The sequence below is a fragment of the Macellibacteroides sp. genome, assembly GCF_050251695.1.
GTDB lineage: Bacteria > Bacteroidota > Bacteroidia > Bacteroidales > Tannerellaceae > Macellibacteroides > Macellibacteroides fermentans.
In genome coordinates this window covers 1-57671 of the sequence record NZ_JBFWMI010000006.1, presented here as the reverse complement: position 1 = coordinate 57671, position 57671 = coordinate 1, and the positions used below count along the sequence as shown (strand labels likewise).

Sequence of the window (57671 nt, the reverse complement as noted above, 5' to 3'; positions counted from 1 at the left end):
CAGTCCGAACCGGCTGGAAAGCACCGGCACATAATCCGATTTCTGTCCGGACGAAAGGGTATAAAGTTCCTGAACGATGCGCCCCTTCATCTCGTCGGTTGCCTTGTTTGTAAAGGTAACCGCCAGGATTCGCCGGTAGGCACCGGGCGATGCAAAGAGTAATTTAAGATACTCTCCCGTAAGTTTATGGGTTTTTCCGGCTCCGGCAGAAGCTCTGTATACCGTAAGCATGGCTCTTAAATGATACGGCTCTTGGTGTAGCCTTCTTTTTGCAGAATTTCAAGCACTTTGGGACGCAGATCTCCCTGCACGATAATCTCGCCATCCTTGGCAGATCCGCCCACCCCGCATTTCACCTTCAGGAATTTTCCCAAAGCAACCAGATCGTCGTTGGTTCCCCTGAATCCGGTAATCAGTGTAACGGCCTTGCCACCCCGGTTCTTTTTATCCAGCAAAATACGCAGCAGCTGCTTATCTTTTGGAAGAGTATCCACCTCTTCCGTCTCATCCGTATCGTATTTAAAATCAGGATTGGTAGAATACATCACCCCCAGCCTGTCTTTCCAGTTGTTATCTTTCATATCGTTGTCTTATTCTGTATTGGAGCTACAAAATAAGGAAAAAAATAAGAATCCCCAACAATAGTATATACAAATTGTTTTCAGAACATAATAGTGGCACCACCGTTCAACCGTAGTCCGGACCAGTCCACGCGAAGGGTGTTGCCGGTGGTGGAGAGCTTCGATCCAAATTCGATATCGTACCCGATATTGGCAGTCAGCGCAAGCTTACGGGTTAAGAACAGCTTGCTACCCAGTGCCGGCAGCACGGACCATCCTTTTGCTTTCGTACTAACATTGTCGTTGGCCTCTTCGTGAATATTGCCTTCGTAGATATCAACCGCTGCGCTGTACTTCAGATTTGTGAAGGTAACAGCGGGAGAAACTTCACCGTAAAACAGCAACGGAAACTTCCCCAATTTTCCTTCGGAGAGATAGTAACGATAAGTGGAACCAATCCGATAGCCGGTAAGTGTAAGTTTTTCGATGTATTTACCTGAATAATCGGAATAGGCAATCTTACCTCCGGTGGTCATAAACGTACCCGTCACCCCCCATTCCATGCGGTCTCTCTTATAGGTAAAATCGACCGACTGCGTTACATAAGCCGGGAAATTGTCCACTATCCGCAAGCCCGCAGGCATGGTTCCCTGCTCCATCTGAAAGGCAGATTCGAGCAGTTTTTTCATATCTCCCATCTTATAACTTCCGTATCCGGCCGTATAACTTACACTAAACTGGGCATTGGCGCCCAACGTGGTTACGAGAAAAAGAATACTATATATACATATTTTGTACATGGCAGCGTTTATTTAGTCAGATTCATTACATAGCCGTTAAACATCAGCAGGTTATTGTACAGTCTGGTATCGGCAAAGGGGTTGATGTTGGCCAACTTCATTTTCCAGATTTCTTTTGTACCGCTGTTGTCCAGCACTTTCACCTCGTAATTTCCGGATATATAATCGGCTGCTTTATATAATACGGTGCCGGTAAAAGGATCAATATTCTGGAAATATCCCGCCACGGTTGTACGTGCGCCGGTTTCTACTTCCACCAGCGAGAAGCGGATATCGTTGTATTCGATAACCGCCTTACGGGGATTAACGGGATGAAAACCGATGGTGCTGATCTTTGCATCGGATTCTGTACGGAGCAGCTTCAGCGAATAATCCGGGTTCACCTCATACAGTTCCAGTTGCTTTTCGCTTGTATAGTAATTTTTACGGAGTACATATAAATAGCGTGCATCCGACGAAATCCGGACAACCAGTCCTTGGGAATAGACCTCGTCCGGCGAGCTGATTAACTGCTGACTTCCAACCAGGTTTCCGGTTAAGATGTTGTACACATCAAAACCATCGTTGGTTTGAACAAATAGAAGGTTGTTGTCCGTGAGGCAGAAAAACAAGCCTTGAGTCTGAATCTGAAACAGCAAATTATTAAATGTATTGTCTTTGTAGATATAAAGGATGTTTCTGCTATCCGATACAACTACATACCCTGTATTGGATGCCTTCATTATACACCCCGTGTGCAGCGTAAGGTTGTGAGCCTTTGAAAAGGTGGGCAAGGCCGAGGATACATCGTACTGATAATAAGTTCTGAAGTCCATCCCCACCAGCCGGTTTCCATGCAGATCTGGTGCCAGTGAAATATGCGCTTCCAGCATTCTGTCGGAAAGTGAACCATATACATAGGGGTATGATTTATACTCCGAAACATCCGCCGTTAAAGGTAATATATACAGATGAAAAGAGATCCAGCTTGGAAAATCGCCTCCAGGTAAAACAAACTCTCCGGACCGATCCGCCTCCACAATCTTATTTTCATAGCCATATTCCACCACATACTTACAGGGATAGGGATTCGTATTAGTAATCTGAGTACGCAGACTGTTCCGGTTGATGCGATCTCCCTGAATATGTCCGGCCTCAATGGAAGAATAAGACACCGTATAATAAGTTGTGATTTTGACTTGCTGACTATTCCTCAACCGGGCGGCAATCTGATACGATTTATATCCGTAAACATAACTCTGATCCACAAACCAGGTCTGGTCCGGGTCCGTAATCGTAGCAAGCAGACGTGGCGTATATTCGTTGCTGTATATTTCGTAGGATACCACATCAAATCCTTGAGGCCTGTCCCAAACCAACTTCAGGTTATTGTTGGCATCTACAGTCTGCCGCACATTCAGTGCAGCGCTGTTGGTAGAAGAATCTATAAACTTCAGCTTAAACGTATATTCTCCCACATACATTTCGTACCCTGCCAGTTCGGCCAGACTACCGGTTCCGGTCTTGAAACCTACAATCATTTTAAGTTCATGCTCCTTTCCATCAAGGGGTCCGCCGTTAATATATACACTTCCATTATTTATTCCGGATGAAATATCTCTCCCGTCCAGAAAAAACTTCTGATCTAAGATTTCCTTTCCCCGGGTATCCAGCGAATAATAGAAGTATCCGGATGAATATAGATAAATAACCTGATCGGGATCAACTCCGGCAAGGTCGATGCCAATCTGGAACTGTTCGCTTGGTTTTGGCACGTCAACAAAATTATCGTCGTCGCTGTCGTACGCACAGGTAGGCAATAACAGGGTGCATAGCAAGACAAATGAGAGAAGTTTTAAGCTGACTTTAAAGGATGTCATTGGCTCCATTCTACACTATTATTAATTGAAAGAGCAAATATAATAGGATTATTATGCATAACAAATAGATAATGCTTATTTCTCTTTTTCAAATCAATGGGTTCGGCATACAATAGAAGCAACAAACTGAAATGCAATAGATATCTCTAAGCATAAGCTGTACTGAGATTAAGTCTTTTCATCGTTTACTTCTACTCTTTTCAATACGAGAAGCTAATCGTTGAACCATGGTCTACTTTTCGTTGGACCTAGGTCAACATATCGTTGGACCATGGTTGAGATATCGTTGGACCATGGTCCAACGATTAGCTCTTCGTTATAAAAAACAGTAATCTTCGTAGCTTTCTTCCTTATTCACAACGAAGTAAAGACTAAAGGGTAGCTTGAAAATGGAAGAAGACAGACATTTGGGAAAATGACAGATGACAGATCGGTGACAGATAAAAAAGCGATCTATCATTTTTCAACCCGCTGACGGTGTGCCGTTTAGATTGGAAAAATGATAGATGACAGATAGATTTTAGTTTTTTGTAATTAAAACGGTTGCATAGGCTGAAATGCCTTCCTGGCGACCGGTAAAGCCAAGCTTTTCGGATGTTGTGGCTTTGATGGAGATGTCATCCGGATCAACAGCCATCACCTCAGCCAACGTTTGCTGCATAGTTGGAATATGATTCTTCAGCTTGGGCTGTTCGGCGCAAACCGTGGCATCAATATTGCCGAGTTCGTACCCTTTCTCCCGCAAAAGCTTCAGGGTATCCCTCAGCAGGATTTTACTATCAATGTCTTTATATGCTCCGGCAGTATCCGGAAAATGATACCCGATATCCCGCATATTGGCTGCCCCAAGCAAGGCATCGCAAATGGCATGAATCAAGACATCGGCATCCGAATGTCCCTGCAAACCCAACGTATGTTCAATTTTAATACCTCCCAACCACAAGGCGCGGTCAGGAACCAGGGCATGTACATCATACCCGAAACCAACTCGAATTTTCATCATCAACTTATTATTATTGTACCAAACTTCTCAATCCGTCCATATCGAAGGAGAGAGAGAAACGAAGCGTCTGGTCCAGCGGATTACTTTGTATCGTACTGATCAGATAAGCTGCATCCAGCTGGAACACGCTCATACGGAAACCGGCACCCAATGAAAAATACTGGCGGTTCCCCTTATTAACGTTTTCATAGTAATAACCGCCGCGAACAAAGAACTGTTCATTGTAACTATATTCTGTACCCACAGAAACCATCACCTCTTTCAATTCTTCACTTAATCCGCCCGGTGCATCTCCAAAGGATTTAAATATACCCGATATGGGCGAAAGCGAATTATAATCGTCAAGCTTCTTTTGATAGGCAGCCTGTTCTTCGGGGGTGGATCCGGTATAAACAGGTACCGTAGGCACCAGGTATTTGTTTAAATCGAGGTTGAAGGAGATCGTATTGTAATCGTCCAACGGATAAAGCAACGAGGTACCGATCTTCAGGTTGGTGGGTAGAAACTGGTTGGTAGTACCCCCGTCGTACGAAATCTTTGTACCTATGTTGGAAATATTGAATCCGAGCGCCCACAGGCATTCACTGTTACCCAATACCACATACTTGTTTAGATATCCTGCCACATCCGCCGAGAAGGCATTGCCGGCCTGGATATCATCGTCTACTCCGGCTCCCATATCCGAACGGATGTAGCGTAAGGCTACAGCCATGGAGTAGGATTCGGACAACTTACGCGAATAACTCACATCGAAAGCCATTTCGTAGGGGGTAACCTGGTTGTATACGGCTCCTCCGTATTCGGTCATCGCAATCTCTCCCAGCGAAAAATAGCGAAGCGAAGTTCCGATTGCCTGCTGATCGTTGTCGCCCAGCTTATAAAAGCCCGACACATAGGCCAATGCCACATCGTTCACAATCTTACGTAACCAGGGGGTATACGAAAGCGATACGCCTGCCTTACTGTAATGGAATGCATATTTTGCCGGGTTCCAGTACTGCGAATGCACATCGGGGGTGGTTGCGGCTCCAATATCTCCCATACCTCCGCCCCGGGCATCGGGTGCGATGGATAAGGCTGGTACTGCCGTATTTATGGGATTGAATGTGTTCTTAATTTCCCCGGTAGTTTGTCCGTTTACCGGAAGGGTCCACAAACAGGCTGCGGCGAGTGTTGCAAGAACGCTTTTTCTTAGATGAGTCATACTTATTGAATACTTGTTAGAAGCTTAAACACTTATAAAGGCGCTTTTATTGTGCCAATATGATTAATTTTTTTGTCTCGGTTGCCTCGCGCGACTGATCGGTGCGTATGGCTGCCCGGTACAGATAGATACCCGGCTTGAGGCGGACTCCGTTTGTACCGGTGAGATTCCATCGGATCGTATAATCGCTGAACAGAGCCGACGAGCCGTTTTCTTTATACGACCATACAAGCTGACCGATCATATTGTATACATATAACTGAACATCCAGCACGGCTTCGGGACGGTTGTGCGAAATAAAGAAGGTTACATCGCTCCGGGCCGGAACCGGACCTGCGGTGAGTTTATACAATACGGGCTTTAAACCTTCAACGACTTCGAAGGTAAAGGTGTGAAGCGACGAATTGTTCTGCACATCCCAGACTACAAATTCGGCCGTATGCATTCCGGGCTCGAGGGCGGGTATGGGAAACACGATGCGGCCTTCGCCTTCGGAACCGGCAACCGATTCGTAGTAGCTGTTCAGGTTGTAGCTTTGGGAAATAAGTCCGTCTATCACCAGCATCACATCGTGACCGATGCTGCTTCCGCTGATGTTTACTCCGCTTTCGTCACGCAAATAGGCTACAAACAGCGGGGTGGTATTCACCCTGCCTCCATCCCTGAAGGTGGAATCGTTGAGGTATGCATACAGTATCTCCGGACCAACGGTATCTTTCTGTGCCGAGTCGGAGGTTCCTCCTACCTTAAACTGCAGGAAGGCTCCTTGTGCCTCATCCCTTGTTTGGGTATTTCCGGCATACAGGCTTAATTTTCCGTTGTTATTGGAGTACGAAATGTCTTTCGGCACGGTAAAGGAAAAGCTGAACTCCCCCTGACGCACCGAATCTTTACCCGTATACATTACATTGGGATAGGTGGTATAGGAAAAGGGGTTGCCTGTTTTATCGTTGTCGAGGGTGGTAAGCGTCTGCTTGCTGTCCAGCATGGTGGGCGACAAGACACCCGAAAAATCGGTATCCCGTTTTCTGTCCGGCGTAAGCACCTCTCCTTTTACAGTAACCTTGTCCAATGCTTTTAGCTGAATAGGCTCGCTTCCCACCGGCTGACCGTTTACCTCAGTTATGCGCATCTCCTTCCCGGGATACGAAAGGGTAAGGGCCGGATCTCCTATCAACGTAAAATTGAGCTTGTTGAGGTCGTTCCCCAGGCTCACCTTGGTGGTACGCATGATATCTCCCAGACTAAGCCTTTTACCGCCGTTCTTTACAAAAAGATTGTTTATCAGCTGTTTGTTTATCTGAAAATTAGGGTTGGCATCCACCACCCGGGTGGTGGTGAACAAAGCTATCCCTCCGCTGGTGGGATTAAGGAACACATCTTCGCCGGCCGAGGTATTTACAGCATCGAAACGGGCAAAATCGCAGGTAGCCGTTATCCACAATGGAAGATAGGGATAGTTGAACTGCTTTATTTCGGATTGGGAAAGCACCCCTTCGGCTCCCCAGTAGGCGGTGCTACCGTGACCGGTATAATTTAGAATCATCTGCCCGCTCTTAAGCTCTTTCAGGATACGGGCGTTTACATCCGGATATCCCACCTTCCCTCCGGAAGATTGCTTTTTGTAGGCATCGAAATAAATCTTATTGATCAGAAATTCGGGGTGATTTGTCTCCAGATAATCAGCAAGCAGATTGGCTTGCGACATGTGCAGGTTGTTGTCGCCGTCGTCCGCCACAAAGCTTATGTTGTTTTTCCAGGCTCCGGCTGTTTTATTTTCAATGTATGCAATGCTTTTGTTTACGGCAATCTTTGCCTCCTCGAGGGTTCGTACCGGAAACCGACCGATACCGATATCCAGCTTGTCGCCCGACAGGTTGGCTCCTTCCGAATCGTCCAGAAAGCCAAAATAATCGTCGGTCACGTAGGTATACATATTAAGCGACTCCTTTGATTGGTAGGTAAGCAGCAGGTTGAGGTTGGTAAGGTTCTTCCATTCGCTGGTAATCATGCGGTTGTCGAAAGTTCCGTCGCCAAACAGCAACAGATACCTGGGGGCGGTTCCGGCTTGTTTGCCCCGATCGTAAAACATCTTCATCAACCGCCGGTAGGCTGTGGCATCGGGTGTACCGCTCGAAAATTCGTTGTATACGGGTTCGGGTGTTACAACGGTGACTTTTAGTCCGGATTCCGATCGATGTAGTGCAGCCAGACGCTCGGCCTGTTCCATAAAAGCCGGATGTGTAAGGATTACCATGTCGGTCTGTTCCAATGCGTGCAGGTTCTGATTGGAAACCACACCCACAGTTTCGGGAGCCGGAAGTGTTTTTGAGATATCTACGGCTACAAACTCCCTAAGGGTGTTGGATGCCGGAATCGTAAAGGAACATTCCGTTCCGTTCAGGGTAGTCTCCATCTCGACCGGTAGCACCGGATTGGTAACATCCCATATCTTAACATTGGCAGAGGCCTCCTGAAGCACGAAGCGGGTCACATTGCCCAAAGATGCGATGCTGCGAAAAAAGGTATAGGGTCCGTACATCTTGAGTGTACGTACGGCATGCAGCCGGATGTAATCCAGATGCGCCAGGTCGTTGGTGTTACGGCTGTAGGTTATTCCTACCTGTACGTCCGGTGTTTTGGCTCCGTTCCAGCTTACCGTACGCGAAAGTTCCAGCGCTTTGGTATAGGAATCGTCTATGCTGCTTCTGGGAATTGATGCATTTAACAAAGGCTGAGTTCCGGCGGTTAGGATTACCAAAGCCTGTCCGGTGGTAGGTTTGGCAATGAACCGGAAGGATATCTTGGCGGGATCGTCCGTAATACCCGGCACGGCAAAGGGAAAAGTCTGACCGGTATTAAGCGCGAACGATTCTCCGAAAAGTTCGCGGCCCGACTTGTTGACCGACACCTGGTCTTTTTCGTGTACAAAATAGTCGTCGTACGTATTAACCTGCAACGAGGCCCCGGTTACCGAAGTCTCTTTGGCAAGGGTCTTTACAGGCGATGTGTCTGAAAGGAAATAATAGCCATAGCTCGAATAGGGATTATTCTCGTGGACAAACGTGGCTAAAGAGGTACTATAGCTCCATTTAACCGGACCTCTTCCATAAAAAAGCAGGTAGTTATCTCCTTTATATACTGCTGCTTGCGGAAGATCGTCTGCATAAGGCTGTCTGAAATCCTCGTCCAAAGGCCATCCGCCATACCCATACACCGATACCGCCGCCGGATTGGCAAAGCCCATCTTCTGCAGTTCGGTAAAGGTAAGTTTATATATTCCTGTTTGAGCCACCCGTATCTTTACCCACCGGCCTTGCGATAGCACCGAAGAGGGGGCATATTCCACTGCAGACGCTCCGAGTGAAGCGCATAGGAAGCATAGAGTTATAAGTAGTGACAAAAAAGGCTTTCTCATGACTTTGTTATCTTACCTAACAAAGAAATCGAGCAATTTATGTTGGCCAATATATCCTTGCAGGTGATCATCAATATGTACCGGGCCCACGCCCACCGGAGTACCTGTATAAATCAGATCGCCAATCTTCAATGTAAAGAAGCGGCTTACATAAGCCACAATCTTATCCACCGAAAAAAGCATGTCGCCGGTATTGCCTTCTTGTACCTTCTGTCCGTTGATATCCAGATGAAAAGAGAGGTTGTCCACCTTTCCCAGCTGTTCCAGCGGCATAAAAGTTCCTGTTACGGCCGAATTATCAAACGCCTTGCTTATTTCCCACGGTAATCCCTGCGAACGGAGCTTCCGTTGCAGGTCACGGGCGGTAAAATCGATGCCTACGGTTACCTCGTTGTAGTAACGGTGGGCAAAACGTTCTGCTATATTCTTTCCCAGACGGTCTATTCTGACTACAATCTCTGTTTCGTAATGAATCTCTTCCGAAAAATCCGGTATAAAGAATGGCTTACCATCCTTAAGCAGAGATGAATCCGATTTCATAAAGATTGTTGGCTCCGCTAATTCTAACGTATGATCCAGCTCTTTATTGTGAGCCGCATAATTCATTCCAACTGCAATAACCTTCATTTTTTAGTTTGTTGAATTCATTCGGTTGAACATTAATGCCAGATGGGCGTATAAGGAGGTGTTCTGTACAACAATATGCTCCGGCACACGGATACGGAAGGGGGTAAAGTTCCAAAGGGCCTTGATGCCTTCGGTTATAATGTGATTGGTTACCTCCTGGGCTTTATCAACCGGAACCGTGATAATCCCGATAGTGGCTCCGTACCTCTTTTGCATGGTGCTGAGCTCGCTCATGTGATAAACCGGAATTCCGTTTACCGAAGTTCCGGAAAGTTCTTCGCGGATATCGAAACCGGCTACGATCTCGAGTCCGTACTGACCAAGTCCGGTATCCTGCAACAAGGCAGCCCCCAGACTACCCACCCCGAACAGGAAGGCTTTATGACTTGAGTTGAATCCCAGAAAATCTTCCAGTACATCAATCAGCGTGTCTATTTCGTACCCTACCCTGGTTTTGCCGGAGATGTTTACATAAGATAAGTCTTTGGCAACCTGACTGGCATCCACGTTGATCTCTTTGGCTATCTGTGTAGACGAAATCGACGTTTCTCCTCTTTGTTTTAACAACTTCACAAAGGCTAAATACCAGGGAAGCCTTCTGAGGGTTGGCTCTGGTACTTTCCAGTTTTGTTTTAATTCATCGTTAGCCATTTGCCGTTAGATTATTTATTTTTTGTGAGGGACAAAATTACAATTTTTTTTACAAACTATAAACAAATGAAGTACATAGTATTGACCATGCTATCAAAACAAACAGGGTGCATCTGTATCAGACACACCCTACTCATTATATTTAATTAAAAATTACATCGCAGCCAGTGTTTCGGTAAGGAATGTCCATACTTTCTGAACGGAAGAGATACTTACTCTTTCGTCGGGCGAGTGGGGATATTGCAGATCCGGACCAAAAGAGATCATATCCATATCCGGATAAACCGTTTGAATGATACCGCATTCCAGACCGGCATGCATTACTTTTACATTCGGTGTTCTGCCAAATTTCTGTTCGTACACCCTTTGCATGACACCCAGAATCTCCGATTTGATATTGGGTTGCCAACCTCCGTACGAGCTGCCATACTCTACTTTGGCGCCGGCAAGGGCAAAGACGCTTTCCAGACTTGAACAGATCTGCTCTTTACGACTTTCGGATGAACTACGGGTAAGTATCTTAATCTCGATCAATTGGTCGCTTTTCTTGACAGAAGCCAGATTGGTAGAGGTTTCTACAGTTCCGGGGAAGTCGGCCAACATGCTGATCACTCCGTTCTGGCAACCCTCAATGGCATTGATAAGGTCGTCCTGAATCTCTTCCGGAATAAGGGAAGCGGGTAATTCGGCAGGCTCTGCAACAAACAAAACCGACTCTTCTATTCCCTGATATTCTGTACGGAACATATCCTGATAATCGGCAACCAGTTCCCAAAGCGCTTCCACATTGTCGCCGGGAATGGTGATGATAGCAACGGCTTCGCGGGGGATGGCGTTACGAAGCGATCCGCCGTCGATACTCGACAACCGTGCTCCATAATCCCGTACCGCCTCTTTCAAAAAGCGGAACATCAGCTTGTTGGCATTGGCTCTTCCCAAATGGATATCCACTCCCGAGTGTCCGCCTTTTAAACCTGTAAGAGATAATTTTACCGCTACATCTCCTTCGGGGATGGCAATATCCTCTTTAAATTGGAAAGATATATTTAAATCGGCTCCGCCGGCACAACCAACAAAAAGCTCGCCCTCTTCTTCAGAGTCGGCGTTGATCAGTATTTCTCCTTTAAGGAACCCGGGCTTCAACCCGAAAGCGCCGTCCATACCAACCTCTTCGTCCACAGTAAACAGGGCTTCAACCGGTCCGTGTTTCAGCGTATTGTCCGAAAGCACAGCCAAAGCAAGTGCCACACCGATTCCATTGTCGGCTCCCAGCGTGGTATCTCTTGCGGTTACCCAATCGCCATCGATGTATGCATCGATCGGATCGGTTTCAAAATTATGTACGGTCGCAGCATTCTTCTGAGGAACCATGTCCAGATGGCCCTGAATGATTACAGTCTTGCAATGTTCCATTCCAGGAGTGGCCGGTTTTCTGATCACAATGTTACCGGTCTTGTCCTGCAGGGTTTCAAGACCCGATTCTTTTCCAAAAGCAAGGATATAACGGGTTACCGCATCCATATGTCCTGTGGGACGTGGAATCTGCGTGAGGTCATGAAAATAGCCCCAAACATGCTGAGGAGAAAGATTTCTGATTTCTGCTGCCATAGGAGTTAAAAATTTACTTTGAACAGATAAAATAAAAAAGATACTTACTTATTTGCAACCACCGGTTTGTCTTTACGATTCGTAACCGAGAGTGCTATTATTCCTGCCACGCCAACCAATCCGGTCCAGACTGTCTGCAAGGTATGAACCACCAATGCAAAAGCGGCGGCATCGTTTCCGTTTACATTAAAGCAAACCAGGGTGGCGATTACCATAAAATGCCAGGGGCCGATAGCTCCCTGAACCGGTACAGCCACACCGATACTACTCATCGTAAAGGCGATCAATCCCACTGAAATACCGAGTTCTTTTGTAAAGTCAAAAGCATAGAACGTTATATAGAAGAAAAGAAAATAGCCTACCCAGATCAATAGGGTATACAGAACAAACTTTGTCTTTTCTTTCATAAACCAGACCGAACGGATTCCATCCCACACACTGGCCAACGTTGCTTTGATTTTCTTTACCAGACTGAAATGTTTCATATAGGTAAATACAAACCATACAACCGCTGCTATAATTACAAGAACCACATAAATCCACAAGGAGGTAAAGGTTGTTTGGAATCCTTGCAGCAATTCGGGATTCTTGGAGAAGAAGCTCAGGAAAAATCCAAAATGGAATACGAATATGAAGGCGGTTATCAACCCAACCATGATTGTATCCATTACCCGGTCTACCAGCAGTGTACCAAACAGTTTTGAAAACGAAATCTTGTCGTAACGGGATACCACACCGCATCTCCAAACTTCGCCAACACGCGGAAGCACTAGATTAACGGCATAATTGCCTAATACCGCCCAGATTACATTACTTCGTTTCGGGTAGTCGCCCGAGGAATGGATAAGCAATTCCCAGCGAAGTGCGCGGATTACATTGGCTCCCGCCCCAAATAACAATGAAAACAATATAATATCATAACGAACGTCTTCCTTAATTACTTTCATAATTACGGAAATATCCATTTTTCTATAAAGAAACCAGAGCAATAATACTCCAAAGGCAAGAGGAAGACATATCTTAAGAATCGTACGGAGCATGCTCTTAAATTCCATTACGCATAGGGTACTTTAAATTATTTGTTGTACTTTTGTCCATCTGCAAAGATAAGCATAATATTCAAATACAAACATTTTACACCAAAGAAGTGGATGAGATTGGTAAAACCAAAAAAATCATTAGGACAGCATTTCCTTAAGGATCTGAGCATTGCGCGCAGAATTGCCGAAACGTTGTCTGATTACAAACACCTACCCGTTCTTGAGATAGGCCCGGGAATGGGAGTACTTACTACATTTTTACTTGAAGAGGGACACAACCTTTCGGTGGTTGAACTAGACAGGGAATCTGTTGCTTACTTAAATGAAAATTTCCCTGCAATAGCCGGAAGAATCCTGGCCGAAGATTTTCTGAAACTTGATTTGGAGACTTTGTTTGAAGGTCCCTTCTGTGTAATAGGTAATTACCCCTACAATATTTCAAGCCAGATCTTTTTCAAAGTTCTTGATCACAAGGAAAAGGTGCCTTGTTGCTCGGGGATGATACAGAAGGAGGTGGCCGAACGGCTTGCTTCGGGACCGGGTAAGAAAGCCTACGGCATCTTAAGTGTGCTGCTGCAGGCCTGGTACGACATAGAATATCTTTTTACCGTAGATGCCTCGGTATTTAATCCGCCGCCCAAAGTACAGAGTGCTGTAATCCGTATGGTTCGTAACAAACGGGAGTCGCTGGGCTGCGACGAGAAGATTTTCAAGTCGGTGATCAAGACCTCTTTCAACCAACGCAGGAAGACTCTGCGCAATTCGATGAAACCTCTGCTTGGAAAAGACTTTCCGGATTATGCCTTGCCTATTTTTGACAAACGGCCGGAGCAGCTTTCTGTCGAGCAATTTATAGAATTAACTCATATCACGGATGCCTATCTGAAAAAAACAGGCGGACAGGTGCCGGTAGTATCTGACCTTTCTGAAATAGAATAAAGGTATGATTGAACTTACGAAAGAATATATAGAGCATCTTAGGGAAGTTATCGAACTCAAAGATGAAACCGCGGCAGTGAATATGTTGCAGGAACTTTATCCTGCAGACATTGCCGAGCTATTTCAGGAACTTGACCTGGAAGAAGCTATCTATCTCTACATGCTTATGGATGGAGAGAAGGCGGCCGATGTTTTGATGGAGCTGGACGAAGAGGACCGGCGTAAACTTCTGAAGGAGCTGCCCAGCGAGCTGATTGCCAAGCGCTTTATCGACTTCATGGAGACCGACGATGCGGTTGACCTGATGCGTGAGCTTGACGAAGATACGCAGGAAGAAATTCTTTCGCATATTGAAGACGTTGAACAGGCCGGAGATATCGTAGACCTGTTGAAATACGACGAAGATACGGCCGGGGGACTTATGGGTACCGAAATGATCGTGGTGAACGAGAATTGGAGTATGCCCAAGTGTCTGGAAGAGATGAGGTCGCAGGCCGAGGAGATGGATGAGATTTATTATGTGTATGTGGTTGACGATGACGAACGGCTCAGGGGGGTTCTTCCTCTAAAAAAGATGATCACAAGTCCGTCTGTATCCAAAATCAAGCACGTGATGAAAAAGGATCCGATTGCAGTAAAGGATAGCGACAGCATCGAGGAAGTGGCTCAGACTATTGAGAAGTATGACCTTGTGGCTCTGCCCGTTATTGATAGTATCGGCCGGTTGGTAGGAAGAATCACCATCGACGACGTAATGGACGAAGTTCGCGAACAGCATGAACGCGACTATCAGTTGGCTTCCGGTATCTCGCAGGACGTGGAAACTTCGGATAATGTGATCTTACAGACTGCCGCCCGTCTTCCCTGGTTGCTTATCGGCATGATAGGGGGGTTGGGTAATTCGGTCTTACTGGGAGGTTTTGAATCGAGCTTTGCAGCGAATCCCAAAATGGCATTGTTTATTCCGCTCATCGGAGGAACCGGAGGGAACGTTGGAATCCAGTCGTCGGCAATCGTCGTTCAGGGCCTTGCCAACAATTCTTTGAAACAAGGCAATGTATGGAAACAAATCGTTAAGGAATCGGCGGTTTCATTAATCAATGCCAGCATCATCAGTCTGGTTGTTTTCATCTATAACTTCTTCATGCTGAACAACCGGGCGATTACGGCCTCGGTTTCACTTAGTCTTTTTGCTGTAGTGATGTTTGCCAGTATATTCGGCACCCTGGTTCCGATGACTCTGGATCGGTTTAAGATTGACCCGGCTTTGGCTACCGGGCCATTTATCTCCATTACAAACGACATCATCGGTATGATGATCTATATGTTTATTACGGCCGCTCTGTCTTAATCTGTAAATTTATTAGCGCGCAGGGAATCATCTTCTGTTCATCACTGATCAGAAGATGCCTCCTTTATACATGTCGTCGAAATTGGTATGTTGCCCTTCAATCTTTTTAGCCGCTTCACCCTGAGGGTCAAGTTCTATGGCCTGCTTCAGATCTTCAAGCGCCTCTTTCGATTTTCCCAGCAGCGTGTAGGCCCGTCCTCTTTCGGCAAAGGCCTTGGCAAAATCGGGTTTAAGCTCGATGGCATCTGTGAATAGGTCGGCGGCTTCGGCAGGTTTCCCTTGTTTTATAAGCAATTTACCTTTCATCACGTAAGCATCTTCATTAAACGGATTCAAGTCGAGCACATACTGATAATCCTCGTGTGCAGCATCCAGATTATCCTGTGATTCATGAATCTGCCCGCGTAGCAGATACAATGCCTCTTCCTCCGGCGAAAGTTCAAGGGCTTTCTCTACATCCGTCAGGGCTTCGTCTGCCTGTCTCATTCCCAGCAGGACTTCCGCCCTGGACAGGTATGCTTCTGTATAATCGTCTTTGAGTGCAATGGTTCGGGTAAGATCGGCCAGGGCATTCAGAAGATCGCTTAGTCCTTGGTATGCTTTACCTCTGAGATAAAAGGCGTTGGCCAGTGTATTGTCTTTTTCTATCACATAGGTGGTGCCTTCAATTACAGATTCGTAACGCTCCATCATATAGGCCAGATTGGCGCGGGTGATCCAGGTTGACAAATGATCTGGCTCCGCCTCCACCATCTGATCGTACACCTGAGAGGCTTCTTCCAGCTGATTTACGGAAGTATAGGCTACTGCCAGATATCCCATCGTTTCAAAATCTGACTGAATTTTCAATGCTTCAAGAAAACATTTGATCGCATAGGTAACCTGACCTATTTTTTGTGCACGCACACCGTCGTACTTAAAGATATCGAAGTTTTTCTTATCTTCTTTTGCCTTGCTCTCTTCTGGCGATTCGGAACTACCGGAAAACAGTGATGTAAAGAAATTTCCCATGAGTGATTATTTTATACGTGCAAATATATAAAATCATTTAGAATGCCATAGTGTTTAATAACAACAAGATTCGTTATTTACTTTCAAACTAATTTAAACCGCCCATAAGAATTTTACAATATATAATTTTTAATGCCTTTTTTTCTATTATTTAGAAGTTTTGACACCTTAAAGATTTCGTTTTTCAATTTTTTCACACAAAAGGCTGTGGCTCCTTCACACATTTGGTTACCTTTGCAAGCATTTGTAACCAGGCAGACTTTTATCCATTCTCCGGAAAAAGCGCCTTCTAAACTAATTTTATGGAAAACTTTGAAGTAGGAATTTTGTTAATGTCGGTTGGTATGATTACTGTATTTGTCATCTTACTGATCGTGATCTACCTTGGAAAAGGATTGATAATTCTAGTTAATAAGTATGTCCCGGAAGAGGTTGTTGCAAAAAAGCAACCCCCTACCCATTCATCCGGTTCAAATCCGTCTCTTCCCGATGCCACGTTAGCCGCAATTGTTGCCGCTGTTGGTGTTACTACGGAAGGAAAGGGCAAGGTTGTAAAGGTGGAGAAGGCCTAATCTCCCCACTTTCATTTATTTCGTTGTGATTCCTTGAATATTTAATACGTTTAACAGCTATATTATGAAAAGAGAAATTAAATTCAGTCTGGTATTCAGAGACATGTGGCAATCTGCCGGAAAATATGTGCCCCGCGTAGACCAGCTTGTAAGGGTTGCTCCAGCCATCATCGAAATGGGATGTTTTGCCCGTGTTGAAACCAATGGCGGGGGCTTTGAACAGGTAAATTTACTATTCGGCGAAAATCCAAATAAAGCGGTAAGAGAATGGACCAAACCTTTTAAGGAAGCGGGTATTCAGACACACATGCTGGACCGTGCCCTGAACGGATTGCGTATGAGTCCGGTTCCTTCGGACGTACGCCAGCTGTTCTATAAGGTGAAAAAGGCACAAGGAACAGACATTACACGTACCTTTTGCGGACTGAACGATGTAAGGAACATCGCTCCCTCTATCCAATATGCCAAAGAGGCAGGAATGATCTCTCAATGTGCACTAAGTATCACTCATTCGCCCATTCATACGGTAGAATATTATACCAATATGGCTTTCGAGCTGATTGAACTTGGAGCCGACGAGATCTGTATCAAGGATATGGCCGGTATCGGACGTCCTTATTCTCTTGGTCAGATTGTCGGTAATATAAAAGCCAGACATCCGGAAATACCTATACAGTATCACAGCCATGCTGGTCCCGGATTCAATATGGCCTCCATCCTTGAAGTCTGCAAAGCAGGATGCGATTACATTGATGTAGGTATGGAACCTCTGTCATGGGGTACTGGGCATGCCGACCTGATCTCTGTTCAGGCCATGCTGAAGGATGCGGGCTTTATCGTTCCCGAGATCAATATGGAAGCTTATATGAAGGTACGCAGTATGATCCAGGAGTTTATGGATGATTTTCTTGGATTATATATCAGTCCGAAGAACCGCTTAATGAACTCACTGTTGATCGGACCGGGACTTCCGGGAGGTATGATGGGAAGTCTGATGGCGGATTTGGAAACCAACCTCGAAACAATCAACAAGAATAAAGTAAAGAACAAACAGCCGGTAATGACGCAGGATCAACTGTTGATAAAGCTGTTTGACGAGGTGGCCTATGTATGGCCCCGCATCGGATATCCTCCTTTGGTTACTCCGTTTAGCCAATACGTAAAGAATCTTGCCATGATGAATGTTATGCAGATGGAAAAAGGCAAAGAGCGTTGGGGTATGATTGCGGACGACATATGGGATATGATATTGGGTAAAGCCGGAAAGCTGCCAGGAACGCTTGCGCCTGAAATTGTTGAAAAGGCTAAAGAAGAAGGCCGGCAGTTCTTTGAAGGAGACCCGCAGAAGAATTACCCGGACGCGCTAGACAAATATCGTAAGCTGATGAATGAGAAGCAATGGAGTGTGGGCGAAGACGATGAAGAGCTGTTTGAGTACGCTATGCATCCGGCCCAATACGAGGCTTATCGTTCGGGCAAAGCTCAGGTTGAATTCCTGGCAGATGTTGCCAGCAGAAAAGCGGCATTACATGAAGCGCAAGCTCCTGCAGCCGTACCGGTACATCCGGCACTGCCATCTTCTCCTCAAACAATGACTGTAGATGTGAACGGACAGGCATACAAAGTAACCGTATCCTACGGAGATACAACAAATACACCGGTTCAGTCCGGCGCACCATCTGCCGCTCCTGCAACAGCACCGGCTACCGGAAGCGGAATGGAGCTGCTATCGCCCCTTGAAGGAAAATTCTTCCTGGTGAAAAGCGCATCAGACATTCCCGTCAAGGTTGGAGACGTAGTGAAGGAGGGACAACTTCTCTGCTACATTGAAGCGATGAAAACCTACAATGCGGTTCGTTCGGAAGTGAGCGGAACTATCACTTCCATCGCTTATGGAAATGGAGATTCAGTTGTTGAAGATGATGTTTTAATGACCATACAATAATGGAAGATATTTTTCAGAACTTATATGAAATGACTGCGTTCAGTAATATCATTGCTGAACCGCAGTTCCTGATAATGTATGCCATCGCATTTATCTTACTTTACCTTGGCATAAAGAAACAATACGAACCTCTTTTATTGGTTCCCATTGCATTCGGAGTTCTGCTTGCGAACTTCCCCGGAGGCGATATGGGGGTGATACAGGCCGATGAAAACGGCATGATAGCTGTAAAAGGGGTGATGAAGAATATATGGGAGATGCCTTTACACGACATAGCTCACGAGCTGGGTCTGATGAATTTCATCTACTATATGCTTATTAAGACCGGCTTTTTACCTCCCATCATTTTCATGGGGGTTGGTGCATTGACAGATTTCGGACCTATGCTGCGTAACCTGCGTTTGTCTATTTTTGGTGCTGCGGCTCAATTGGGTATTTTTTCGGTTTTGCTGGTAGCTATTTTAATGGGTTTCACACCAAAAGAGGCTGCGTCATTAGGAATTATAGGCGGTGCCGATGGCCCCACAGCTATCTTTACTACCATCAAGTTGGCTCCGCATCTGCTGGGACCTATTGCAATTGCAGCCTATTCTTACATGGCACTGGTTCCAGTTATCATACCCATGGTTGTTAAGCTTCTGTGTACGAAAAACGAGCTTAAGATCAATATGAAAGAGCAGGAAAAACTATATCCGAGCGATACGGAGTTTAAAAACATGCAGGTTCTTAAGATTGTTTTTCCCATCGCCGTAACCACAGTTGTTGCCCTATTTGTGCCGTCGGCTGTTCCTTTGGTTGGTATGCTGATGTTCGGTAATCTGGTAAAGGAAATCGGAACAAATACATTCCGGTTGTTCGATGCGGCATCCAACAGTATCATGAATGCCGCCACCATATTTCTGGGACTTTCGGTAGGTGCAACCATGACTACGACCGCTTTTTTAAATCTACAGACAATCGGAATTGTGATTGGAGGATTCTTAGCTTTTGCCTTGTCGATATCCGGTGGAATTCTGATGGTAAAACTATTTAATTTATTCAGTAAGAAGAAAATAAACCCATTAATCGGCGCTACCGGATTAAGTGCGGTACCGATGGCTTCACGTGTAGCCAATGAGATCGCCCTAAAATATGATCCTAAAAATCATGTCCTTCAGTATTGCATGTCCAGCAATATTTCGGGAGTAATAGGATCTGCTGTCGCTGCCGGGGTACTTATATCATTCTTATCTTAATAAGTTAGACGACAAGTTAAAAAAAGGAGTTTGAAGGATTAATCCTCTAAACTCCTTTTTTTTTGTTCTTTTTAAGGATTATTGATTAATTTATAAGAAATAATTGAAATAAAATGTGGCTATAAAAAAATAATTAGTTTAATTTGTGACAGATATAGGAATAATCATCCTTTTTTAAATATGACTGAATTATGAGCGACATTCTTGAGACTAATTTGCCGGCAGAAGAAAACGCAGGCAAATTGGAAGAAGCTAACGTTCCGGAGGTAACACCGGAAATTACAGTATCGGATATGGAAACAGAAGATTCGACAGACACTGTTGCATCCGGAGCTGTAGGTAAATTATCAAAAGAAGAAATTCTTAGCAAGTTATCCGATCTGGTTGAAGTATCCGTGGAGGAGTCGCGGAGTGAAATTGAATCACTCAAGCAAGCCTATTACAAAATTCGAAGGAACGAAGTGGAAGAGCTCAAAAAAACGTTTCTTGAAAATGGAGGGGACGAAAAAGACTTTTCTGCTCCTGTAGACGAGATCGAGACTCAAATAAAGAATCTGCTCAATGTATATAAAGAAAAAAGAGCTGCCCTTGTAGCTGAAGAAGAACGCGTTAAAGAGGCTAACTATGCCTTGAAACTGCAGTTGATCGAACAGCTGAAACAGCTTACTGAAAGTCAGGAAGACTTTAACAAACTATACAACGACTTTAAAGACATCCAGAATCGCTGGAAAGAGGTTAAAGCAGTTCCTCAGGAGTTTGCCAATGAACTTTGGAAAAATTACCAGATTTATTCAGAGAAGTTCTACGACATAATAAAAATAAACAACCAGTTCCGGGATTACGACTTTAAGAAAAACCTGGAATTAAAGACAGCGCTGTGTGAAACTGTTGAGAAGCTGGAGGAAGAACCCGATATTATCTCGGCATTTCACCAACTTCAAAAACTTCATCAGCAATGGAAAGAGATCGGTCCGGTTTCGAAGGAATTACGTGAAGAGCTTTGGACTCGTTTCAAAAATGCATCAACAGCAATAAATAAGAAACATCAGGCCCATTTCGAAGGATTGAAATCCCGCGAACAAGAAAACCTGGATGCTAAAACCGCCATCTGCGAAGAGATTGAAGCCATCGATATGGATGCCCTTAAAACCTTCAAAGACTGGGAAGAGATGAACAAGCAGGTTATTGCTCTCCAGGAAAAATGGAAGACAATCGGCTTTGCCCCTAAAAAAGCAAATGTAAAGATATTTGAACGTTTCCGTGCCGCCTGTGATGCCTATTTCAATAGGAAGAACGATTTTTACAAGGCTATCAAAAATGATATGGAACGCAACCTTGAATTGAAAAAGGCATTGTGTGAAAAGGCGGAAGCATTAAAAGACAGTACGGACTGGAAAGATAGTACTGATAAACTGATTGCGTTACAGAAAGAATGGAAAACAATCGGTTCTGTAGCCCGCAAACACTCTGATACAATCTGGAAGCGCTTCATTTCGGCTTGCGACTATTTCTTCGAACAGAAGAACAAGAATGTATCTTCTCAGAAATCGGTTGAACAAGATAATCTGGCTGCTAAAAAACAATTGATTGAGAAAGTAAACTCTTTGGATGAATCTCTTAAGGCAGATCAGGCAGTATCTGTATTAAAAGGTCTGATTGCAGAATGGAACACAATCGGTCATGTACCTTTCAAAGAAAAAGACAAGGTATATAAAGAATTCCATGACGCAGTAGACAAACAGTTCGACCGTCTTAAAGTAGGTCAGGCTGAGCGCAAAATGCAGAGCTTCCGCAGCAGCATCACCGACATGAATAGTGGTGAAAAGGGGAAAAACAAGCTTTACGGCGAACGTGAACGATTGATGCGTTACTACGAACGACTAAAAACCGAAGTTCAGACTTACGAAAACAATATTGGATTCTTAAGCGTTTCTTCCAAAGGCGGAAGCGGTTTGGTAAAAGAGATGGAACGTAAGATTGAAAACCTGAAAGAAGAGATGGCACTTACAGTGAAAAAGATAGATGCCATTGATGAGAATCTGGAATAGAAAAAAATGAAGAAGCCGTTTCCTACAGAGACGGCTTCTTTTTTCATATAAACATGCGTTATATTAACTATTTTAATCCGGGTCACGAGATGGCCGTACTTCAGGGACAGCCTTCCTATACAGCGCCTTCCAATGTCCACAAGATGATGAAGGAGCTTGAGTTATTACCGCTATGGTATGCAGACAGCCAGGATTTCGTGTTAGTCGATAATCCCGAAAAAATCAATGAATTGGATCGGCCTAAAGAATTTGGGCCTATGGCTTCTCCGGTATCTGCTGAGTTCATCCTAAAAAAAGGATCGACTCTACCTCCTGCAACCATTAATCCTTGGGGAGTATCGTTTCATAGTCTGCATATGTTTTCCAATTTGAAGAAGCTAAGCGGCTGGCCGCTGGTTATCCCTCAATGGAACCCTGCCTACACCCAGCTCTGTGGACGACAAACCGCGGCCCTATGTTTAAAGAGAATAATTGAAATCGAGCCATCCGTTGGAGAAATCGCAATTCCTGTATTTTGCAACTCGCTGGAAGAGGTGTACAAAGAGCTGAAAACCGCTTCTTTTCCGGTAATCTGCAAGATGCCTTATTCTTCATCGGGAAGGGGACTCCTTTGGCTGGATTCTTCAGAACTGGTTACCTCTGAAAGTAATTGGATAAAAGGAGCATTAAATAAACAAGGGACTATAAGCATAGAACCCGCTCTGAATAAAGTGCAGGATTTTGCAATGGAGTTCTATTCCAACGGGCAGGGAACAATAGAATATAAGGGACTCTCTCTTTTTTCTACGGAAAGAAGAGGGGCATATTCCGGGAATATACTGGAAAGTCAGCAGAGACTGAAGGAGAGGCTCTCTTCTTATTTAGGTGAAGAACTTATTGACGCCGTACGAGATGCTGTCAAAGAGGTGCTGGAGACCGTCTATGGCACGCAATACACAGGCTACCTTGGTGTAGATATGCTTGTATATAAAGACAAGCAGGACAACTACAAGATACACCCTTGTATTGAGGTAAATATGAGGTACACCATGGGAATGCTCGCTGTTCATTTATATGAACGCTATATGGCGTCAAATTCAGCCGGTAGATTTATCATCGATTTTCATAAGAAAGCAGGAGAAGCACAAAAGACACACCGTATGCTTCAGGAGAAAAATCCACTGTTTTTTGAAGAAAATAAGTTACGTTCTGGTTACTTACCACTTTGTCCGGTTACAGAAAACAGCCATTATATTGCTTATATAATGGCCTCTGCTACTTGTTCTTGATCAGATTGATAAATTCTTCCCTGGTTTTGGCTTGCTGAAAAAACCCGGTAAAATCAGATGTTGTAGTAAGCGAATTCTGCTTCTCTACACCCCGCATCTGCATACACATATGCTGAGCTTCAATAACGACCATAACACCCAGCGGATTTAACGTATTCTGGATACACTCTTTGATTTGCAGCGTCATGCGCTCCTGAATCTGTAATCTGCGGGCAAAAATATCAACAACCCGGGGTATTTTACTTAATCCGGTGATATATTTATTCGGTATATAAGCAACATGCGCCTTACCAAAAAAAGGCAACATATGATGCTCACAGAGAGAAAAGAAATCTATATCCTTTACAATAACCATCTGTTTGTATCCCTCTTCCTCGAACATAGCCGCCGACAAAACCTTCTGTGGGTCTTCGTCATATCCTTTCGTAAGAAATTGCATCGCTTTGGCAACCCTTTCAGGAGTTTTGATAAGCCCCTCACGCTCCACATCTTCACCTAGCAGATCCAGAATGCGTGAATAATGCAATGCCAGCTCTTCTCTTTTAAGTAAAGTTTCTTCTTTAACTTCTTTCATCTTTGATTATGCAAATTTAGAGAGGAATATTAACTTCTTCTTTAACAATATATATTTCCTTACCATAGGTAGGAAAAGCTTCCACCAGCTTTCTTTTTAGGTCATAAGCCTCCTCATGACTACGGAAATCACCCACTCGCAACTTCCAGAAAGGAGCTGTATAAGTCACATAGGTAGTCAGCTCAGGGAATATTTCCTTAATTTCTTTTTCCCTTTTGAATGCTTCATCTTTAGAAAGCCGTTGATTTCCGGTAAATACCTGAGCCCGAAATCCCTGTACTTTTATAAAAGCATCATTACCGGTTCGCTGTACTTTATCTCCGGCCAATCGTACACCTACCATTTTCTTAATGGAAGGATCTTGATTAACCACCACCTTTCCTTTCGAAAGCGAAGGCTCCTGAAATGCATCAAAAATAGTGGTTGTGGCAGTTAAGTCAGAGTTTACCTCCTGAGCAAAGGCAGAGTGAGACGTCAGAAAAGCAGCTGTGATTAAAGCTACATATGAAAATTTTCTCATAGGCTTATTTTATGAATAAAAGAATAGGGACACTTCGGGTTACGAAGCGTCCCCTTTGAATCATTTAATATCAAAATGCTTCGATAATCGGCATGAATTTATCCACAGCCAAAGAAGCACCACCAATCAGACCACCGTCTACATCCGGATTAGCAAACAATTCTTTTGCATTTGAAGCATTACAGCTACCTCCGTAAAGAATTGAGCAATCGTCGGCAACAGTCTGTCCATACTTGCCAGCAATTGTCTGACGGATATGTGCATGAATTTCCTGAGCTTGATCAGCTGTAGCAGTTTTACCTGTTCCAATTGCCCAAACCGGTTCGTAAGCCAATACCAATTTACCAAAATCTTCGGCAGAAAGATCAAACAAAGAGCCAGCAATCTGAGCATCAACAACTTCAAAATGCTTTCCGGCTTCTCTTTCTTCCAGAACTTCACCGATACAGAAAATAGGTGTAAGTCCGTTTGCCAATGCCAATAAAACTTTTTCTTTCAGAATTTCGGCTGTTTCGTTATAATAAGCGCGTCTTTCTGAATGGCCAAGTATCACATACTTTGCACCTGTAGATGCAACCATAGCAGCCGATACCTCTCCTGTATATGCACCACTGTTTTTGTCGGCGCAATTCTCTGCAGCTACACCAATTTTGTTTGTGTCGATTGCAGCAGCAATACTTGCCAAATGAGTAAATGGAGTACCGATTACTACATCACAGTTGATTGCCTTGCCTTTCAGGGCAGCATCCAAACCTTTTGCCAGTTCAAGACCTTCTTGCAGCGTGGTGTTCATTTTCCAGTTACCTGCAACAATATTTTTTCTCATGTCTTAATTAATTAAATATATAATATAAAATATCAACTCTCAATTTGCTTATCAGAACGTTTCCTCCGATTTCTAAAATAATCATATATCCAAACAAGCAGCAAAGGTACGGTAAAACTCAATAACATGAATAATATACCGTCATCTTCTTTTGGATTAACAGACTTCCCGTCCAGATGGTTCTGCATTGTTTCTTTAATGTAATCCTCGTCAGGCAAATCATTAGGGTTCCATTTTGCCCCAATTACCCCGTCATTAATAAGAATCAATCCCGGATTAGCACGAATCATAGTCTTAAGTAAAACATCATCCGTTGTAATAAATGTATATTCCGAACCCGTATTATTTTCCCAGTCGATCATTGATTCACGGGAAGACCCTGTTAAACAATAAAACGGATACCCCTGTTCCTGGGCAAAGTCAAATACATTATTTATTGCATCTATATTTTTATCGTCCGCCTTTTCTATTGAAGGAATAACAAGCCAGAACATTGGACCTTTGCTACGAAGGACTTCATCCGTAATATCAACTGATGCACTGTCATACAGTACAAACCCGGGAACCGGGGGTACATACCCCTTCTTAATCAAATCGGAACGCGAGCTAACGTATGTCCAGGTAGAATCATCCGCAGGATAATTTTCCAATGAGAATTCTTTCTTTACTCCGTCCTTTTCGTAGGTAAAATAATATGCATACTCATCGGCAGGCGCATTGTCGGGTATCGACACCAATGCCGGTATATTGGCCCCTACTTTGAACGGTCTGAAATCAATAATGGGGAGATGACTGTAATTACTGTAGTTAAAGCCTATACAGAATAAATAGGCAAATAGCGTAACAAACCAATAGGCCTTAAAGGTATAAAAATTACATAGATACCGATTATAGATAAAAGCGATTACTGCTGCGGCTAGCAGAACTATATTTTTAAAAAAAGTTTCCCAGTTTGTCAGAACTATTGCATCACCGAAACATCCGCAATCCGACACCGGATTAAATAGTGCCAGATAGAGGGTGAGGGGAGTCATAAACAACATAAATACCAGAACAAAAAAGGATGAATATCTGCGATACACCCCTAGCAGCATACAAACGCCCAAGGTGAATTCGGCAGCCGAAAGACAGAAAGTCAGCAGCAATTCAAAAGAAGACAGCCAGGTAAAACCAAAAGCCATAAGATAGTCGCCGATCTTTATTGCTCCACCAACCGGATCAATAGCCTTAACTATTCCCGAAAAAATAAAAACAACGCCAATCAGCAAACGGCTAATTTCTGCAACTACTTTTTTTGCCAGCTCTGTCCTAACCATATCACTCCTCTCCGAATTCTAATTTTATCAGCCCAAAGATTGCATAGTTAATCATATCCATATAATTCGCATCAATTCCTTCCGAAACGATGGTCTTGCCATTATGCGATTCGATTTGTTTTGTACGATAAATCTTCATCAGAATTAAATCTGTATAGGAGCTGATACGCATACTCCGCCAGGCTTCGTCATAATCATGATTTTTAGCATACATTAACTCTTTTGTTTCAGTAATATATTTATCATACAGGCCCATTGCCTCTTCGGATGTCATATCGGTAGTATCGGCAAAACCTTTCGCAAGTTGTATCAACCCTATCACCCCATAGTTGACAATGCCTATAAATTCGGGCTTTATGCCTTCGTCCACCATACTAACCCCCTTCAACTCAAGACTTCGGATCCGGTTTGCCTTGATGAATATTTGATCGGTAATTGATTGCGGACGCATTATCCTCCAGGAAGGACCATAATCGACCAGCTTCTTCTGGAATAAATCTCGACAAAGGGCTATAACCTTTTCAAATTGTGCTATTGTATCTGCCATATGAAGATAATATTATGCTACAAAGATAATAAAAAACGACAAAAGGCACAGAAGCTACTATGCAACTGTGCCTTTTGTTCTATAAATGTGACGTTACGAACAACGCAATGAACGTCCTAGTCGTAAAGTTGTTGTCTTGGAAATACCATTCAATTCACAAATCTTACTTACAGAAGTACCGTACTTACGTGCAATAGCTCCTAAAGTATCGCCAGATTTGATGCGATGATAGATTGCATTATTGTCTGATGATGCTTCAACAGTAATATTCTTTTGTTTGCTGTTTGACACCTTTGATTTTTCATCGTTGCCCGACTCATTCTTAGCAGAGGCTGTACGGGTTGTTGAACCTGCACTGCAACGGATTGCCTGACCTAATCGTAAAACTGAAGTTCTCTTCAAGCCATTCAATTTGCACAGCTGACTTACAGTTGTTCCATACCGGCGGGCAATTGCACCCAGTGTATCACCCGACTTCACACGGTGATAAACCATCTGATCGCCTGATGATGTATATACATTACTGTTTCTGCCATTGATCTTTACATTATGGAAAACATACAAATCCTCGTGAGGAACTCCATTTTCAAAATCAATAATATCTGCAGGATTAATATCTTTTCCAAGGAAGCGTGTTTCAAAATGAAGATGAGAACCGGTTGAACGTCCGGTATTTCCTCCTAGAGCGATCGGATCACCAGCCTTAACATAGTCGTTCACATCAACCAAAAAATGAGAAAGGTGTCCGTAAACAGTTTCAAGACCGTTCGGGTGACGAACCACCACGTAGTAACCATACCCTCTTCTCTCATAATTCTTAATACGGATTTTACCGTCAAATGCAGCCCGGATTGTATCTCCTATCTGCACTTTCAAGTCGATTCCCCGGTGCATTCTGCGTCTTCTCGGGCCATACTTTGATGTTACGTTTACTTCGCTGGTTACAGGCAGAACAAAAGTTGAACAGTCGATACGAAAAGAATCAGGTAAAGTAAGATTCTCTTTCTTATAGGGATTCACCCAACGGTTGTCCCAGATTGAACCGTATAACTCATCGGCAGGAAACATTTTGTCTTCTTCAGCCAATTCTGCTTCCAACATCTTGGAATTTAAATCCGACAGCTCTTTAGCTGCCATTTCTTTTTTAAAGCCAACGCGATCGGCCATAAGTTCCGTAACCTTTGTGTCCATTTGACGCATACGGTTTGCAACTTTCTTTTTTACGGGAGTCAGCGGAGTTGCCGCAGATGCCACAAAAAAGAAACCGCAGAGGAATAATAATGTTCTTATGCTCATTTGTTGTATAATTAACTTAAATAGGGGGGTGACCAACCGATAGACACATCGGGTTACATAGCCAACATGTCAAAGTTCGCATTTTAGAATATACCAGCCAAACTAATTGAAGAAAAATTTCGGCAATAAGTCTAAACAAGATTTAAAATTACATTTTAATTTGTTGATTTATTGCACGTTATACCAAACCATGTTTTACAACACATTAACTAATCATTCCCCAGTTTATTTTGTTGGAAAAAAGCTTCTTAAGTTTTTGGTTCAGCACCAGATTTCTTTCTTCTGTAAGGTCCGGATCTTCGGCTAATATCATTTGAGCCATATCACGGGCATATTGGAGTAATTGTCCGTCGGACGACAGATCGGCAATTTTGAGATCTATCCCCTCGCCGCTCTGCCGGGTGCCTTCCAGATCCCCGTGACCACGAAGGCGAAGATCTGCCTCCGCAATTTCGAAGCCATCATTACTGTTAACCATAATTTCCAGACGTTTACGGGTATCATTGCTGAGCTTGTAGGAAGACACAAGCACACAGTATGACTGCTCGGCACCTCTTCCCACCCTGCCTCTCAGCTGATGCAGTTGCGACAATCCGAATCTTTCGGCACTTTCAATAACCATCACCGAGGCATTGGGAACATTGACACCCACTTCGATAACTGTGGTGGCCAATAATATATGAGCTTCACCCGAGATGAACCGTTTCATTTCGGCCTCTTTATCGGCAGTCTTCATCCGTCCGTGCACCATACTCACCGTAAATTCGGGGAAAACGTCCTTAAAAACCTCATATCCTTCTTCCAAATCCTTGTAATCCAGCTTCTCACTTCCTTCAATAAGCGGAAAAACAACGTAGACCTGTCTGCCTAACTCAATTTCCTTTCGCAAAAAATCATATAACTGCTTCTTATTTGTATCGTATCGATGGACTGTCTTAATCGGTTTCCTGCCGGGAGGCAATTCGTCTATGACAGATACATCCAGGTCTCCGTAAAGCGTCATAGCCAGGGTACGCGGAATCGGTGTTGCAGTCATAACCAACACATGCGGAATCTGTTTGTTTTTTTTCCATAACCTGGAACGCTGCTCAACACCAAAGCGGTGTTGTTCGTCGATGATAGCCAACCCAAGGGACGAAAACACAACGGTATCTTCTATCAGGGCATGTGTTCCGATTAAAATCTGAATTTCTCCTTCGGCTATCTGCGCCAGCAAACGTTCCCGTTCTTTCTTTCGCGTTGATCCGGTAAGGAGAGCCACCTTTACATCCATATCTTTTAGAAATCCGGCGATTGTTGCAAAATGCTGGGTTGCCAGAATTTCGGTTGGAGCCATCATACAGGCCTGATACCCATTGTCCAATGCCAGCAGCATCGACAACAAGGCAACCAAGGTTTTACCACTACCAACATCCCCTTGCAGCAAGCGGTTCATTTGCCTGCCGCTTCCCATATCCGTACGTATCTCGCGCACCACCCTCTTTTGAGCACCTGTAAGTTCGAACGGCAGATAATCAGAATAGAAGGTATTAAAATAGGATCCGACATGCGAAAAGACCAGCCCCTTTATGCGCAACTTACGCTGACCGGCTGTCTGCAGCATATTTAACTGGATATAAAAAAGCTCTTCAAACTTCAAACGAGTCTGTGCATTACGCAGCTTCTCTGTCGAATCCGGGAAATGAATCTGGCACATGGCTTCTTTAAACGAAACCATGCCAACACGCTTTAAAAGATATTCCGGCAATGAATCGGACAATTCATCCGTCAGTGAATTCAATATGGTATACACCAGATTCTGAATCGCCCTGGAATTCAGAAAAGCTTTTCTCATCTTTTCTGTAGTTGAATAGTAAGGAGTTAACCCGGAAGCCACCTGTTCTATACTACTCATCGGATCTATATCAGGATGAGGGATATTATACACCCTTCCAAAAGCAACCGGTTTACCGAAGACAATAAAATCCGCCCCCGGTTTATATTTCTCCAGAATATAATTGACCCCCTTGAACCAAACCAGATCAATCACCCCGGTACCATCGGTAAATTTACCTATCAAACGTTTGCTTCTGCCTTCGCCGACAGTTTCAAAATATTGAAAACGTCCTTTTAGCTGAATATAGGGCATATTACCCTCTATTTCGCTAATCTTATAAAATCTGGAACGATCAATGTATTTATAAGGATAAAAGCTTAATAAATCGGCATAGGAACGTACACCGATCTCTTTTTCAAGAAGTTCGGCTTTCTTTGGACCTACCCCCGGTAAATAAACAATCGATCTTCTTTCCAGGTCAATCATATATCAATCAGCTAAATGTTAGTACGCCCCTTCAATACAGCCTCGGCAATCAGCAGATCAAAGGGTGTCGTAATTTTAATATTCTCTCGGTTGCCAGCTACCAACGTAACCGGATGTCCGCTGGCTTCAACAACGGAAGCATCATCGGTGAAGCACTCATCAAATGGGACATCGTAAGCCGACAAGATTGTTGCTGAATCAAATACCTGCGGAGTCTGCACAGAGCAATAACGAGTCCGGTCCACCGGCATACTCCCCGTTGCATTATATTCGCGCAGAGAATCTATCATCGGCAACACCGGAATAGCCGCTTTATCGGATGCCGCAGCCCTGAAGCAGGCATCAATAACGTCGGTCGTCACCAAAGGACGCACCCCGTCGTGAATAGCAACCAACCCGGATGAATTTACCAATTTCAATCCATTTCTCACCGAGTGGAAACGGGTTTCACCCCCGGTAGCTATTTGATGCGGAACAGAAAAATTATATTCTCTGCATAAGTCCTGCCAATATTGTTGATGCGATTCGGGAAGCACAACAATAAGGCGCACCGATGCATCGTAACGGACAAAGGCATCCAACGTATGCATTAGTACGGGCTTCCCAGCTATCGGAATAAATTGCTTAGGAAGCTGTTCTCCCATCCGCAACCCCCTGCCTCCGGCCACAATCAGCACATATTTGGGTAATTCGTTCATAAAAAGATATGTTTTAAAAGTGATACCGGCAATTAATCCAACTCTTCCAGTACTTTTTTTACCTCAAGATCGGCCTTATAGAGTTTGTCTTTACAGAGTTTAATCAACCGGCTCGCCTCTTTAACCTTCTCCGAAAGAAGATCAACCTCCAGATCACCCTTCTCTATTGCCTCAACAATCAACCGAAGCTTTTCGATTGCCTCGTTATATGATTCTTCTTTTATATCCATAACTAATCCAGTTTTATCATTCAATAATTCTACTCTTCTTATCTCCATCAATAAAGTGAATGGAGAGCTCGTCTCCTTCATGCAGATCGACGGATCTTTTTACCAGGCACCCATTCTTATAAATTAAGCTATAACCCTTTCGCAGGATATTTTCGGGCGATGCCAGGGAAACATATTGCTCGGAAAGCTCTAAGGCATGTTTCCTTTTCAAAAGGAAATCATCCACCGATTTCCGGAACATAGAATCAATTTTCTCAAACACGGAATTTTTACGTTCCATATTCTGCTTAGCAGTAGCGGGCAAAGTAACGACCAACCGCTGCAATGCGAACCGATTCTGCTCCAACAGATTATTTGCCAAAGATGGCAACTTCATACCCAATAGTTGTAACGAAGAATGATTGGTTGTCAATCGGCTCGTCACCATTGAAGGAAGCATGGTTGCAAGTAAATCGAGGCTGTTCTTACGCTCAGTTAAGATTTCGATTGCTTTGGAACTGCATTTCTCCTGTAAAGTATTTAGCCGATCAGCTGCATCATCCATCCGGTTTATAAGAAATTCGGCTACAGCAGTAGGTGTTTTCATACGAGTGTTGGCAACCATATCAACAACGGTATCATCCCGTTCGTGACCAATACCGGTAATGATCGGCAACGGAAACTGTGCACAATTGGCTGCCAGCAGGTAAGAGTCGAAACTAAGCAGATCTGAGGTAGCCCCACCTCCTCTTATTATAACAACCACATCGAAGCAATCCAGATGCCGGTACACTTTATCCAATGCTCCAATTACAGACTCTTCCGTTTTTTCGCCTTGCATAATCGCCGGGAAAAGATGAGTATAAAAAATATAACCGGATTTATTCTGAACAAGCTGCTTCATAAAGTCTTCGTACCCAGCAGCAGAAGGAGATGTGATAACCGCTATTCGTTGCGGGAGCAGTGGACAATCCAGCTCCTTGTTTAAGGAAAAGACCCCCTCTTCCTGAAGTTGCTTAATTATCTCCATGCGTCTGCGCACCATGTCGCCCAACGTATAGGTAGGATCTATGTCGACCACCGTGAGACTATATCCATACAATTCATGGAATTCTACGGTAACCTTTACCAGCACTTTAATACCGGAAGCAAAAGATTGCCCCGTCTCCATCTCGAAATAAGGCTTTATCATCCGGAATGTTTTAGCCCAGATAGACCCTCTGGCTTTTGCCAGCAATTGTCCGTTTACCGGATGTTTTTCAACAAATTCGAGGTAACAATGACCGGAGGCGGCATGCTGTCTTACATCACTCATCTCCGCACGCACCCAATACGTATCGGGAAAACTCTGTTGTATCACCCCTTTGATACGGTTATTTAGTTCCAGCAGCGTAAACTCCTGCCTTGATTCGCCCAAATTCTCATCGTTCCGATACATGTTTACACTGTGATTTATAGGCTTTATACAAATCGGGCAAACCATATCCCAATTCTGCATCCGGATGACTACTGATATGTCCGGCCCGTTGAAGGGTATCAATCATCTCCTTAGGTGTAAGTTCCGGTACTGCCTGCCAAAGACACACTGACAATCCGGCCAGAATAGGCGTGGCAAAAGAGGTTCCGTTTGCATAGGTGATATTGCCCGAGGCATCCACAACGCTGCATCCGCTTCCTAAGGCTACAACATCTGGCTTTACACGGTAATCGGCTGTAAATCCGATCGAGCTGAAAGTACTTTTCTTTTTATCATCCGTAACTGCTCCAACAGTCACTATCTCGTCGGCATCGCCCGGGAAAGTAATCTTACCCCAGGAGCTGGCACCTTCATTTCCGGCACTGCTGAACAATAAAATGCCTTTATCTGCCGCCATTGAAGCAGCTTTACTTATTAAAGCCGTTTTACCGTCCAGAGAACACTGACTGTAAACGGAATCTTCGGTATCAAACATGAAGTATCCCAAAGATGAGGTAATAACGTCTACGCCAACACTATCGGCAAATTCTACCGCAGCCACCCAATAATCCTCCTCTACAGGAAATTCAGAACGGTTATCTTCACTTTTAATAAGCCAGTAAGAAGCATCAGGTGCTGTACCTACCATCACACCCGGGCTGTTGGCCGCCATACAAGAAAGCACTTTTGTTCCGTGGTCATCACTTTCATACACACTCTGACCGGGCGAAACAATATTTTTTGTACCCAGCAACCTCAGGGAATCAAAAACAGAAATACGGTTTACATTTTGAAATCCCGCATCAATAACAGCTATATGCATCCCCTGTCCCCTAAATCCTGCCTGATGCAGTTTTACTCCATTCAACATACTTATCTGGGAATCAGCCTGACCATAATAATTAGCCACGGGCAGATCTGAGGGGTAGAATTTCGAGGTATCAGGGTCCAAATTCTTAGGATAATCTGCTTCGCCTTTCCAAACCCATTTTACAGAATCAACAAAAGAGAGTGCTTTCAATTTGTCCACCACCAAACTATCGGGAGAATTCATAACCACCGTAGACATCCATTTGCTTTGAGCCACAGGTTCGGCTCCGGTTGAAGAAAGACTGTCTATATATGATTCTGAAATTGGAATATCCGAACTTGTTACAGCCACTTTACGCTGAGCACGTCTTTCCAGGGCCTCTTTGGAGAGAAATTCTTCGGGACGGTCAATACTATAACCGGTATTACCTTTATCCTTCAGATACACACGAAAGCGATACGAGTGGCTTCCACTAACGGTAGCAGAGATCAACAATCCAAATGCTCCTAAAAAAAATATTTTTTGTATGGTTTTAAGCATGATTCTATTTTTAGTAAGCAAAGGTAGTAATCCTTCTTTAAATAAAAAAGAAAACAGGCTGACGGACAATAAAAAAGCCCTGCATCCAAAGACACAGGGCTTTTTTATTTGTAAACCATCTTACAGTACGTTACAAATAGGAATTTCACGTTTAACACTTTGTCTCAGAGAAATAAGAGTTTCCGTAGCCGTAACACCTTCGATTTCCTGAATCTGTGAATTCAACAATTCCATCAGGTGTTCGTTATCTCTGGCATACAATTTGATAAGCATTGTATACGGACCAGTAGTAAAATGACATTCCACCACTTCGGGTATTTTTTCAAATTCGGGCACCACATCCTTGTACATTGAACCTTTTTCCAGTTTCACTCCGATATAAGTGCATGTATTATATCCTAATATCTTCGGATTGATGTGATAACCTGATCCAACAATTACATTCATATCAATCATGCGTTGTACGCGTTGGTGAATGGCTGCACGAGAAACGCCACATTCTTCTGCAACATCCTTGAAAGGAATCCTGGCATTCTTTGAAATAATGTTCAGAATTTGCCGGTCCAGTTTGTCGATCTTCTCCATATTTGCTTTAAATTAATATACACATTTCAATTAAAGTATCAAAAGTATATATATTTTTTGATTCACATAGCAATCTGAAAGAAAAAAGTGCAAAATAAATAATAATGGCGGGTAATTAATGCTAAAAAGCATATATTACCCGCCATTAAGATATAAATAATGAAATTATTTTACAATTTCCAGCAATTCCACTTCAAATACAAGTGTTGAATTAGGTTTAATATCCTGTCCTGCACCTCTTTCGCCATAAGCAAGGTCTCCCGGAATCCAGAAAATATATTTTGATCCTACAGGCATCAGCTGCAAACCTTCTGTCCAGCCTTTGATTACCTGACCAACACCAAACTGAGCAGGTTCACCTCTCTCGATTGAGCTGTCAAATACAGTTCCATCGAGCAACGTTCCTTTATAGTGTACTTTTACATTGTCTGTAGCAGTTGGTTTTGCACCTGTACCTTCGGTGATAACCTTATATTGCAAACCACTTTCGGTAGTAATCACACCTTCTTTGGTTTTATTTTCTGCCAGGAATTTATCGCCTTCTTCTTTTGTTTTGGCAGCTTGTCTTGTTGAAGCTTCCATAAAGTAAGTTTGCAGGTAAGCTTGAGCAGCTTCCGGAGTCATGCTTGTTTCTTTGCCTTTAAGAGCAGCAGTAAAACCAGCGATCAATGCATCAACATTAGCGCTATCTGGTAATGTTTTCAAATTTTCTTTGTAACCGGCACCTGTGCTTACACCAATTGCATAACTGGCGCTATCGATAGCACTCTTTAAATTTGCACTCTTTTTAGAGTCACAAGAAGTAGCGGAAACGCCAACAGCCACAGCCATTGCTGCAACTAAAACACTTGCTTTTTTCATTTTAATCCTTTTAGTATTTATTACTTTACAATATCCAATAATTCAACATCAAAAACCAATGTGCTGTTCGGCTCAATCACTTCGCCGGCACCATGAGTTCCGTATGCAAGAGCCGAAGGGATAAACAATCTCCATTTAGCACCCACCTCCATCAGCTGAAGGGCTTCCACCCAACCAGGAATCACCTGTGAAACGCCAAATTCTGCAGGCACACCTCTTTCAACAGAACTATCAAAAACAGTTCCATTAATCAACGTACCATGGTAATGACATTTTACTGTATCTGCAGCTGTCGGTTTGGCTCCCGAACCGCTTTTAAGGATTTCATACTGCAAGCCGCTGGGCAATTCCACAACACCTGCCTTATGTTTGTTTATTTTCAGGAATTCCTCGCCAGCCTTCAGGTTAACTTCCAGCTTTTCATTTTGCAACTTCATAAAGAAGTCATTGATAACTTGTTTAGCCTCATCATAGCTGATTTCCGGCTTCGCATCTCCAAGCACATCCTTTAATCCCTTTACAAAATCTTCAATCTGAAGATTATTGATACCTGAGTTCTGGAAATTATTTCCAATACTTAAACCCAAAGCGTAACTAACTTTATCCATTCTTTGTCTAATTCAACTTATTAAGAGCCACAAAAGTAACACATTTAATGGTAATTATATTAAATCCGCTAAACTTTTTAAAGAGCTATCAAAAAAAGTGACCTATTCTTTTTTCAGCAAGATTATGGATGTATTAAACATACCTTGCATGCATTCCTCAAGAATTCAAATCCAAATGCACGCAGATACACAAACAGAATAAGTATCAGTACAAGTTTTTATGTCATTTTGACAAAAAAACAGCTCCCAATGATCTATTATAAACAAGTTTTTGTAACTTCGTGGATGAATATTTTGTAAAAAAAGAAATCCGAATGAAGAAACTTGTAGTTCTGACCGGTGCGGGGATGAGTGCGGAAAGCGGACTTTCCACCTTTAGGGGATCGGATGGGTTATGGGAAAAGCATCGCATTGAGGATGTGGCATCTCCGGAAGGATTTGCAGCCAATCCGGAGTTGGTGTTCAATTTTTATAACCACCGGCGGAGGGAGCTGCTTGCTGCAAAGCCTAATGAAGGACATATCGGCCTGGCGAGACTGGAAAAGGAGTTCGATGTGCGTATTATCACCCAAAACATTGATAACCTGCACGAACAGGCAGGAAGCAGTCATGTACTTCATCTGCACGGCGAATTGATGAAAGTCCGGTCCGTTAATCACCCTGAGCGGATTTACGAATTATCCGAAAGCAATTGCGATATTCATTTAGGAGACAAAGATCCGTGTGGAGATCAGCTGCGCCCCCACATTGTGTGGTTTGGAGAGGCTGTTCCGATGATTGAACCGGCTATTGAGCTGACTGAGCAGTCGGACATCTTTGTAATTATCGGGACCTCTCTCAATGTTTATCCGGCTGCCGGTCTGCTGAATTATGTACGCAGAAGACAGCCTGTATTCTTAATTGACCCGATGGAAGTTTACACGTCCCGTCGCGACCTGCATATTATCAGGGCCGGAGCATCCGAAGGTGTTGGTATTCTTACAAAACTACTAAAAGATATATAAAATGAAAGTCTATGCTACTTACATAAAATCACCCATCGGGTGGATCGAGTTACGAGCCACCGAGACCCATTTGATCATGGCACGCTGGGTTGCCGAACCATCCGCCGAAAGAGAAGAGTCGGTAAATCCGATTCTGCAAGAGACCATCTGGCAACTTGAAGAGTATTTTGAAGGGAAACGGACCTCTTTTGATCTGCCGCTGCAACAGGAAGGTACTCCGTTTCAGCAGCGTGTTTGGGAAGAGTTGCAACTAATCCCTTACGGCAAACAGATCTCGTACCAGGAACTTGCAAAAAGAGCCGGTAATACCAAGGCCTACCGGGCTGCAGGGTCTGCCAATGGCAAGAACCAGATCTTTATTATTGTTCCTTGTCACCGGGTGGTACTTGCAGATGGCAATGTAGGAGGCTATGCTTATGGCCCTGAAATGAAAAGATTTCTTCTCGATCTTGAAGAAAAAAACAATCACATTTAATTTGTGTTGCCTCCAAACGGCAATTACCCTGACATTCCCGGCCAAATTAACGCTGGCATTTTGTATGATTTGGAGTGATTCATTCCAATAAAAGGGATATACATGCCCGAAATCGGACAAATCCATATGTTTTGCAACACAATAGTTATTATTTTCCCTTTTAATTAGGAATAACCGAAATATAGCTTTAGATTTGCAATATAAACAACAATAGAGCATAAAACCTCACATGTTGTTTCATTACCAAAATCTTACATTTACAACAAAGAGGGTATCCTAACGGGTACCCTCTTTTCATTTTATCCAACCGTATAATCCTTTATCCCTAAAACTTTTATCTTTTAACCCGATCTGTTAAGTCAACTATCCCTTAGCATACGAGCAACTATTTGTTTCATAACGAACAACTATTCGTTTGTCATATGTTGAATGCAAGTTACACAGCTGTCTACTTTGCATTCAACAATTGTCAAACGCAAAGCAGACAGCTGACAAACGAATAAGTCCTCGTATTGAAAAATATAAAAGGCTTAAGGGAAAGATATACTTCTCCGTAGCAATCGGTTTATATGGTCTTTTATCCGGAAACTATACTAAGAAAGAGTCGACTGCGGCACGCCAATCCTCTTTATTCTCCGGACAGTATGTAACAATCCCCATACTGGAAGCCATTTCCACATTACGAATGCCATCATCGATAAACAACGTCTCCGACGGAATCATTCCGCTATCTTTAAGCATGAATTCGAATATTTCTTTGTTGGGCTTAGTAATTCCCACCTCGTAGGAGGCATAAATCTTATCAAAATAGGCAGTAATGGGTCGACCAGCCTCCGTAAAAGACGAGGTTCGGGCCCATTCTAAAATAAAAGGATTCGTATTACTTAGCAGGTACAACTTATATTTACTTCTCAAATCCAGTATATAATCTAATTTATATTGGGGAATATCCGTAATAAAACCTCTCCAGGCATTCAGGGCCTCCTCATCGGAGATCTCCTTACCCGCATACTCACTCAACTTTTTACAAAACGTTTCCCGGTCGGCCAATCCCTCCTCCAACTCCAGGAAAACCCCTTTCTGTTGATAGGCATTTACCAATTCCGGTGCGTTTTTCACCCCTATTTCAACAAACCGGCTTACCGCCCGATCTGTATCCAGGTCCATTATAACTCCTCCTAAATCAAAAACAATATTCTTTATCATTTCAATTTCTATTTATTACATTGTTATTTCTACTTCAAGTTTCTTATCTGGTATAACTGGTCCGGTCAGCGTTCTGCATATGGATAAAGTCGGCCGCGTATTTTCTGGATACCGGAATCTCATCCTCAACGTGCATAAGTTTTACCATATAACCGTTGGAGTTGCCGTTTATCTGATTTATCATCCTACGATTCAAAACAAAGGACCGGTGACAACGATACAGATCCGAATGCTCAAGTACAGCCAAATTTTTCAACGTATTACGCACCACTCTTGTTGTCACTTTCGCTTCGTCCGATAAGTAATGGATTTTAAGCAAATTCCCCATGGATTCGATATACAGGATACGATCTGCCGTAAGTACCACATCCGGATCTTTCTTATTTACGGATGAGATACAGATAAAATCCATGCTTTCTCTTGCTTGAGTTCCGGCCCCGGCATCCGCCGAATTGTTGTCTCTCTGCATCACTTTTATGCCGGCATTCCTACTTAATGCAAATATTATAGCAAACAAGATTCCGACAGGAAAGGTTACGATAAAAGCATTGGATAATTGTAGAGCCCCCCAAATATCCTGGTGGAAAAAGAAGAATCCCACAACAGCGTTATAGATTCCGTTTCCTATAGCAATCGTAGAAAGGAAAAAGATATTCCAAAGAATCTCACACCAGACAGTCCAAAGGATCTTCACTCTTTTCATGAACTGGTTAATCAGCCAATAATCAAAAAGCAGACATGCAATGGTTATAAGTCCAAAGCCCAGCGTATAAAAAAACGTATTCCCGGGAAATCGATTAAGGCCCAGAGGTTCAAAGGTGAATAAGAACAAAAAAACAGCGAGTCCTACTATGACAGCCGACTTCCAGCCACCATACACAAAGGGGTATGGTTTATCTACAACTTCCTTTAATCTGCCCAGACGAGTCGAAATTTGAGTATTCATTTATAACACAGATAACGTTATACGTTACAAAAATACAATTTAAAAAGCAGATTAATAAAGTTTACATGCATTAGATTGATCTTCAACCTATAGAGCCTAAATCTGCATTCACGTTTTTAATGCGTGCAGGCTGAGTGAAGTTGAATTTTGAGTTCATGTTATTTGAACCGAAGTTTTATTTTAATAATTTTGCTCATTAAAAAGTAAAAAGCTGCCCGTTTACGAAATGCATCCTGACGTATTCTTTTTACAATACGAATGTAACTCATAATTGATAATAAATTAAAACAATGAAAAGAATTAGTGTATTCTGCGGTTCCAGCTTTGGAACAGAAAAAATATATGAACAAGAAGCCTACAACCTAGGTAAAACGTTGGCAGAACAAAATATTGAACTCGTTTATGGTGGTGCAAATGTTGGTTTAATGGGGGCTGTTGCAAACGGGGTGTTAGACAATAACGGTAAAGCTATCGGAGTGTTGCCCACCTTTCTGCAAAAAGTTGAAATTGGTCACGACAATTTAACCGAACTGATTTTAGTTGAAACAATGCATCAACGGAAAACAAAAATGGATGAGCTTTCGGACGGGATCATTACACTTCCGGGAGGTTTTGGAACACTCGAAGAATTTTTTGAAATGCTTACATGGGCTCAGCTCGGATTGCATAAAAAACCAGTGGCAATTCTTAACACCAATGGATTTTACGACGAACTGTTATCGCTTATACAGAAAATGGTAGACAATGGTTTTTTAAAACAAGCTAATCAGGAAATGCTAATCTTAAGTGACGACATTGATGATTTAATCGATAAAATGAAAAATTATAAAGCTCCTGCTTTTGGGAAGTGGATTAATAAAAGCGAAATCTAACTTTAATGGGAAATAAAGCATTACCGACAGCAGGACTGGTGGTTGTGAAAGGAGACAAACTTCTTTTAGCCTATAGTAAAAACAAAAAGGCCTGGTATCTGCCTGGTGGGAAAATTGACGATGGAGAAAGCTCTTTAGAAACTTTACAAAGAGAAATCTTTGAAGAACTGAATATTGTGCTGAATGCTGAGCGATTGAAATATTATTGTCATATTACAGCTCCGGCTTATGGAGAAGAACCCCCTATTATAATGGAGCAGGATTGCTTTATTTATCAATTGAACGAAAAAATTGAACCTAAGAATGAAATAGGCGAAGTCAGATTTTTCGATATCAAGATGTATCAATCAGAGCCTGCACAGGTACCTGGCGTTTTACTCGTATTTGACAAGCTTATCAAAGACAAAGTTTTGCATTAACATTCTACCTCTTTATTCAAGGATATGAGTTGATTCAGCATAAAAATAATGGGACGAACGTTCAATCGTACTATAAATTAGACGAACAGATCAAAAGCTAGTTGTTTATCCCAACTATTTGATTTAAAAGCAAACATAGTTTTTCTTTGCTCCCAAATCAAATAGGATTGCGATAATGAAAACACATTGCCGATTGCTCTTTTTTCTTTCTGTCTTCTTACTTCAGACAGCTATTTCGTATGCACAGACGTACACCGTTGCCGGAATTGTTGTAGACGATAAAGGTGCGCCGATGATGAGCGTGAATATTTACATACGGGAAACGCTGGAGGGAACAAGCAGCAGAGAGGACGGTTCGTTTGATTTCAAAACCACAGCCAAGGGCGAAATCACCCTGTGCGCCCAGATGTTAGGATACACCCCTGCGTATATGAAGGGTGAAGCATCCGGGATGGGCCGGGTACATCTGGTGTTGCATCCTCAAAACGTTGCATTACAGGAGGTATTTGTTACTGCAGGGAATTACCGGTTACAGGGAAGTTCCAAATGGAAAGAGATGTCGCCGGTAAGCATCGCGACTACCGCCGGAGCTGTGGGCGATATTTACAACGGCATTGCCTTATTGCCGGGAGTGCAGGCCGCAGGCGAAAGCGGTAAGTTGATGGTGCGGGGCGGCGACAGTCGTGAGGCGCAGACCTTTATTGACGAGATGCACGTACTATCGCCCTACACCTATACGCCCGAAAATTCGGCTGCACGGGGCAGGTACTCACCATTCTTATTTGAAGGGATTAACTTCTCGTCGGGAGGCTTCTCTTCCGATTATTCCCAAAGTTTGTCCAGCGTACTCCCTCTAACTACAAAAGACGAAAGTCCGGTTACCAAAATCGGCGTCAGCCTGTTATCCGTAGGTATGGGTGGAGGGGGCACCAAAGCATGGGCAAACTCGTCGCTCTCCTTCAACGGCGATTACCAGAACATCGGACCATACAATAAGTTGTTTCCCGACAGCTATGACTGGATCAACCCCTACCAACGGATCTCAGGCGAGAGCCAGTTCCGAAAAACATTGGCAAATAAAGGGATCTGGAAAACATATCTGGCGTACGACCGCACCTCGTTTGCCCAGCATACCAGTGAAGCCTTTAATCCGATCAATCGCCGAATGGATTTTGAGGAGGATAATCTGTACCTGAACAGTACTTTTAGAAAGACATTGGGAAAAGGTTACAAATTCTTTTCGGGCGTTGCCATTTCGTCCAACAAGAAACGAATGGATGGAGCCAGGCTTGCCTCCGATGCATTAAAGGAAACGGAAAGCGAAATTCATCTCAAAATAAAAGCAGAAAAACGTTATAGCAATCTATATAAGCTGACCGCCGGTGCCGAAAGCATGCTTCGGAGAGATTCGCTTTCTTACATGTATCCTCCGGCAATCCTGACAGGGGGCGAGATTAGCCATAGTATCAACTCGCTGTTTCTTATAAACGACTTCAACCTGTCGGCCAGCTTCCAGGGGAATGTTTCGGCACGGTTGGAACAGACATCCCTGAACAACCACTGGCAGATTCTCCCCCGCGCGTCGCTTACGTATAAGATGAAGGACTTCTATCTGTCGGCCATCGCCGGATTGTATCAGCAGCTTCCCGAAAACAGTTTCCTGCTCCGGAATCAACATCTGTCGGCCGAACGTTGCTGGCAGTATATTCTCGGGGCCTATCACGAATCGAATGGAAAAACCTTCCGCCTCGAGGTCTATAATAAGAAATATCATAACCTGGCAACCAACCTGAATAGCATCTACACATCCGACGGCTACGGTTACGCCAGGGGAATTGATCTTTTCCTGAATGACCGCGAGGTGGTTAAGAACCTGGAGTATATGCTGGCTTATTCCTATAATGATTCCAAACGAAAATACGGGGACTATCCGGCAGAGGCTATGCCTCAATATGCTACCAGGCACAATCTGTCGCTGGCACTCAAATACTGGGTTCAGCCCATCCGGTCCACTATCGGCATAACCGACCGCTACGCCAGCGGCCGACCGTACCATAATCCCAACGAGGAGGGATTCATGCAGCATACAACCTCACCCTATAATAGTCTGGATTTGAGTATCAGTTTTCTGTTAAACAAAAAGGTGATTATTCATGCTTCTGCCTCCAACATCCTGGGAAGAAACAATGTATACAATTATACGTATTCCAGCTCTCGGGGAGAAGATGGTGCCTTTGCAGGCAGCCCGGTGAACGCTTCGCGCAACAGTTTCTTTATGATCGGTATATTTATCACCCTCAGCGGTAATACAGCATACGATGTTTCAAACTTTTAATACACCACAAAAATGAAAAAAATGAAAATGTTTTTACTGATTCTGTCTCTGTCCGGCTTCGGATTTATCAACGCTCAGAATGCACAACCGGAGTTTTCGGATATCATGACCCGGGCATATACGTCGCTGCAAGATGCCGAAAGTCCCCAGGACCTTGTTAACGCACGAAATACCATGGAGCGGATTTCCATGAAATTCACGGATCAATGGCTGCCTGTATATTACACAAGCTATGTGGATATCATTCTTTCCTTTGTAAACGAAAACAAAGAGACGAAGCTGACTTATATCACGGAAGCAAAAGAGCTGGCAAAAAAGCTGAACAACTATCCGGATGCCGATAAGTCGGAAGTCTCGACGCTTGCCGGTTTTGCACTTAATGCTCAGGTCGCTGCCGATCCGGAGAACAACGGTCCGGCTCTTTTCGGCGAACTTATCGGAGCATACAAAGCCGCCATCGCCATCGATCCGTCCAATCCGAGACCCGTTTACCTGCTGGCCCGCTTCAACCGGGATATGGCAAAGTTTATGGGACAAACTTCGCCCGAATTCTGCAAAGAGCTGCTAAAAGCGAAGGAGTTGTACGAAGCCCGAAAGGATAAACCCCTCTACCCATCCTGGGGAAAAGAGGAGGTAACCCGGTTATTGCTTGAATGCGACAAACAATAACCCGGGAAACCGCTTTATTTTTTCAACAATCCATTCAGGTCCACACTATCCGCATCATTGGGAGCCGGTTTAATTTTCAACAGCCGGCAGATGAGCGGATAGAGACTTATATTGGGAAGCGACGGGTGTGTTACATTCTTTTTAAAGGAAGGCCCGGATGCATAAAAGATAGCCTGCATGGTAGGATCAAAATTGTCATATCCATGTGCCCCTCCTAACCAAGGTTTACCCTTATCACGGAACTGGACCATACATCCCACATCCGGTAATACAATCAAATCTCCGATGCGGGCATTCGAACCATACTGGTAACGGGCCGGAACCTCTTCTTTCTTCCACACGGTGATGTTCGGAACCTTTTTCAGAATTTCGTAAGCTGTATCCGTGTATCCGGGTTTTGGATAAAGAACGGTAGGCACTCCGTCGAAAACAAATTTGAAACTATCCCTGGGAAGATAATCTCCCAGATTTACATATTTATCGGGAACAAAGGTTGCCATCCCGTGATCGGACGTCACGATAAAATCAATTTTAGGTGCGATATCCAGTTTATTAACCTTGGAGAAGAAACGGGCCAGAACGGCATCGAGCTCTTCCACTTTGTCAATTACCGCAGATGAATCGGGGGTGGCATCATGACCGATGGCATCGGGCTCTTCGATATACCACATCACCAGATGAGGCCGTTGCTCTTTGGGCAACGAAAGCCAGGCAACCACAGAGTCGGCTCTATCATTATAAGGCACCGAACTATCAAACACTTTCCAGATCGAATTGTGCTTTCCCCCTACAGGAGCTTCAGATCCAACCCAAAAATAGGTAGCTGCCTTCACTCCCTGACGCTCGGCAGTATTCCATACCGGCTCACCGCCATAGAAAGCCGGATTGGATACAGCCTCCCGATCCTTGATGCGGTACATTTTCTGCATGGTACTGTCGTAAAACGAATTGTTGACCAACCCATGGTTATTGGGATGCAAACCCGTAGCCATACTATAATGGTTTGGAAAGGTCACACTGGGGAAACAGGGAACAAAGGAGGCCCTGACTCCAACCTTGGCCAACGAATCGAGCGTAGGCGTATGTCCCCTTCCGGGATAATCGTCCCGAAAGCCGTCCATAGATAAAACCACAACGTATCTTTCCTGGCGTGTCGTCTTACAGGCAGAAAAACTCCCTGTAAGGAATAGGGCCAGAAATAAAACAAACATATTCTTATTCATCGGCTCATAATTTTAAATATAAAAGCAGGTAAAAGAAAAAGGCGCCACATGGAGCAGCAGCCTTTTTCAAGATATAACAGTTTAACACCCTATTTGGTCTGAGTGAATTAGAAAATATACCGTACACCCAGCTGAGCTCTCCAGCGCGAATTATAATCACTCTGGTTGTACAATGCATTGCTGGCTGGTTTGGTAAACGAGAAGGTAGGTGTACCATCTGAAGCGATGCTTTCAACCTTTATCGGCGTATAGGAATAACCCGGCGAATTAACGGTACCCCAGGCTCTGTTAAACAAATTACCGATGTTCAACACATCCAGGTTCACCTGCAAAGTATGCTTTCTACCTCCTACCATCAGATAGAAGTCCTGCATGATGCGTAAATCGAAATGATGTTCGAATGGCGTAATCAGTCCGTTTCTTTCGGCATACTTACCTTGTAAATCTTTCAAGCCACTTTCTTCGCTGTTGATATAGGCCTTCAGGTCGGTCCGTTGCTTATCGGCAGGCAGATTTGTCAGAGGTTTGATTATCATTGCATCTATTTCCGAGTTGGTAGGAACGTAAATCAGATCATTTCCCTTTACACCATCCTTGTTTAAATCGCCATTATAGCACAACGAATAGCGGCTGCCGCTGTTTCCGCTGTAAAACAAAGCGATGGAAGTGGCCAGGTTCTTTCCGTAGGCCACCTTGTAAGATGCCGAAGCGATAATACGGTGAGGCTGATCGAAATCGGTATAGGAAACCTCCGGGTTATTGGATCCGCGCCAGTTTTCATTGTATGACCAGTTGGAGTAGGCCTGACTGGATGTACCGTCGTTCACCCCTTTCGATACGCCGTAGGTATAGGCAGCCATCAGGTCTAATCCGAAGTCGAACGATTTCTCCAACTTTCCTGTTACGTTGTAAGAATAACCTTCGTTGGTATTGCTTAACAGGATAACAGATGTATAATCGGCAGAAATAGAAGGTCCGTATAAAGGACGTTTATCCTTAAAATTATTCAACATTTTGCCCGACTCTTCGATATTGATATTCTGATAATAGATATCGTTCATCTTCTTGGTATAGATACCTTCCAGGGTTCCACGGATATCAAACGGAAGCATTTTTTCGACAGCCAGGTTTACACGGAATGACTGCGGATATTTAAAATCTTTCGACACCACGTCTACCTCAGTACTGGTCATCGCCTTGCCCAATGGCTGGTTATAGGGATCCGGACTAAATTTGAAATTAATATTTTTCAGATCGGCAGTCTGCAAACGTGTACGTATATACTCTACGCCTGTATTTCCAAAAGAGTTTGAAATCCATACGAACGGGATTCTTCCCGTAAAGATACCTGCCCCGCCTCGAAGCAGAAATGAATTATCTCTGTTGATATCCCATCTGAAACCTACACGGGGAGAAAATAACGGTGTAGATGACGGCATTTTGTTTGTAGCCAGATCACGCGATTTTGCAATCTCGGAGGCATTAAACTTTTCATTTATACTGGGCTTATCCAAATAGAGCGGCATATCAACCCGTAAACCATAGGTAAAGTTAAAGTTATCGGTCAGATTCCATTTGTCCTGTGCATACAACCCCAGCTGCATGGCACCGAAGGAGGGAGCCCAATTCTTACTTCCGGTAATTGTTTCATTTGAGAATGAATAATTATATTCCTCCGGTTTTGCCTCTTTGGCGGAACCGATAGACAGGAAGTCGGCTAAAGAACTATACACATAGGAACCAAAGTTCTCGCGGATGAAAAGATTTTCCAACATGAACAGTTCGTTGTGTGTTCCGAAGGTAAGCTGATGCGAACCAAAGCTCAGGTTAAAGTTATCGGTTAAAGTAACAATATCCTGATCCAGGCGGTTGGCTGTTGAGTAACGCTCCGTACCCATTTCAATATACCGTAAATTATCAAGTTTCACCTTAACATATGGGAAAGGAGTAGAACCGAAATCGCGGTTATCGCGAACACGTGTATATCCTACGCGCAACTCGTTATTCATCGTGTTGTTTAGCTTCGTATTCAATTCGGCAGCAAATGTATGCGTCTTGCTGTTCATGTAATAACCATTGTCATTAAAGCGTAATCCGTTGGCCGAAAGCGAGAAGTTAAGCTGTTTTCCGCTTACATAACTATGGCGGAGCGTAAACTTATTGTTATCGTTTATGTTCCAGTCGATACGCTCGAGTATCTTATACGATTTAGTGGTAACATCCATCGGACCATATCCGCCTCCGTTGTAACCGCCCGAGATTGACATCAGGTGGTTCATCACCTGATCGGCCTCCTCTTTGGTAACATTCGATCCTTCACCTACATTGTAGGAGGTAGGATAACTTTTGTCGGTTATTTCGCCGTTCACAAAAAAGAATAGTTTATTCTTGATAAGTGCTCCACCAAGACTTACACCAAACTGCATATCGGTCTGCTTGTCCAGCTTCTTCCTGTTTTCCACATTCTTTCCGGCAGTGGTACCTACAAAATTCTGGTTATTACCATAGAAATAAGCACTTCCCTTGAAATCGTTACTTCCCGATTTGGTGATCGCATTGATTCCTCCGCCGGTAAAACCACTCTGGCGAACGTCGTACGGGGCAATAACCACCTGAATCTGTTCAATAGCATCCAGAGATATGGGCTGAATACCAGCCTGTCCACCGTTGGTTCCGGTACCTGCCAGACCAAACACGTCGTTGTTCACCACTCCGTCTACCTGAAAACTATTGTAACGATTGTTTGTTCCGGAAAAAGAGGTACCTCCATTGGATGAGGCTGCCTGAGGGACCAATCTTGTAAAGTCGCTTACGCTTCTTGAAATTGAAGGCATCAGCTGCAATTGCTGCGAAGAGATGTTGGCCGAAGCCCCTGTTCGTTGCGTATTAAAACCAGGCGCAGCTACTACTACCAATTCATTAAGTGCAATTGAAGATTCATTCATAACCGGATTATAGATGAAAGTCTCGCCCAAAGGGAGGTTGATTCCTACTAAATCCGACTTTTCATACCCGATGTAACGAGTTTCAATCCGATAGGGGCCTCCGGGCTTCATACCCATAATTGCATAATAGCCATCTACGTTTGAAACACCGCTGTAATTAGTTCCCGAAGGAAGGTGAATGGCAACTACCGTTGCACCTGGTAGTGCCTGCTTTTGTACATCCACAATTTTACCTGAGATTGCAGATGTTGTAACCTGTGCATACGATAGGGTTGTAAAGAACAACATCATTAATAGAACAAAACAATACTTTTTCATAAATGGTTTGAGGATAAATGTGTTAAATTGCCATATTATACATTGCAAATATAGCAGTTAATGTTTAACATATCATTACATTCATATTACATTTTTTGACATAAAAAAGTCGGAATCCAAAGATTTAACATTTCTGTAACATCTTTGAAATCCGACTTAAATATCAAACAATCAGTATAGTTTATTCAAGCATGCGAATCACGCTCTGATTTGCCTCCTTAACTGCCTTTTCGTTAATTTTTATTACTTTACGATCGTAGGTCATCAACCCGTTCACTTCGCCCTCTACATCGGTAGTCTGGGTATAAACTGCAGCAGAAAATCCTCGTTTAACCATGTCTTTCAACTCATTGGCAAACTTCACGTATTCGGCTGTCACCTCATCGCTGTTCTTGAACTGAACATATCCCCAGTTTTTGCCTTGTTGCCACAGGTGACCTTCCAATGGAAGTCCGATTCCGCCGTACTCGCCCAATACATTTACTCTTACAGCATCAAACAAGAACATATTCGGTCCCGGATAATTGTGTAAATCCAATACATCACCGCAAGCACGATGGTTTCCTCCACTGGCCGGATTAACCAAGCGGGATGGATCATACTTCTTAGTCCACGCAATCACCTCTTCAGTTTTAAACTGACCCCAGGCTTCATTAAAAGGCACCCACATTACAACCGAAGGATGCGAGATGCACAGATCCATAATCTCTTTCCATTCCTGATAGTAGTTAGCGATAGATTCGTCGCTTCTGTTTTTATCGGTTCCGCCATTATATACATGAGGCTCCCAACGGTTTCCGTGATCGCCGCTAGGCATATCCTGCCAAACCAGGATACCTTCCTTATCACAATGATAATACCAACGTGCAGGTTCCACCTTTACGTGCTTACGAATCATATTGAAACCCCAGTCCTTGGTCTTTTTGATATCATACAACAATGCTTCGTCTGTTGGAGCTGTATACAGACCATCGGGCCACCAACCCTGATCAAGCGGACCATATTGGAAATAATCTTTGTTGTTCAATTGCATACGCATAATGCCGTTTGCATCTCTTTTTGTTGAAATCTTACGCATCGCGGTATAAGATGAAACTTCGTCAATCTTCTTACCATTGCTGAACAAAGAAACCTTCATATCGTAAAGAACCGGATTTTCGGGACTCCATAACTTCGGACTCTTCACTGCCAGGCGCAATGCCTTACCGGCAACGCCCTTAGCTGTTGCAATCTGTTTTCCTCCGTCCAGGATAGCCACTTCTACATAATCGGCAGCACAACACTTAGCAGCAGAAACAGTTACATCCACCAATTCCTTGTCAACATCCGGAATAGCCTTGATTGCAGTAACGTGATTTACAGCAACCGGTTCAAGCCAGACTGTCTGCCAGATACCTGTTACAGCTGTATACCAGATTCCTTCCGGTCTGGAAGTCTGCTTTCCGATAGGTTGAAATCCCTTTTCTGTTGGGTCCCAAACGCGAACCACCAGTTTTTGTTCTCCTTTATTTACCAGATAAGGGGTTACGTCGAACGAGAACGGAGTGAAACCACCCTGATGAGAACCAATAAGGATATCGTTTACAAATACATCCGTTTTCCAATCTACAGCACCGAAATTAAGCATTACCTGTTTTCCTTTCCAGGAGGCAGGTACCGTAAACGTGCGTTTATACCATAATTCATTTTTCTCTCCAACTGTTTTCTGTACACCCGAAAGAGAAGATTCAACAGCAAAAGGAACCAGGATAGTTCCGTCGAACGCAGCAGGTTCAACGCCTCCTTTTTCGCGGATGGCATATGCCCATTCGCCATTCAAGTTCTTCCATTCCGCCCGTTCCATAGCAGGACGAGGATATTCCGGCAATACAGCGGCTGGATTTATCTGTTCCGCCCATTTGGTTTTAATCTTATCACCGACGGGCTTCCACTGGGCATTCGCCCCCATAACCGTTGCCAGCAGGCAACACAACAACACCTGTTTTTTCATGATCTGTCGTTTAAAGTAAATATTAATTATATAAGTCAATGAAGAATCCTTATTTTTTCAATACCGGAGTTATATATTCCGGATCGATATACATGGCTTGTTCAGAACTTCCTTTTTGTTTACGGAATTTTACCTTCCCTATGTACATAGCCCGGGGATGGATAGACTCCTTATCCTTATGTGCATGGAACACAATACGTAACTGTCCTTTTTTATCGCGGAACATGGCACTATGACCAACTCCCACTAAATCGCCCGGACATTGTAATAACGGGTTGTGTTCATATTTCGTCCACGGACCGTTTACATCGGTTGCAGTTGCACAGCCTATTCCGTAAAACGGACTTTCATAACTGTTAGCCGAATAGGTCATGTAATACATCCCTTCGTGCTTCATTACAAATGCCCCCTCATTCACCCTGGGCCATATCATCTCCCAAGGTTGAGAAACATGAATACAGGGTCTCATGGTTTCACGTTTAATCTGAAGCAGATCATCTGTAAGCTCGGCAACCCAGATATTCAGTCCGTCGTTGAACCGATCGAAAAAAAGATAAGGCTTTCCATCGTCATCTATAAAGAGAGAATTGTCGATACATTTCTCATCCGCAATCATCGGTTCCTTCTTTTCCTGTTTAAACGGACCCAGGGGAGATTTGGACGTTGCCACACAGATGTGCTCGTCGGCCGAATAATACATATAGAAGGTACCATTCACCAGGTATACTTCAGGCGCCCAGAACCAACGGTCGGCCCACACATCTTTCTTATTCAGAGCCAGTCCATCGGGCAGCTGAGCTGGTCTCGACCACGTTTTAAGATTATCAGACACATATACCTCAATCCCTTTATCCGAGTGGGTACCATACGCATAATAGGTTCCCTCGTGCAATAAAATGAAAGGGTCGCCCAACGGAACAGGGAAAGGACCTTTGTCCTTCCCCTTACCTGTCACAGAATTGCCGACCAATACCAATATAAAGGTCAACATCCATATACACCTGTATTTCTTCATCTCAATCATTTTTACCGGCAGTTGTTGTCTTAACAGCTTTCATCTTATTCTCGAGCATTTTCATAAAATACCCACCCACAACCGACCGGGCACGGAAACCAACAGAACTACCGTCGGTTGTTTCATGCCAGTCACTTAAAGGCATCCGCGTAGTTGTTTCGTTTACATAATTGTATACCGGAACCAGCAATTCCTTAAAATCATCCGGATTATCTGTCAGACATGCACTCCACAAAATCCAGTCACTTTTGGTATAAGTCTTTCTGCTATCCAAAGGTAATCCGTATTTGTTTTGCTTCGTACGATAATACGACATCTCTTTCGTCGCAATATCAGAAGCAAATATAGTAGAAGCAAACAATTTATCCCAGATGAGGTTGTACTTCTGACTCCAGGTTCCTGCCTGATCGAAGGTCAGTTTGTAATGATCGCCATCGTTAGCCATCGACTCCCACTTGGCTGCCATTGCTTTTGCTTCGCTCAGGTACTCGTTTGCAATCTCTTTTTCGCCCATCATCTCGGCCATAATACCATAACCGGCAATCCCCATGATCGCTTTCACCGAAAGGTTTGCATTGTGTGCAAAGTGACCGGCAAAGTCGTCTGTACAAAGCTGATTTTCGGGATCAAGACCCTCCTTACGCAAATAATCCGCCCAGGTTGTAAGTACCGTCCAGTGCTTTTTTGCATAATCGGTATTTCCTTCCATTATAGCAATCGCAGCAGTAAGGGTTAGCATGTTACCACATTCTTCCACCGGCATATCGCCGCCATAAGTCTGACCGTTAGCCAACGGATAGGTACCCACGTCGTGAGCAGCGAAGGGTTTGTTCCATTTGCCCGATTCACTGTAATAAAAGATCGGATTCAGCATACCCTTCAATAATTCGGGATTATATACCAGAAACATGGGAGCCGAAGGATAGGTAACATCTACCGTTCCGATGGAGCCGTTACTAAAATTCTCTTTTGAAAAGAACAAAAGATCTCCCTCTTTGCTTTCCACTAATTTATGGGCAGCAATAGCCTGGCGATAGGCCAACGCACAAAGTTCGGCATACATTTCGCCTCCGTCTTTTGCAGCCTGCTCCATTAACGTTCCGTCAAAATCATTGCAACGTTGCATTACAGAAGCATAATTGGAAGAAGCTTTCTCAAAAGCCTGATAAATATCAACCTGTCCGTTGCGTTTCCAATAAGGCAGCAGGTTCTCGTTAAAATACTGGATGGAATACAAATCATCGTATCCAATCATCAGATATCCATTGCTTGAAGAAGCATCCACCTTTCCCAGATTCCGGCTATAAGCCAATACAGGCATCTCTTCCTGCATCTTCTGGGATACTTCACCCTCTTTGGCAACCAATACGCCACTTTCATTAAATTCACTTTTCACTACGTGATATTCACCCAACTTCATGGAAGTCTGCTTCTCTGCTGCTGCAGCCAGATAAAAATAGCCCCAGTCTATGCGTACATCGTCCCCTTTTTTACCAAGGATATTCTGTTCGGCTGTACCTGTTTTAAGATAGGTAATTCCATTCTTTTCCAGTTTCTCCGATTTCACAGGCTGATTATCTGTATTCACAGCCCATTGGGGTGTGGCATCGAAATAAATCTGCACATCATGTTTTGCTCCGTCGAGGGATTTAACCTGATAAGTAACGTAATTAATAGGCGTAGTCATCAGCTCCAGGTCATCCATCAGCAATGGAGCTGTAAAAATAAGGTCAAGCTGAACAGGTCCGCATTCAAACGTATAGAATGTTTGTGTAGGCATCACGTTGGCCGACTTCTGTACAGCCATCGTATCGAAAGATGTTTTCGTTTCGGGTGTAGTAAACAAGCCAAAGTCTACATACCCTCCACCGGTACGGTTATGACAATGAGCTGTAATTATATTTTTTCCAGGTTTTAACGTTGCTTTTACCTCGTCGGACAACTCAACCATTACATTGTTTTTCCAGGTGTATTCTGTAGCAACAACCTCTATTCCGTTGATATAGAGTTCGAATATATCATCGTGCGAATATTCCAGATAAACAGGAACCGATGCAAAATTCTCTGTAAGTTCAAAATTACGACGAATCCAAATGTCTTTCGACAGCCAGGGAGTAGTAAGGTTGGGCATTCCATCGGTACCAAATGCAGCTTTGGCTTTTTTCCACGAACGATCATCAAAGGCAACTGAAGTCCAGTCGCCGCCCGGTTTGGATTCGGTATATGCGGCATCCCAACTTAAAGTAGCTGCCGTTGGAATAATTTCTTTTAAAGGCGTCTCCTCTTTTCCCATAAAACGGTACGATTTCCCATCCACACGCAAAACTCCAATGAGCGGATGCTTTTTACCTGTCCAGTGGCGTACATCATCCTCGTTCAATTTGTCGGTAAACGACCAAGCACTGGTATAAGGGTCGATAGTTATAAGCGGATAAGCCGGAGCCCGTAGTTTATTCACTTTTACAGGCGAATAGGTCTTTACTGCATTGTTCGCGCACGATGATGCCATCAAAACAACCAGAAAGAGAAAAAGAAGATTTCGTTTCATACAAATAAAATTTTAAAATGGAAGGTAAAACCTTAGCAAAACCTATTGGTTGCTATTCGATACAGACTGTAGAATACAAGCCTGTGTTATGGTATTAAATTATAAAATAAAAAGGGAAGAAAAGAGATACCAATCCCTCCTCTTCCCCTTATAAAAGAGCTTACTTAAGCTTAATCACTTTTGAATAAATGGCTTGATCTGCGCCAGAAGTCTTAACTCCGATTCTGGCATAAAGAGCCTTGGCTGAAGCCACATTCGCATTACCGGTCAGGTCCATCGACAAGCTGGCATTTCCGGCAGTCATCCCGGAAAAGTCCTTACGGGCAATGTTATTAACCTCGTCAACAAACGATGTTTTGCTTAACAAAAGCATCACACGGTCGATATTTGCCGTAGCCACCACTTTATTAATCGCACAGGTTGCACTCAGTGTATTACCGTTCAACGAAATGGCATCACCCGAAATGGTAAAATATGGGGTAACCTTCACTTCGCATTGGGTACTTCCCTTCAGGTTCACCACCATGGTATCGCGGGTATTCACCCAGGGGCCATTCTTATCTTTGGTCACCAATTTATATTCGCCATCGAAAAGCAGTGCTTCGAAGGTACCTTCCTGACCAACATATACGGTAATAGGGTCACGCAGTTCAAAGCCATCCTGATACAATTGCATTTGAATCGCTTCACCTGTGCCTCTTAAACCCAGTGCTTCGCCATTGTAGGTAACTTTACCATACAATTTTGATTTAGGTTCGTCGTAATTATCCAAACCGCAGCTCCACAGCAGCGTTGCCAACAATGTAAATGATAAAATATTTGATAGTAGTTTCATTGCTTTATAATTTAGAATTATTGATATGGATTCTTTACAAGCTTCGGATTGTTGTTAATCCAACCCTGATCAATAAAGTTATAATAATGCTTTGGCTGGAAGTATCTTGGATACGGAGCCATATGAACTGGTTGCTTGTCGAACACCCATTTGCCATTATTCGGATTTCCCGGTTCGTTAATAACGTAAGGGAACAAGGCATACTGCTGTGCATTAGGGTCGTTAGGTATACCATTCCATACCTTATCTGCAATTCTCCAACGCTTCAAATCCCAGTATCTGTGATCTTCAAAAGCAAACTCAACACGGTTTTCCTGTACAATATCATCAAAGGTAACCACTGTCAAAGGCTGAATACCTGCACGTTCGCGAACCATATTGATATATGTCACCGCATCCGCCTGTTTATTCAATTCAAACGATGCTTCGGCTGCAATCATAACCGCTTCGGCAAAACGGAAACGTGGAAACCACATATCGCTGTTACGGCCACGGGTAGAAGACATGGGCGTTTCATCCAGGAATTTACGGAAGAAAAATCCGCTTTTATTGATAAACTGCTCGTTGGTTGTTGTAGGACCGTTGAAAGATGTAATTACATTACCTTGTGCATCGGTTGTACCACCTTTTGCAGTTTCAGACACCCAAACCCCGTTTTCCAAAGATTTACGTCCGGCCTGCAAAGGAACCGGCATACCTCTGAAAGGAGCACCCGGATAAATGATTGATCCATATAAACGGGCATCTTTGTTAGCAAAGGCATCTTCCGGTTTATTATAGAAAATATAATTTCCCTGAGCATCCTTGGTCTTGATACCTCCTTCGCGGTTGTCCACATATTCGAATGCTTCAACCAGATTCAGGATTGGAGAATACATACAACGGTCGATATCTTCTGCATGGGTTGCCGGGATATTCAGTTTTGTAAATTCCACAGTTTGTCCCGGATATTTATAATCTCGTGCCCAGATAACCTCTTTGTTGTTTTCTTTCACACAAACAGCTTCATAAAAGTTTTTTCCCTTATCATTGGGCTTCGCATTCTGAAGCTGGTACTTACCGCTGGCAATCACCTCCTTGGCTGTACTCAAAGCCGTTTCATAATAACCCTTTGCCTTATCGGCCGGGATACCTACTTCGCCTCCGGCAGTTTTAATCGGGTTCACCATCTTGTTGTTATAGTTGGCAATGGATCCGGCATACAGTGCCGCACGGGCTTTCAGCATCAAGGCAGCCCATTTGGTTGCACGGGCTCCGTTTATAGACGGTGCTTCAGGCAGTAATGGAGCTATTTCGGTACATTCTTTAATAATATAGTCGTATAACTCGGCTTCGGTAGAACGAGGATATTGCATGGCGGTGATATCCATTCCAGCTTTATATTCGAACACTTCATCACCTACGATAGGCATACCACCCATACCGCGACACATATTAAAATAGGTCCAGGCTCTTAAAAAGCGAGCCTCCCCTTCGATGGAAAGTTGTACATCCTTATCCAATACCTTGGCTGCACGCACACCTGCCAGGAATTGGTTGATGTTACGGATCAGTCCATAATCGTACACGCGCCACTGGGTATCGCTGAATGTCTGCGTGTTATCCGGACCACCATCCGACCGACATGCCTCATCTAAAAGTATATATGAATAAGAGTCTTCAGTATTTTGTCCCCATCTAACACGACCGTAGTAATTGGCCAAAACTGACTTAATCATGTTTGCATCACCAAAAACCTGATCTTCCGTAAGAATCTGATCCGGATCTCTTTCCAGAAAATCGGAGCAGCTTCCGAAGGACAAAGCTAAAGCGGCTACAGCCGTTAAAATATAATGTTTCTTCATCTCATTTAAAATTTAAGTGTTACACCAAGGTTTACAATTCGGGTTGTTGGATACTGAAGTCCATTTGCACTTTCAATTTCAGGGTCTGTACCGTTTGTGTTAGCAAATGTAAGCAGGTTCTGTCCAGAAACATACAATCTTAATTCTGAAATCAGGAATTTTTCCAATACCTGTCGGGGAATTGTATAACCAAACTCTAAATTTCTAAGTTTTACGTAACGGATGTTGTGCATCCAGAAGGTACTGTTCCAGTAATTGCTATGACTACTGTTCCCAATTAGCAAAGTAGGATATTTTCCTGGTATTAATGCGCTGTTAGCATCGGTAATATCAGACAATCTCCAGGTGTTTTCCATATAATACTGAGAGTTGTTACCTCCGTCGTGGAACGGATTACGTTGTTCCCAATCTTGTCTCCAGCTAGCCAAAGCACCACCAGTCAAGTCGAATGCCAGGTCGAATCCTTTATATCCAAAAGAGAAGTTCATACCGAAGTTAATGACAGGAGTAGAACCCTGACGGTAACCGATGGGACGTTCGTCCATACCGTTAATTACCTTATCACCGTTCTGGTCTTTATACTTGATATCACCCGGACGAAGGGTCTTGTTGCCCTGACGGTCGTTATCGATTGGCCAGGAAGCGATTTCTTCCCATGACTGGAACTGACCATCAGCTTCTAGTCCCCATGACAGATAACCGAAACGCTCGTTAATAGAATTACGGTACACATTCCATG

The 57671-nt window shown here is 43.6% G+C and carries 47 protein-coding genes and 3 pseudogenes (1 of these 50 running past the window's edge); 14 read left to right on the top strand and 36 right to left on the bottom strand.

The features are described from left to right. From AB7E53_RS02010 to AB7E53_RS01960, 11 genes are all read right to left on the bottom strand, one after another. Positions 1 to 231, bottom strand: partial view of a UvrD-helicase domain-containing protein gene (locus AB7E53_RS02010; protein ID WP_446773874.1) — the 5' portion only. 3000 nt of this gene lie to the left of the window's left edge; 231 of the gene's 3231 nt are visible here — the first part of the coding sequence; its start codon is at positions 229 to 231; its stop codon lies beyond the left edge, outside the window. A gap of 5 nt (positions 232 to 236) precedes the next feature. Further along, the gene (locus AB7E53_RS02005; RefSeq protein WP_068184863.1) at positions 237 to 581 is read right to left on the bottom strand and encodes a translation initiation factor; all 345 of its coding nucleotides are present in this window, start codon (positions 579 to 581) and stop codon (positions 237 to 239) included. An 80-nt stretch (positions 582 to 661) separates the two neighbouring features. After that, positions 662 to 1360 (bottom strand): hypothetical protein, encoded by a 699-nt coding sequence (locus tag AB7E53_RS02000; protein ID WP_446773872.1) that lies wholly within the window; start codon positions 1358 to 1360, stop codon positions 662 to 664. An 8-nt stretch (positions 1361 to 1368) separates the two neighbouring features. Continuing rightward, the gene (locus AB7E53_RS01995) at positions 1369 to 3228 is read right to left on the bottom strand and encodes a hypothetical protein (RefSeq protein WP_446773870.1); all 1860 of its coding nucleotides are present in this window, start codon (positions 3226 to 3228) and stop codon (positions 1369 to 1371) included. Positions 3229 to 3739: 511 nt separating this feature from the next. Beyond that, entirely contained in the window at positions 3740 to 4219 is a 480-nt protein-coding gene (gene ispF, locus AB7E53_RS01990; RefSeq protein ID WP_068186440.1) for a 2-C-methyl-D-erythritol 2,4-cyclodiphosphate synthase, read from the bottom strand. Between the two features lie 13 nt (positions 4220 to 4232). Further along, positions 4233 to 5426, bottom strand: coding sequence for a type IX secretion system outer membrane channel protein PorV (porV, locus tag AB7E53_RS01985; RefSeq protein WP_446773868.1), 1194 nt, complete (start codon positions 5424 to 5426; stop codon positions 4233 to 4235). Between the two features lie 46 nt (positions 5427 to 5472). Continuing rightward, complete coding sequence (porU, locus tag AB7E53_RS01980; protein WP_446773866.1) at positions 5473 to 8844, bottom strand: type IX secretion system sortase PorU; 3372 nt, start codon at positions 8842 to 8844, stop codon at positions 5473 to 5475. Positions 8845 to 8856: 12 nt separating this feature from the next. Continuing rightward, positions 8857 to 9471: a fumarylacetoacetate hydrolase family protein gene (locus AB7E53_RS01975; RefSeq protein ID WP_068186340.1), complete on the bottom strand. Its 615-nt coding sequence runs from the start codon at positions 9469 to 9471 to the stop codon at positions 8857 to 8859. Between the two features lie 3 nt (positions 9472 to 9474). After that, positions 9475 to 10122 (bottom strand): redox-sensing transcriptional repressor Rex, encoded by a 648-nt coding sequence (locus tag AB7E53_RS01970; protein WP_068186343.1) that lies wholly within the window; start codon positions 10120 to 10122, stop codon positions 9475 to 9477. Between the two features lie 153 nt (positions 10123 to 10275). Continuing rightward, a complete protein-coding gene (locus AB7E53_RS01965; RefSeq protein ID WP_068186345.1) occupies positions 10276 to 11730 on the bottom strand; it encodes an aminoacyl-histidine dipeptidase in 1455 nt (484 codons plus the stop codon). Between the two features lie 44 nt (positions 11731 to 11774). Continuing rightward, on the bottom strand, positions 11775 to 12785 hold the full coding sequence (locus AB7E53_RS01960; RefSeq protein ID WP_446773864.1) for a lysylphosphatidylglycerol synthase transmembrane domain-containing protein: 1011 nt from the start codon (positions 12783 to 12785) through the stop codon (positions 11775 to 11777). Between the two features lie 96 nt (positions 12786 to 12881). Here AB7E53_RS01960 and rsmA point away from each other — a divergent pair, with 96 nt between their 5' ends. Both rsmA and mgtE read left to right on the top strand, forming a co-directional pair. After that, the gene (gene rsmA, locus AB7E53_RS01955; RefSeq protein WP_446773862.1) at positions 12882 to 13709 is read left to right on the top strand and encodes a 16S rRNA (adenine(1518)-N(6)/adenine(1519)-N(6))-dimethyltransferase RsmA; all 828 of its coding nucleotides are present in this window, start codon (positions 12882 to 12884) and stop codon (positions 13707 to 13709) included. Positions 13710 to 13713: 4 nt separating this feature from the next. Further along, positions 13714 to 15060, top strand: coding sequence for a magnesium transporter (mgtE, locus tag AB7E53_RS01950; RefSeq protein ID WP_068186351.1), 1347 nt, complete (start codon positions 13714 to 13716; stop codon positions 15058 to 15060). A 48-nt stretch (positions 15061 to 15108) separates the two neighbouring features. On the opposite strand, the gene AB7E53_RS01945 is transcribed toward mgtE, so the two are convergent. Continuing rightward, a complete protein-coding gene (locus AB7E53_RS01945) occupies positions 15109 to 16071 on the bottom strand; it encodes a tetratricopeptide repeat protein (protein ID WP_446773860.1) in 963 nt (320 codons plus the stop codon). A gap of 302 nt (positions 16072 to 16373) precedes the next feature. Between AB7E53_RS01945 and AB7E53_RS01940 the strand changes: the two genes are divergently transcribed. The 6 genes and pseudogenes from AB7E53_RS01940 (at position 16374) to AB7E53_RS01915 (ending at position 23139) form a co-directional block, all read left to right on the top strand. After that, positions 16374 to 16643, top strand: a complete 270-nt coding sequence (locus AB7E53_RS01940) for an OadG family protein (protein ID WP_446773859.1) — start codon at positions 16374 to 16376, stop codon at positions 16641 to 16643. A gap of 64 nt (positions 16644 to 16707) precedes the next feature. Continuing rightward, positions 16708 to 18207 (top strand): annotated as a pseudogene (locus AB7E53_RS01935) (oxaloacetate decarboxylase); the annotation flags it as partial. A gap of 18 nt (positions 18208 to 18225) precedes the next feature. Beyond that, positions 18226 to 18588: pseudogene (locus AB7E53_RS01930) on the top strand (acetyl-CoA carboxylase biotin carboxyl carrier protein); the annotation flags it as partial. Further along, positions 18588 to 19823, top strand: a complete 1236-nt coding sequence (locus AB7E53_RS01925; protein WP_068186368.1) for a sodium ion-translocating decarboxylase subunit beta — start codon at positions 18588 to 18590, stop codon at positions 19821 to 19823. The pseudogene AB7E53_RS01930 and the gene AB7E53_RS01925, both read left to right, overlap by 1 nt. Before the next feature lie 191 nt (positions 19824 to 20014). Beyond that, positions 20015 to 21871 carry a DUF349 domain-containing protein gene (locus tag AB7E53_RS01920; RefSeq protein WP_079682084.1) on the top strand — a complete coding sequence of 619 codons (1857 nt, stop codon included), beginning with the start codon at positions 20015 to 20017 and terminating at the stop codon, positions 21869 to 21871. Positions 21872 to 21924: 53 nt separating this feature from the next. Beyond that, on the top strand, positions 21925 to 23139 hold the full coding sequence (locus AB7E53_RS01915; protein ID WP_446773857.1) for a hypothetical protein: 1215 nt from the start codon (positions 21925 to 21927) through the stop codon (positions 23137 to 23139). On the opposite strand, the gene folE is transcribed toward AB7E53_RS01915, so the two are convergent. From folE to AB7E53_RS01845, 14 genes are all read right to left on the bottom strand, one after another. After that, positions 23126 to 23713 (bottom strand): GTP cyclohydrolase I FolE, encoded by a 588-nt coding sequence (folE, locus tag AB7E53_RS01910; RefSeq protein WP_068186378.1) that lies wholly within the window; start codon positions 23711 to 23713, stop codon positions 23126 to 23128. The genes AB7E53_RS01915 and folE overlap by 14 nt on opposite strands. 16 nt (positions 23714 to 23729) lie before the next feature. Beyond that, on the bottom strand, positions 23730 to 24233 hold the full coding sequence (locus AB7E53_RS01905) for a cell division protein (RefSeq protein ID WP_079682086.1): 504 nt from the start codon (positions 24231 to 24233) through the stop codon (positions 23730 to 23732). A 70-nt stretch (positions 24234 to 24303) separates the two neighbouring features. Continuing rightward, positions 24304 to 25059 (bottom strand): triose-phosphate isomerase, encoded by a 756-nt coding sequence (gene tpiA, locus AB7E53_RS01900; RefSeq protein WP_079682087.1) that lies wholly within the window; start codon positions 25057 to 25059, stop codon positions 24304 to 24306. A gap of 32 nt (positions 25060 to 25091) precedes the next feature. Next, a complete protein-coding gene (locus AB7E53_RS01895; RefSeq protein WP_446773855.1) occupies positions 25092 to 26375 on the bottom strand; it encodes a BT_3928 family protein in 1284 nt (427 codons plus the stop codon). Position 26376: 1 nt separating this feature from the next. Then, positions 26377 to 26922 (bottom strand): DUF1599 domain-containing protein, encoded by a 546-nt coding sequence (locus AB7E53_RS01890; RefSeq protein WP_446773853.1) that lies wholly within the window; start codon positions 26920 to 26922, stop codon positions 26377 to 26379. A gap of 93 nt (positions 26923 to 27015) precedes the next feature. Further along, complete coding sequence (locus tag AB7E53_RS01885) at positions 27016 to 28122, bottom strand: peptidoglycan DD-metalloendopeptidase family protein (RefSeq protein WP_371689399.1); 1107 nt, start codon at positions 28120 to 28122, stop codon at positions 27016 to 27018. Positions 28123 to 28423: 301 nt separating this feature from the next. After that, positions 28424 to 30520, bottom strand: coding sequence for an ATP-dependent DNA helicase RecG (gene recG / locus AB7E53_RS01880; RefSeq protein WP_446773851.1), 2097 nt, complete (start codon positions 30518 to 30520; stop codon positions 28424 to 28426). A gap of 11 nt (positions 30521 to 30531) precedes the next feature. Continuing rightward, positions 30532 to 31218: a 2-C-methyl-D-erythritol 4-phosphate cytidylyltransferase gene (locus AB7E53_RS01875; protein ID WP_446773849.1), complete on the bottom strand. Its 687-nt coding sequence runs from the start codon at positions 31216 to 31218 to the stop codon at positions 30532 to 30534. Positions 31219 to 31250: 32 nt separating this feature from the next. Next, a complete protein-coding gene (gene xseB, locus AB7E53_RS01870) occupies positions 31251 to 31448 on the bottom strand; it encodes an exodeoxyribonuclease VII small subunit (protein ID WP_079682093.1) in 198 nt (65 codons plus the stop codon). Positions 31449 to 31464: 16 nt separating this feature from the next. After that, positions 31465 to 32865, bottom strand: a complete 1401-nt coding sequence (gene xseA, locus AB7E53_RS01865) for an exodeoxyribonuclease VII large subunit (RefSeq protein WP_446773847.1) — start codon at positions 32863 to 32865, stop codon at positions 31465 to 31467. Then, complete coding sequence (locus tag AB7E53_RS01860; protein ID WP_446773845.1) at positions 32849 to 34234, bottom strand: S8 family peptidase; 1386 nt, start codon at positions 34232 to 34234, stop codon at positions 32849 to 32851. The genes xseA and AB7E53_RS01860 overlap by 17 nt, the downstream gene beginning before the upstream one ends. A 120-nt stretch (positions 34235 to 34354) precedes the next feature. After that, positions 34355 to 34819, bottom strand: a complete 465-nt coding sequence (locus tag AB7E53_RS01855) for an Lrp/AsnC family transcriptional regulator (protein WP_079682096.1) — start codon at positions 34817 to 34819, stop codon at positions 34355 to 34357. Between the two features lie 165 nt (positions 34820 to 34984). Further along, positions 34985 to 35680, bottom strand: a complete 696-nt coding sequence (locus AB7E53_RS01850; RefSeq protein WP_079682097.1) for an FKBP-type peptidyl-prolyl cis-trans isomerase — start codon at positions 35678 to 35680, stop codon at positions 34985 to 34987. A gap of 20 nt (positions 35681 to 35700) precedes the next feature. Next, entirely contained in the window at positions 35701 to 36288 is a 588-nt protein-coding gene (locus AB7E53_RS01845) for an FKBP-type peptidyl-prolyl cis-trans isomerase (protein ID WP_446773843.1), read from the bottom strand. A 314-nt stretch (positions 36289 to 36602) separates the two neighbouring features. Between AB7E53_RS01845 and AB7E53_RS01840 the strand changes: the two genes are divergently transcribed. Together AB7E53_RS01840 and AB7E53_RS01835 are read left to right on the top strand one after the other, a co-directional pair. Then, positions 36603 to 37292 (top strand): SIR2 family NAD-dependent protein deacylase, encoded by a 690-nt coding sequence (locus AB7E53_RS01840; protein WP_446773841.1) that lies wholly within the window; start codon positions 36603 to 36605, stop codon positions 37290 to 37292. A gap of 1 nt (position 37293) precedes the next feature. Beyond that, positions 37294 to 37767 carry a methylated-DNA--[protein]-cysteine S-methyltransferase gene (locus AB7E53_RS01835; RefSeq protein ID WP_350456645.1) on the top strand — a complete coding sequence of 158 codons (474 nt, stop codon included), beginning with the start codon at positions 37294 to 37296 and terminating at the stop codon, positions 37765 to 37767. A gap of 588 nt (positions 37768 to 38355) precedes the next feature. Here AB7E53_RS01835 and AB7E53_RS01830 read toward each other — a convergent pair. Together AB7E53_RS01830 and AB7E53_RS01825 are read right to left on the bottom strand one after the other, a co-directional pair. Then, positions 38356 to 38979 carry an HAD family hydrolase gene (locus tag AB7E53_RS01830; protein ID WP_179400274.1) on the bottom strand — a complete coding sequence of 208 codons (624 nt, stop codon included), beginning with the start codon at positions 38977 to 38979 and terminating at the stop codon, positions 38356 to 38358. Between the two features lie 37 nt (positions 38980 to 39016). Then, on the bottom strand, positions 39017 to 39919 hold the full coding sequence (locus tag AB7E53_RS01825; RefSeq protein ID WP_446773839.1) for a LytR/AlgR family response regulator transcription factor: 903 nt from the start codon (positions 39917 to 39919) through the stop codon (positions 39017 to 39019). Positions 39920 to 40209: 290 nt separating this feature from the next. Here AB7E53_RS01825 and AB7E53_RS01820 point away from each other — a divergent pair, with 290 nt between their 5' ends. The 4 genes from AB7E53_RS01820 (at position 40210) to AB7E53_RS01805 (ending at position 44214) form a co-directional block, all read left to right on the top strand. Continuing rightward, on the top strand, positions 40210 to 40791 hold the full coding sequence (locus tag AB7E53_RS01820; RefSeq protein ID WP_079682102.1) for an LOG family protein: 582 nt from the start codon (positions 40210 to 40212) through the stop codon (positions 40789 to 40791). A gap of 5 nt (positions 40792 to 40796) precedes the next feature. Continuing rightward, positions 40797 to 41210, top strand: coding sequence for an NUDIX hydrolase (locus tag AB7E53_RS01815; RefSeq protein WP_179400053.1), 414 nt, complete (start codon positions 40797 to 40799; stop codon positions 41208 to 41210). A 175-nt stretch (positions 41211 to 41385) separates the two neighbouring features. Further along, positions 41386 to 43545: a TonB-dependent receptor gene (locus AB7E53_RS01810; protein WP_446773837.1), complete on the top strand. Its 2160-nt coding sequence runs from the start codon at positions 41386 to 41388 to the stop codon at positions 43543 to 43545. Between the two features lie 12 nt (positions 43546 to 43557). Further along, positions 43558 to 44214 (top strand): hypothetical protein, encoded by a 657-nt coding sequence (locus AB7E53_RS01805; RefSeq protein ID WP_446773835.1) that lies wholly within the window; start codon positions 43558 to 43560, stop codon positions 44212 to 44214. A 14-nt stretch (positions 44215 to 44228) separates the two neighbouring features. Here the strand turns inward: AB7E53_RS01805 and AB7E53_RS01800 are convergent, their stop codons facing one another. The 8 genes and pseudogenes from AB7E53_RS01800 to AB7E53_RS01765 form a co-directional block, all read right to left on the bottom strand. Next, positions 44229 to 45437 carry an alkaline phosphatase family protein gene (locus tag AB7E53_RS01800; RefSeq protein WP_446773833.1) on the bottom strand — a complete coding sequence of 403 codons (1209 nt, stop codon included), beginning with the start codon at positions 45435 to 45437 and terminating at the stop codon, positions 44229 to 44231. Between the two features lie 107 nt (positions 45438 to 45544). Beyond that, on the bottom strand, positions 45545 to 48700 hold the full coding sequence (locus tag AB7E53_RS01795) for a TonB-dependent receptor (protein ID WP_446773831.1): 3156 nt from the start codon (positions 48698 to 48700) through the stop codon (positions 45545 to 45547). Positions 48701 to 48881: 181 nt separating this feature from the next. Beyond that, positions 48882 to 50690, bottom strand: coding sequence for a glycoside hydrolase family 2 protein (locus AB7E53_RS01790; RefSeq protein ID WP_371689391.1), 1809 nt, complete (start codon positions 50688 to 50690; stop codon positions 48882 to 48884). A gap of 49 nt (positions 50691 to 50739) precedes the next feature. Beyond that, on the bottom strand, positions 50740 to 51705 hold the full coding sequence (locus AB7E53_RS01785; protein WP_446773829.1) for a glycoside hydrolase family 43 protein: 966 nt from the start codon (positions 51703 to 51705) through the stop codon (positions 50740 to 50742). Position 51706: 1 nt separating this feature from the next. Then, positions 51707 to 54253: a glutaminase domain-containing protein gene (locus AB7E53_RS01780; RefSeq protein WP_446773827.1), complete on the bottom strand. Its 2547-nt coding sequence runs from the start codon at positions 54251 to 54253 to the stop codon at positions 51707 to 51709. A gap of 160 nt (positions 54254 to 54413) precedes the next feature. After that, positions 54414 to 55088: a DUF3823 domain-containing protein gene (locus AB7E53_RS01775; RefSeq protein ID WP_179400480.1), complete on the bottom strand. Its 675-nt coding sequence runs from the start codon at positions 55086 to 55088 to the stop codon at positions 54414 to 54416. Between the two features lie 17 nt (positions 55089 to 55105). Beyond that, positions 55106 to 56932 (bottom strand): RagB/SusD family nutrient uptake outer membrane protein, encoded by a 1827-nt coding sequence (locus AB7E53_RS01770; protein ID WP_446773825.1) that lies wholly within the window; start codon positions 56930 to 56932, stop codon positions 55106 to 55108. 5 nt (positions 56933 to 56937) lie between these two features. Further along, positions 56938 to 57671: pseudogene (locus AB7E53_RS01765) on the bottom strand (SusC/RagA family protein); the annotation flags it as partial.

What these genes read in the sequence shown, in the direction of transcription:
- AB7E53_RS02005 (WP_068184863.1), bottom strand. Translation starts at nt 581, where the DNA reads ATGAAAGATAACAACTGGAAAGACAGGCTGGGGGTGATGTATTCTACC.
- AB7E53_RS02000 (WP_446773872.1), bottom strand. Translation starts at nt 1,360, where the DNA reads ATGTACAAAATATGTATATATAGTATTCTTTTTCTCGTAACCACGTTG.
- AB7E53_RS01995 (WP_446773870.1), bottom strand. Translation starts at nt 3,228, where the DNA reads ATGGAGCCAATGACATCCTTTAAAGTCAGCTTAAAACTTCTCTCATTT.
- ispF (WP_068186440.1), bottom strand. Translation starts at nt 4,219, where the DNA reads ATGAAAATTCGAGTTGGTTTCGGGTATGATGTACATGCCCTGGTTCCT.
- porV (WP_446773868.1), bottom strand. Translation starts at nt 5,426, where the DNA reads ATGACTCATCTAAGAAAAAGCGTTCTTGCAACACTCGCCGCAGCCTGT.
- porU (WP_446773866.1), bottom strand. Translation starts at nt 8,844, where the DNA reads ATGAGAAAGCCTTTTTTGTCACTACTTATAACTCTATGCTTCCTATGC.
- AB7E53_RS01975 (WP_068186340.1), bottom strand. Translation starts at nt 9,471, where the DNA reads ATGAAGGTTATTGCAGTTGGAATGAATTATGCGGCTCACAATAAAGAG.
- AB7E53_RS01970 (WP_068186343.1), bottom strand. Translation starts at nt 10,122, where the DNA reads ATGGCTAACGATGAATTAAAACAAAACTGGAAAGTACCAGAGCCAACC.
- AB7E53_RS01965 (WP_068186345.1), bottom strand. Translation starts at nt 11,730, where the DNA reads ATGGCAGCAGAAATCAGAAATCTTTCTCCTCAGCATGTTTGGGGCTAT.
- AB7E53_RS01960 (WP_446773864.1), bottom strand. Translation starts at nt 12,785, where the DNA reads ATGGAATTTAAGAGCATGCTCCGTACGATTCTTAAGATATGTCTTCCT.
- rsmA (WP_446773862.1), top strand. Translation starts at nt 12,882, where the DNA reads ATGAGATTGGTAAAACCAAAAAAATCATTAGGACAGCATTTCCTTAAG.
- mgtE (WP_068186351.1), top strand. Translation starts at nt 13,714, where the DNA reads ATGATTGAACTTACGAAAGAATATATAGAGCATCTTAGGGAAGTTATC.
- AB7E53_RS01945 (WP_446773860.1), bottom strand. Translation starts at nt 16,071, where the DNA reads ATGGGAAATTTCTTTACATCACTGTTTTCCGGTAGTTCCGAATCGCCA.
- AB7E53_RS01940 (WP_446773859.1), top strand. Translation starts at nt 16,374, where the DNA reads ATGGAAAACTTTGAAGTAGGAATTTTGTTAATGTCGGTTGGTATGATT.
- AB7E53_RS01925 (WP_068186368.1), top strand. Translation starts at nt 18,588, where the DNA reads ATGGAAGATATTTTTCAGAACTTATATGAAATGACTGCGTTCAGTAAT.
- AB7E53_RS01920 (WP_079682084.1), top strand. Translation starts at nt 20,015, where the DNA reads ATGAGCGACATTCTTGAGACTAATTTGCCGGCAGAAGAAAACGCAGGC.
- AB7E53_RS01915 (WP_446773857.1), top strand. Translation starts at nt 21,925, where the DNA reads ATGCGTTATATTAACTATTTTAATCCGGGTCACGAGATGGCCGTACTT.
- folE (WP_068186378.1), bottom strand. Translation starts at nt 23,713, where the DNA reads ATGAAAGAAGTTAAAGAAGAAACTTTACTTAAAAGAGAAGAGCTGGCA.
- AB7E53_RS01905 (WP_079682086.1), bottom strand. Translation starts at nt 24,233, where the DNA reads ATGAGAAAATTTTCATATGTAGCTTTAATCACAGCTGCTTTTCTGACG.
- tpiA (WP_079682087.1), bottom strand. Translation starts at nt 25,059, where the DNA reads ATGAGAAAAAATATTGTTGCAGGTAACTGGAAAATGAACACCACGCTG.
- AB7E53_RS01895 (WP_446773855.1), bottom strand. Translation starts at nt 26,375, where the DNA reads ATGGTTAGGACAGAGCTGGCAAAAAAAGTAGTTGCAGAAATTAGCCGT.
- AB7E53_RS01890 (WP_446773853.1), bottom strand. Translation starts at nt 26,922, where the DNA reads ATGGCAGATACAATAGCACAATTTGAAAAGGTTATAGCCCTTTGTCGA.
- AB7E53_RS01885 (WP_371689399.1), bottom strand. Translation starts at nt 28,122, where the DNA reads ATGCGTCAAATGGACACAAAGGTTACGGAACTTATGGCCGATCGCGTT.
- recG (WP_446773851.1), bottom strand. Translation starts at nt 30,520, where the DNA reads ATGATTGACCTGGAAAGAAGATCGATTGTTTATTTACCGGGGGTAGGT.
- AB7E53_RS01875 (WP_446773849.1), bottom strand. Translation starts at nt 31,218, where the DNA reads ATGAACGAATTACCCAAATATGTGCTGATTGTGGCCGGAGGCAGGGGG.
- xseB (WP_079682093.1), bottom strand. Translation starts at nt 31,448, where the DNA reads ATGGATATAAAAGAAGAATCATATAACGAGGCAATCGAAAAGCTTCGG.
- xseA (WP_446773847.1), bottom strand. Translation starts at nt 32,865, where the DNA reads ATGTATCGGAACGATGAGAATTTGGGCGAATCAAGGCAGGAGTTTACG.
- AB7E53_RS01860 (WP_446773845.1), bottom strand. Translation starts at nt 34,234, where the DNA reads ATGCTTAAAACCATACAAAAAATATTTTTTTTAGGAGCATTTGGATTG.
- AB7E53_RS01855 (WP_079682096.1), bottom strand. Translation starts at nt 34,819, where the DNA reads ATGGAGAAGATCGACAAACTGGACCGGCAAATTCTGAACATTATTTCA.
- AB7E53_RS01850 (WP_079682097.1), bottom strand. Translation starts at nt 35,680, where the DNA reads ATGAAAAAAGCAAGTGTTTTAGTTGCAGCAATGGCTGTGGCTGTTGGC.
- AB7E53_RS01845 (WP_446773843.1), bottom strand. Translation starts at nt 36,288, where the DNA reads ATGGATAAAGTTAGTTACGCTTTGGGTTTAAGTATTGGAAATAATTTC.
- AB7E53_RS01840 (WP_446773841.1), top strand. Translation starts at nt 36,603, where the DNA reads ATGAAGAAACTTGTAGTTCTGACCGGTGCGGGGATGAGTGCGGAAAGC.
- AB7E53_RS01835 (WP_350456645.1), top strand. Translation starts at nt 37,294, where the DNA reads ATGAAAGTCTATGCTACTTACATAAAATCACCCATCGGGTGGATCGAG.
- AB7E53_RS01825 (WP_446773839.1), bottom strand. Translation starts at nt 39,919, where the DNA reads ATGAATACTCAAATTTCGACTCGTCTGGGCAGATTAAAGGAAGTTGTA.
- AB7E53_RS01820 (WP_079682102.1), top strand. Translation starts at nt 40,210, where the DNA reads ATGAAAAGAATTAGTGTATTCTGCGGTTCCAGCTTTGGAACAGAAAAA.
- AB7E53_RS01815 (WP_179400053.1), top strand. Translation starts at nt 40,797, where the DNA reads ATGGGAAATAAAGCATTACCGACAGCAGGACTGGTGGTTGTGAAAGGA.
- AB7E53_RS01810 (WP_446773837.1), top strand. Translation starts at nt 41,386, where the DNA reads ATGAAAACACATTGCCGATTGCTCTTTTTTCTTTCTGTCTTCTTACTT.
- AB7E53_RS01805 (WP_446773835.1), top strand. Translation starts at nt 43,558, where the DNA reads ATGAAAAAAATGAAAATGTTTTTACTGATTCTGTCTCTGTCCGGCTTC.
- AB7E53_RS01800 (WP_446773833.1), bottom strand. Translation starts at nt 45,437, where the DNA reads ATGAATAAGAATATGTTTGTTTTATTTCTGGCCCTATTCCTTACAGGG.
- AB7E53_RS01795 (WP_446773831.1), bottom strand. Translation starts at nt 48,700, where the DNA reads ATGAAAAAGTATTGTTTTGTTCTATTAATGATGTTGTTCTTTACAACC.
- AB7E53_RS01790 (WP_371689391.1), bottom strand. Translation starts at nt 50,690, where the DNA reads ATGAAAAAACAGGTGTTGTTGTGTTGCCTGCTGGCAACGGTTATGGGG.
- AB7E53_RS01785 (WP_446773829.1), bottom strand. Translation starts at nt 51,705, where the DNA reads ATGAAGAAATACAGGTGTATATGGATGTTGACCTTTATATTGGTATTG.
- AB7E53_RS01780 (WP_446773827.1), bottom strand. Translation starts at nt 54,253, where the DNA reads ATGAAACGAAATCTTCTTTTTCTCTTTCTGGTTGTTTTGATGGCATCA.
- AB7E53_RS01775 (WP_179400480.1), bottom strand. Translation starts at nt 55,088, where the DNA reads ATGAAACTACTATCAAATATTTTATCATTTACATTGTTGGCAACGCTG.
- AB7E53_RS01770 (WP_446773825.1), bottom strand. Translation starts at nt 56,932, where the DNA reads ATGAAGAAACATTATATTTTAACGGCTGTAGCCGCTTTAGCTTTGTCC.